The sequence below is a fragment of the Rhizobium sp. Pop5 genome, assembly GCF_024721175.1.
Taxonomy (GTDB): Bacteria; Pseudomonadota; Alphaproteobacteria; order Rhizobiales; family Rhizobiaceae; genus Rhizobium.
The window spans coordinates 57672-114276 of record NZ_CP099398.1; the positions used below are offsets into that span (position 1 = coordinate 57672).

51 protein-coding genes and 13 pseudogenes (1 of these 64 running past the window's edge) are annotated in these 56605 nt (G+C 59.4%); 32 read left to right on the plus strand and 32 right to left on the minus strand.

Features of this window, described 5'->3' with window-relative positions:
* The 7 genes and pseudogenes from NE852_RS00255 to NE852_RS00285 all read right to left on the minus strand — a co-directional run.
* A pseudogene (locus NE852_RS00255) lies at positions 1–119 on the minus strand (transposase); its annotated part reaches 282 nt to the left of the window's first position; the annotation flags it as partial.
* A 178-nt stretch (positions 120–297) separates the two neighbouring features.
* Positions 298–622: pseudogene (locus NE852_RS00260) on the minus strand (xanthine dehydrogenase family protein molybdopterin-binding subunit); the annotation flags it as partial.
* Complete coding sequence (locus NE852_RS00265; RefSeq protein WP_004674371.1) at positions 619–1380, minus strand: N-acyl homoserine lactonase family protein; 762 nt, start codon at positions 1378–1380, stop codon at positions 619–621. The pseudogene NE852_RS00260 and the gene NE852_RS00265, both read right to left, overlap by 4 nt.
* Before the next feature lies 1 nt (position 1381).
* Positions 1382–1660 carry a (2Fe-2S)-binding protein gene (locus tag NE852_RS00270; RefSeq protein WP_008534159.1) on the minus strand — a complete coding sequence of 93 codons (279 nt, stop codon included), beginning with the start codon at positions 1658–1660 and terminating at the stop codon, positions 1382–1384.
* 186 nt (positions 1661–1846) lie between these two features.
* Positions 1847–2062, minus strand: coding sequence for a hypothetical protein (locus NE852_RS00275; RefSeq protein WP_308821658.1), 216 nt, complete (start codon positions 2060–2062; stop codon positions 1847–1849).
* Between the two features lie 156 nt (positions 2063–2218).
* Complete coding sequence (locus tag NE852_RS00280) at positions 2219–2482, minus strand: FAD binding domain-containing protein (RefSeq protein ID WP_008534160.1); 264 nt, start codon at positions 2480–2482, stop codon at positions 2219–2221.
* 275 nt (positions 2483–2757) lie between these two features.
* Positions 2758–2841, minus strand: coding sequence for a transposase domain-containing protein (locus NE852_RS00285; RefSeq protein ID WP_237358376.1), 84 nt, complete (start codon positions 2839–2841; stop codon positions 2758–2760).
* A gap of 209 nt (positions 2842–3050) precedes the next feature.
* Here NE852_RS00285 and NE852_RS00290 point away from each other — a divergent pair, with 209 nt between their 5' ends.
* The 4 genes and pseudogenes from NE852_RS00290 to NE852_RS00305 all read left to right on the plus strand — a co-directional run.
* Positions 3051–3518, plus strand: coding sequence for an avidin/streptavidin family protein (locus NE852_RS00290; RefSeq protein WP_004674376.1), 468 nt, complete (start codon positions 3051–3053; stop codon positions 3516–3518).
* Between the two features lie 205 nt (positions 3519–3723).
* Positions 3724–3963: pseudogene (gene tnpB / locus NE852_RS32670) on the plus strand (IS66 family insertion sequence element accessory protein TnpB); the annotation flags it as partial.
* 326 nt (positions 3964–4289) lie between these two features.
* A complete protein-coding gene (locus NE852_RS00300) occupies positions 4290–4577 on the plus strand; it encodes a hypothetical protein (protein WP_008534161.1) in 288 nt (95 codons plus the stop codon).
* Between the two features lie 47 nt (positions 4578–4624).
* Positions 4625–5292, plus strand: a pseudogene (locus tag NE852_RS00305) (IS66 family transposase zinc-finger binding domain-containing protein); the annotation flags it as partial.
* Positions 5293–5369: 77 nt separating this feature from the next.
* Here NE852_RS00305 and NE852_RS00310 read toward each other — a convergent pair.
* The 5 genes from NE852_RS00310 to NE852_RS00330 form a co-directional block, all read right to left on the minus strand.
* The gene (locus tag NE852_RS00310; RefSeq protein WP_004674379.1) at positions 5370–5762 is read right to left on the minus strand and encodes a hypothetical protein; all 393 of its coding nucleotides are present in this window, start codon (positions 5760–5762) and stop codon (positions 5370–5372) included.
* A 26-nt stretch (positions 5763–5788) separates the two neighbouring features.
* Complete coding sequence (locus NE852_RS00315; RefSeq protein WP_037174857.1) at positions 5789–7738, minus strand: multicopper oxidase family protein; 1950 nt, start codon at positions 7736–7738, stop codon at positions 5789–5791.
* Between the two features lie 480 nt (positions 7739–8218).
* Positions 8219–8341: a hypothetical protein gene (locus NE852_RS00320; protein ID WP_009982859.1), complete on the minus strand. Its 123-nt coding sequence runs from the start codon at positions 8339–8341 to the stop codon at positions 8219–8221.
* 22 nt (positions 8342–8363) lie between these two features.
* On the minus strand, positions 8364–9065 hold the full coding sequence (locus NE852_RS00325; protein ID WP_008534164.1) for a RibD family protein: 702 nt from the start codon (positions 9063–9065) through the stop codon (positions 8364–8366).
* Positions 9066–9096: 31 nt separating this feature from the next.
* A complete protein-coding gene (locus tag NE852_RS00330) occupies positions 9097–9948 on the minus strand; it encodes an SDR family oxidoreductase (RefSeq protein WP_008534165.1) in 852 nt (283 codons plus the stop codon).
* Between the two features lie 467 nt (positions 9949–10415).
* On the opposite strand from NE852_RS00330, the pseudogene NE852_RS00335 reads away from it, so the two are divergent.
* From NE852_RS00335 to NE852_RS00345, 3 pseudogenes are all read left to right on the plus strand, one after another.
* Positions 10416–11193, plus strand: a pseudogene (locus NE852_RS00335) (SDR family NAD(P)-dependent oxidoreductase).
* Between the two features lie 11 nt (positions 11194–11204).
* A pseudogene (locus NE852_RS00340) lies at positions 11205–11947 on the plus strand (SDR family oxidoreductase).
* A 336-nt stretch (positions 11948–12283) separates the two neighbouring features.
* Positions 12284–13179: pseudogene (locus tag NE852_RS00345) on the plus strand (LysR family transcriptional regulator).
* A 145-nt stretch (positions 13180–13324) separates the two neighbouring features.
* Here NE852_RS00345 and NE852_RS00350 read toward each other — a convergent pair.
* Positions 13325–14878, minus strand: a complete 1554-nt coding sequence (locus NE852_RS00350) for an ISL3 family transposase (RefSeq protein ID WP_258155633.1) — start codon at positions 14876–14878, stop codon at positions 13325–13327.
* Positions 14879–15380: 502 nt separating this feature from the next.
* On the opposite strand from NE852_RS00350, the gene NE852_RS00355 reads away from it, so the two are divergent.
* Positions 15381–15617: a hypothetical protein gene (locus tag NE852_RS00355; RefSeq protein ID WP_158464442.1), complete on the plus strand. Its 237-nt coding sequence runs from the start codon at positions 15381–15383 to the stop codon at positions 15615–15617.
* A 77-nt stretch (positions 15618–15694) separates the two neighbouring features.
* Here NE852_RS00355 and NE852_RS00360 read toward each other — a convergent pair whose 3' ends face one another.
* Positions 15695–16711: a sensor histidine kinase gene (locus NE852_RS00360; protein ID WP_052034595.1), complete on the minus strand. Its 1017-nt coding sequence runs from the start codon at positions 16709–16711 to the stop codon at positions 15695–15697.
* A 203-nt stretch (positions 16712–16914) separates the two neighbouring features.
* Between NE852_RS00360 and NE852_RS00365 the strand changes: the two are divergent.
* A pseudogene (locus tag NE852_RS00365) lies at positions 16915–17452 on the plus strand (PAS domain-containing protein); the annotation flags it as partial.
* Here the strand turns inward: NE852_RS00365 and NE852_RS00370 are convergent.
* The 3 genes and pseudogenes from NE852_RS00370 to NE852_RS00380 all read right to left on the minus strand — a co-directional run.
* Positions 17430–18390 (minus strand): annotated as a pseudogene (locus tag NE852_RS00370) (ISNCY family transposase); the annotation flags it as partial. The pseudogenes NE852_RS00365 and NE852_RS00370 overlap by 23 nt on opposite strands.
* Positions 18391–18630: 240 nt before the next feature.
* Positions 18631–19617: a hypothetical protein gene (locus NE852_RS00375; RefSeq protein ID WP_008534187.1), complete on the minus strand. Its 987-nt coding sequence runs from the start codon at positions 19615–19617 to the stop codon at positions 18631–18633.
* A gap of 101 nt (positions 19618–19718) precedes the next feature.
* Positions 19719–20084, minus strand: coding sequence for a DUF1007 family protein (locus tag NE852_RS00380; protein ID WP_258155634.1), 366 nt, complete (start codon positions 20082–20084; stop codon positions 19719–19721).
* A 75-nt stretch (positions 20085–20159) separates the two neighbouring features.
* Here NE852_RS00380 and NE852_RS00385 point away from each other — a divergent pair, with 75 nt between their 5' ends.
* Positions 20160–21170 (plus strand): IS30 family transposase, encoded by a 1011-nt coding sequence (locus NE852_RS00385; RefSeq protein WP_008536882.1) that lies wholly within the window; start codon positions 20160–20162, stop codon positions 21168–21170.
* Positions 21171–21195: 25 nt separating this feature from the next.
* Here the strand turns inward: NE852_RS00385 and NE852_RS00390 are convergent, their stop codons facing one another.
* The 4 genes and pseudogenes from NE852_RS00390 to NE852_RS00405 all read right to left on the minus strand — a co-directional run bounded on the left by NE852_RS00390 (position 21196) and on the right by NE852_RS00405 (position 24163).
* Positions 21196–21501 (minus strand): DUF1007 family protein, encoded by a 306-nt coding sequence (locus NE852_RS00390; protein WP_258155635.1) that lies wholly within the window; start codon positions 21499–21501, stop codon positions 21196–21198.
* Positions 21502–22231: 730 nt separating this feature from the next.
* Positions 22232–23246: pseudogene (locus NE852_RS00395) on the minus strand (nucleotidyl transferase AbiEii/AbiGii toxin family protein).
* A complete protein-coding gene (locus tag NE852_RS00400; RefSeq protein ID WP_225884183.1) occupies positions 23239–23808 on the minus strand; it encodes a DUF6088 family protein in 570 nt (189 codons plus the stop codon). Before NE852_RS00400 ends, NE852_RS00395 begins: the two are co-directional and overlap by 8 nt.
* Before the next feature lie 145 nt (positions 23809–23953).
* Positions 23954–24163, minus strand: coding sequence for a hypothetical protein (locus NE852_RS00405; protein WP_004672578.1), 210 nt, complete (start codon positions 24161–24163; stop codon positions 23954–23956).
* Positions 24164–24486: 323 nt separating this feature from the next.
* On the opposite strand from NE852_RS00405, the gene NE852_RS00410 reads away from it, so the two are divergent.
* Positions 24487–27096 carry a hypothetical protein gene (locus NE852_RS00410; RefSeq protein WP_258155636.1) on the plus strand — a complete coding sequence of 870 codons (2610 nt, stop codon included), beginning with the start codon at positions 24487–24489 and terminating at the stop codon, positions 27094–27096.
* A gap of 208 nt (positions 27097–27304) precedes the next feature.
* Here the strand turns inward: NE852_RS00410 and NE852_RS00415 are convergent, their stop codons facing one another.
* On the minus strand, positions 27305–27595 hold the full coding sequence (locus NE852_RS00415) for a hypothetical protein (protein ID WP_004672580.1): 291 nt from the start codon (positions 27593–27595) through the stop codon (positions 27305–27307).
* A gap of 25 nt (positions 27596–27620) precedes the next feature.
* Here NE852_RS00415 and NE852_RS00420 point away from each other — a divergent pair, with 25 nt between their 5' ends.
* The 12 genes from NE852_RS00420 (at position 27621) to NE852_RS00475 (ending at position 38190) form a co-directional block, all read left to right on the plus strand.
* A complete protein-coding gene (locus tag NE852_RS00420; RefSeq protein ID WP_225884182.1) occupies positions 27621–30161 on the plus strand; it encodes a hypothetical protein in 2541 nt (846 codons plus the stop codon).
* Positions 30162–30466: 305 nt separating this feature from the next.
* Positions 30467–30724 (plus strand): hypothetical protein, encoded by a 258-nt coding sequence (locus tag NE852_RS00425; protein ID WP_008534237.1) that lies wholly within the window; start codon positions 30467–30469, stop codon positions 30722–30724.
* A gap of 50 nt (positions 30725–30774) precedes the next feature.
* On the plus strand, positions 30775–31251 hold the full coding sequence (locus NE852_RS00430; RefSeq protein WP_004672583.1) for a hypothetical protein: 477 nt from the start codon (positions 30775–30777) through the stop codon (positions 31249–31251).
* The gene (gene sctJ, locus NE852_RS00435; RefSeq protein ID WP_008534240.1) at positions 31248–32078 is read left to right on the plus strand and encodes a type III secretion system inner membrane ring lipoprotein SctJ; all 831 of its coding nucleotides are present in this window, start codon (positions 31248–31250) and stop codon (positions 32076–32078) included. The genes NE852_RS00430 and sctJ overlap by 4 nt, the downstream gene beginning before the upstream one ends.
* 2 nt (positions 32079–32080) lie before the next feature.
* Positions 32081–32710: a hypothetical protein gene (locus NE852_RS00440; protein WP_008534242.1), complete on the plus strand. Its 630-nt coding sequence runs from the start codon at positions 32081–32083 to the stop codon at positions 32708–32710.
* On the plus strand, positions 32707–33270 hold the full coding sequence (gene sctL, locus NE852_RS00445) for a type III secretion system stator protein SctL (RefSeq protein WP_004672586.1): 564 nt from the start codon (positions 32707–32709) through the stop codon (positions 33268–33270). The genes NE852_RS00440 and sctL overlap by 4 nt, the downstream gene beginning before the upstream one ends.
* Positions 33263–34582, plus strand: coding sequence for a FliI/YscN family ATPase (locus NE852_RS00450; protein WP_029875511.1), 1320 nt, complete (start codon positions 33263–33265; stop codon positions 34580–34582). Before sctL ends, NE852_RS00450 begins: the two co-directional genes overlap by 8 nt.
* A complete protein-coding gene (locus NE852_RS00455) occupies positions 34579–35598 on the plus strand; it encodes a FliM/FliN family flagellar motor switch protein (RefSeq protein ID WP_008534260.1) in 1020 nt (339 codons plus the stop codon). Before NE852_RS00450 ends, NE852_RS00455 begins: the two co-directional genes overlap by 4 nt.
* Positions 35598–36251: a type III secretion system export apparatus subunit SctR gene (sctR, locus tag NE852_RS00460; RefSeq protein ID WP_008534263.1), complete on the plus strand. Its 654-nt coding sequence runs from the start codon at positions 35598–35600 to the stop codon at positions 36249–36251. The genes NE852_RS00455 and sctR overlap by 1 nt, the downstream gene beginning before the upstream one ends.
* A 65-nt stretch (positions 36252–36316) precedes the next feature.
* Positions 36317–36586, plus strand: coding sequence for a flagellar biosynthetic protein FliQ (locus NE852_RS00465; RefSeq protein WP_004672590.1), 270 nt, complete (start codon positions 36317–36319; stop codon positions 36584–36586).
* A gap of 10 nt (positions 36587–36596) precedes the next feature.
* Entirely contained in the window at positions 36597–37406 is an 810-nt protein-coding gene (locus tag NE852_RS00470; RefSeq protein ID WP_008534267.1) for an EscT/YscT/HrcT family type III secretion system export apparatus protein, read from the plus strand.
* Positions 37393–38190 carry an EscU/YscU/HrcU family type III secretion system export apparatus switch protein gene (locus NE852_RS00475; protein WP_029875508.1) on the plus strand — a complete coding sequence of 266 codons (798 nt, stop codon included), beginning with the start codon at positions 37393–37395 and terminating at the stop codon, positions 38188–38190. Before NE852_RS00470 ends, NE852_RS00475 begins: the two co-directional genes overlap by 14 nt.
* A 60-nt stretch (positions 38191–38250) precedes the next feature.
* Here the strand turns inward: NE852_RS00475 and NE852_RS00480 are convergent, their stop codons facing one another.
* From NE852_RS00480 to NE852_RS00495, 4 genes are all read right to left on the minus strand, one after another.
* Positions 38251–39165, minus strand: a complete 915-nt coding sequence (locus tag NE852_RS00480; RefSeq protein ID WP_008534276.1) for a pectate lyase — start codon at positions 39163–39165, stop codon at positions 38251–38253.
* 42 nt (positions 39166–39207) lie between these two features.
* Positions 39208–41139 carry a flagellar biosynthesis protein FlhA gene (locus tag NE852_RS00485; protein ID WP_008534277.1) on the minus strand — a complete coding sequence of 644 codons (1932 nt, stop codon included), beginning with the start codon at positions 41137–41139 and terminating at the stop codon, positions 39208–39210.
* Between the two features lie 23 nt (positions 41140–41162).
* On the minus strand, positions 41163–42050 hold the full coding sequence (locus tag NE852_RS00490) for a hypothetical protein (RefSeq protein WP_225882925.1): 888 nt from the start codon (positions 42048–42050) through the stop codon (positions 41163–41165).
* 169 nt (positions 42051–42219) lie between these two features.
* A complete protein-coding gene (locus NE852_RS00495; protein ID WP_004672595.1) occupies positions 42220–42378 on the minus strand; it encodes a hypothetical protein in 159 nt (52 codons plus the stop codon).
* Between the two features lie 253 nt (positions 42379–42631).
* Between NE852_RS00495 and NE852_RS00500 the strand changes: the two genes are divergently transcribed.
* Both NE852_RS00500 and NE852_RS00505 read left to right on the plus strand, forming a co-directional pair.
* Complete coding sequence (locus NE852_RS00500; protein ID WP_008534289.1) at positions 42632–43180, plus strand: hypothetical protein; 549 nt, start codon at positions 42632–42634, stop codon at positions 43178–43180.
* Between the two features lie 9 nt (positions 43181–43189).
* Positions 43190–43603 carry a hypothetical protein gene (locus NE852_RS00505; protein WP_008534291.1) on the plus strand — a complete coding sequence of 138 codons (414 nt, stop codon included), beginning with the start codon at positions 43190–43192 and terminating at the stop codon, positions 43601–43603.
* Between the two features lie 4 nt (positions 43604–43607).
* Here the strand turns inward: NE852_RS00505 and NE852_RS00510 are convergent, their stop codons facing one another.
* Positions 43608–44105, minus strand: a complete 498-nt coding sequence (locus tag NE852_RS00510; RefSeq protein WP_037174887.1) for a helix-turn-helix domain-containing protein — start codon at positions 44103–44105, stop codon at positions 43608–43610.
* 459 nt (positions 44106–44564) lie between these two features.
* Between NE852_RS00510 and NE852_RS00515 the strand changes: the two genes are divergently transcribed.
* Positions 44565–44948: a hypothetical protein gene (locus NE852_RS00515; RefSeq protein WP_008534295.1), complete on the plus strand. Its 384-nt coding sequence runs from the start codon at positions 44565–44567 to the stop codon at positions 44946–44948.
* Here NE852_RS00515 and NE852_RS00520 read toward each other — a convergent pair.
* A complete protein-coding gene (locus NE852_RS00520; protein WP_018447059.1) occupies positions 44945–45202 on the minus strand; it encodes a hypothetical protein in 258 nt (85 codons plus the stop codon). The genes NE852_RS00515 and NE852_RS00520 overlap by 4 nt on opposite strands.
* A gap of 204 nt (positions 45203–45406) precedes the next feature.
* Positions 45407–45524 (minus strand): annotated as a pseudogene (locus NE852_RS00525) (DNA polymerase IV); the annotation flags it as partial.
* 5 nt (positions 45525–45529) lie between these two features.
* Here NE852_RS00525 and NE852_RS32565 point away from each other — a divergent pair.
* Positions 45530–45877: pseudogene (locus tag NE852_RS32565) on the plus strand (DUF4334 domain-containing protein); the annotation flags it as partial.
* A 270-nt stretch (positions 45878–46147) separates the two neighbouring features.
* Here NE852_RS32565 and NE852_RS00535 read toward each other — a convergent pair.
* From NE852_RS00535 to NE852_RS00545, 3 genes are all read right to left on the minus strand, one after another.
* Positions 46148–46897, minus strand: coding sequence for a hypothetical protein (locus NE852_RS00535; protein ID WP_004675991.1), 750 nt, complete (start codon positions 46895–46897; stop codon positions 46148–46150).
* A gap of 158 nt (positions 46898–47055) precedes the next feature.
* A complete protein-coding gene (locus tag NE852_RS00540; protein ID WP_004675992.1) occupies positions 47056–48156 on the minus strand; it encodes a cysteine protease StiP domain-containing protein in 1101 nt (366 codons plus the stop codon).
* Between the two features lie 114 nt (positions 48157–48270).
* Positions 48271–49404, minus strand: coding sequence for a phosphoribosyltransferase domain-containing protein (locus NE852_RS00545; protein ID WP_011053330.1), 1134 nt, complete (start codon positions 49402–49404; stop codon positions 48271–48273).
* 1253 nt (positions 49405–50657) lie between these two features.
* On the opposite strand from NE852_RS00545, the pseudogene NE852_RS00555 reads away from it, so the two are divergent.
* The 5 genes and pseudogenes from NE852_RS00555 (at position 50658) to NE852_RS00575 (ending at position 56583) form a co-directional block, all read left to right on the plus strand.
* Positions 50658–51808 (plus strand): annotated as a pseudogene (locus tag NE852_RS00555) (IS256 family transposase).
* A 766-nt stretch (positions 51809–52574) separates the two neighbouring features.
* Positions 52575–54086: a tyrosinase family protein gene (locus NE852_RS00560; RefSeq protein ID WP_008534313.1), complete on the plus strand. Its 1512-nt coding sequence runs from the start codon at positions 52575–52577 to the stop codon at positions 54084–54086.
* 31 nt (positions 54087–54117) lie between these two features.
* The gene (locus NE852_RS00565) at positions 54118–54573 is read left to right on the plus strand and encodes a hypothetical protein (RefSeq protein ID WP_004668602.1); all 456 of its coding nucleotides are present in this window, start codon (positions 54118–54120) and stop codon (positions 54571–54573) included.
* 482 nt (positions 54574–55055) lie between these two features.
* A complete protein-coding gene (locus tag NE852_RS00570) occupies positions 55056–56396 on the plus strand; it encodes a hypothetical protein (protein WP_258155637.1) in 1341 nt (446 codons plus the stop codon).
* A gap of 46 nt (positions 56397–56442) precedes the next feature.
* Positions 56443–56583 (plus strand): hypothetical protein, encoded by a 141-nt coding sequence (locus NE852_RS00575; protein WP_008534315.1) that lies wholly within the window; start codon positions 56443–56445, stop codon positions 56581–56583.
* The last annotated feature ends 22 nt before the right edge of the window (positions 56584–56605 follow it).

Consider the following 56605-nt stretch of genomic DNA (forward strand, 5'->3'; position numbering starts at 1 on the left):
GCCGAGCCTACTTCCAGCTCCATCAGCCGATCGGCAGCAAGACCGATCATCTCACGCAACAAATCTGCATCGGCACTCTTCTCAACAAGGGAGCGCACGTTCATCATGTCATTGGTCATCGGTGATCTTTCCGTCAGGTTGGTCTTGAACAACCCGACCCTAGCGGAAAAACACTGATGGCCGCCCGCAAAGCCGGTCACCCGCTACAGCGCAACGAGAAGCGCGCGGGCGCTCGGCTTTACTCCCTACCGTCACCTACGCCACGTACTGGGACACGATCCGATAGAACGGCCACCTTTTCCCGCGTGCAAGTGGCCATATGGGGGTGGCGTAATAACCAGGCATACGCGAGGTCGGTATGGCAGGTTTGATCTCTCCTTCCAGGTCGCTCGCGTTATAGATCGCGACGACGCCGGGCACCGAGAACGCATCGCCGACATCGATGTTCAGGATTCGGGCATGTGGCTGGTCGGAGCGTCGCAATGCGATATGCAACATACCGCGGCGCCATGTCATCGACATACTGACCAACACCCGTCAGCAGACGTGGATCTTCGGTGCGCTTGTCCCGCTTGCCGACAAGTTTGGGCCGCAGCTCGACGGAATGGTCCTGCTGGCTCATTCGTAGAACTCCACACCCTTTCGCAACTCTTGCCATTGCGCGTCGTCGTGGCCGAAAATGATAGAAGCTCCCCGCTCCCGAAGAGCTTTCAGGCGAGCGAGTGCCTCTGCGGCGAGTTCGATGTTCCAAGTATTTCTCGGAGCGATACCGGTGTCGACGCTCGCCTGGAGCGGGGCAGCATCTGAAGCGAGTATAAATGAACCATCTTTTTCCAGCTCGACACGGGCGACGGTCATTCCGGGGGTATGACCCGGCATGGGCAGCAAGACGATGCGCCCGTCGCCAAAGACGTCATGCTCGGCATTGAAGGTCTGGAAACCCTGGGGCTGGTCCCATTCTCCTCGAAGATAGCCTTGATTTTCTGCACCGCTTGCCGTGGCGGCCTGCGCCTCCGCTTCGTGGCAGAGGATCGTTGCGCGCCGAAAGTACGCGTTGCAGCCGCAATGATCGGGATGCAGATGTGAACAGATCACAACATCTATGTCCTCGGGATCGAGAGCAAGAGTCTTCAACTGATGAACGACCGTCCGCTCTGGCGAAAAGATCGGGGTCATAACCTTGCTTAACCCACCCCATCGCGCGCCTGGATCGATGGCGGCCTCTGGATTGCATCCGCTATCGAACAGCGCGTTGCCTTGGGGATGGCGCATCAGGGTGGCGTGAACCGGCAATTCAATCGCTTCTTCCTTCAGCGCCCCAGGGACGTAGATGGACCGGCGCATACGAAGGCGGCCGGCCTCGAGAAAATGCATCTTCATCTTAAGGTCCTCTCTTGCTAGCCAGTTCGCGGACGGCGTTGACGATGTTTTCATAGCCCGTACAACGACAGATGTTTCCTGAGAGCGCTTCCCTGATCTTATCATCGGTTTCCAGCGGATGGTGGCGAAGAAGGTCGATGATCGCCAACGATGAAACTGGGCCTACAAATTCGCATTGCAGGCCATGATGCTGGCGGAACGCTTCTTGGATTCGTCCGAGTATCGACGCTTCCCTGGCCATGGTTTCGATTTCGCTCCCGTCTGCCTGCACTGCAAGCATCAGACAGGAGCGTGCGCTCCTTCCATCGAGAATGACGGTGCAGGCACCGCAAACGCCATGTTCGCACCCGACATGGGTTCCGGTCAGGCAAAGGATCCTGGCGCAGGAAGTGGCTCAGCAGCGTTCGTGCTTCGATCGTGCGCGTCATATACGCTTCGTTGACGCTGACGGTGATCGTCTTCTCACTCATCTTGCTTGAAGCCTTTCGTGGTTCGCGCGGCTCCAGGCGGCGCGAAGGGCCCGTTTGGCAAGGACGCCTGAGAGATGCCTGCGGTAATCTGCAGAGGCATGGATATCCGTGTTGGGCGTGAGGATTCCAGCCAGGCGATCCGCCACCGTATCGAGAGCCGGCTCGGAAACATCCGTCCTCGATGATCTCTTCAAGCCGCAGCGGGGTTTCACCAACGCCCATCATGCCAACGCGAACGTCAGACGCCCTGCCATCTACACAATGCAGCGTCGTCGCAAAGCAAGCGAGTGCGAAGTCCCCGTGGCGTTTTGCAAACTCCTCAAATCCCCATCCGGCATCCGGTCTCATCGCGTCGAGCTCGACGCGAATTACAAACTCGTCCGGTTCCAACGAGTTGACCAGCGATCCGACAAAAAATCGGCTGCAGGTATTTCGCGTCTGCCGCGCTGAGAGGAGGCGATGACCGTCCCACCGAGGAACCGTGTCATCATCGGCATCTCGGTCGCTGGATCCGCATGCGCGACGCTGCCGCCGAAGGTGCCGCGGTTGCGCACGGTCATATGGGTGACGTGATGCATCGCCTCATGCACGATCGGCAAGTGTTGGCGGATGATCGGGTCTGTCGCGGTCATGTGATGGCGTACCGTCGGCGCCGATTCTCACCCGATCTCCGTGCAGTTCGATCCGATCTCCATGAACCGACGTTACTACGCGCGGCGCCCAAAATCCCGCGGCCCTGCTCGGATGGATACGATCTCTCTGAGCAGTTCGAGGTTCTCGCCGGTCATGGTGGCCACGTCTTCGATCGTGCAGATATGCATCGAACGAGCCATCAGGCGGCCTTTTGCGCAGTGGAGACCGTCGGAAGCATATTCCACGGCAACAGGTCTTCAAGCCTATCTACCGGTTAATCTTTGATCTGGGTTAGGACGTCCGTGAGGTAGCTCTCGGGGTTGCGGCCATGCAGTTTGTCCGTTCCAATGATGGTCAAATATTAGCGTTGCGCTATCCCGTTCGTAATTTGCATCGTGTAAGTCTTCACTCCTGATGCTCGTTCTCGGGCCGCGCCACGCAACGCGCGGCCCGTCTTTCGGTTTTCTCAACCCGGGAAATTGCTACTCGGATTGATTGATTATTACGAGTTTATATGCAACCTTCGGTACGATCGCCGACGGTCGGCGCACATCAGGAGGAAAAACCATGATCCGTACTAATGCAGTTGCAGCACTTGTGTTTGCTGTAGCAACCTCAGCTCTTGCTTTCGATGCAAGCAACTTCAAGGATTTTTCAAGCATCGCATCGGCTTCCAGCAGTTGGCAGAACCAGTCCGGCTCGACGATGATCATTCAAGTCGACTCGTTCGGAAATGTCTCCGGCCAATATGTAAACAGAGCCCAGGGCACCGGATGCCAGAACTCGCCCTATCCGCTAACAGGAAGGGTAAACGGGACGTTCATCGCATTTTCGGTCGGCTGGAACAATTCGACGGAGAACTGCAATTCCGCAACCGGATGGACCGGCTACGCACAGGTCAACGGCAACAACACTGAGATAGTCACGAGCTGGAACCTCGCTTACGAAGGCGGCTCCGGTCCGGCCATTGAGCAAGGACAAGACACTTTCCAGTACGTGCCGACGACTGAGAACAAAAGCCTCTTGAAGGATTAATCTCCTCTGCCCTGCCGGCGCTGGCCCGTCAGAGATTGTGGAGCAAGAATTCATCGAATATGGCCAAAGGCTTAGACGAAGCTGCTTTCCCTGCCGAATAAAAGCGCCGCGTGCTCGTCCGCGCGGCGCAAATCCTTATTTGATGAGTTCAATGCGGCCAAAACTTTCCGGACAAAAGTAAGCATCCGAGGATGCGCCGCCTTGGGGCAAACGCGGCGATCTGATCAAGGTCGTTTGGCACGATGGCCAGGGGGCCTGCCTGTTCACGAAAAAATTGGAGCGAGGAAGGTTTATCTAGCGTGACGGCCAGGGCGCTTGTCTGTTCACGAAGAAGCTGGAGCGCGGCCGCTTCATCTGGCCGTCAGCCGCTGACGGCACGGTGGTGATCACACCGGCGCAGCTCGGTTATCTGCTCGAAGGTCTACAGAAATATCCCTGCTTGTGAGTCTGACGAATCATCACCGGACAAGATCGAGGTGCTGGATCCGAGCCATCCGTTATTTGGACGCTCCTTTAATGTGATGCGTGAGGTGGGACGTAGAGGCGGCAACTTCGCGCCGTCGTATGAGGTTGAACATCGTGGTGGATCGACCTTGCTGATACCCGTGTCTGCGACACAGGGATATGTCGAAGCCTGAAATACTGACGCGCGAAGGACACCATTCGCCCAATTGTGAGGAGAAGGTTTTGCCAATCACTGTGCAACGCCTCCGCCTTGCAGCGGGCATCTAGGTAAAGGCACAGCGCAACAGATGGACACACGAACCTAGTTTGCTCAGCGCCGTACAACTTGCCGCCAGGCTCGATATTCCCGTCAATTGGATTTACGTTCAAATCAGGCGGAAGCGCCTGCTCATCGACCAGCAATCAACCGGAGCATATTTGTTCCAAAATTCCCCAGCGGTCGTCAACGCGGTTCGCGACCTTCGCAACCGTACCATTCATCAACTCGATCTGAGAATCATTCAGCCTCACCAGGAGGGGCATCAACATGCGTTGTCGCTGGAGGGAATTGACTGGCGCGCACGGCAGGAAACCTGGCGCCCCAGCCGGGTTTGACTCAATTTTTGCATTGAAATTGTTGATAAATCTGATTCAATGTCGTTATGACATTGCCGCCGCTTACCCTGCCATCGGACCTTGCCAGCGCTCATCCGGCGCTGCTGGCCGAACGTGCTGCGCGGCTGCAAGCTGAGGCGGACGCGGCCAACGCGAAGGCGCGGCTGTCGAGCATTGAGGCGCTCAACGTGCATTTGCAGTTGCTGACCGGCAAGCTGGAGCGCGAGAAGCACGGGCCGCGCCGCGAGCGCACGCAGCGGCTGATCGATCAGTTGGAATTTGCAGCTCGAAGAGCTCGTGGCGTAGGCCGCCGAGGACGAACTGAGCGTCCAAGAGGCCGCGGCCAGAACGCAGTCCGTGCGCGCCTTCGCCCGCAAGCGTCCAGTGCGCAAGGCGTGGCCCAAAGACGTCGAGCGCGCACGCATCGTCATCGAAGCGCCGACGGCATGTGCCTGCTGTGGCGGCTCGCGGCTGTCGAAGCTGGGCGAGGATGTGACGGAAACGCTGGAGGATATCCCGCGCCGATTCAAGGTGATCGAGACGGTGCGCGAGAAATTTACCTGCCGCGATTGCGAGGCGATCAGTCAGGCTCCCGCACCGTTCCATGCGACGCCCGCGCGGCTTCATCGGCCCTCAGTTGCTGGCGACGATCGTGTTCGACAAGTTCGGGCAGCACATCCCGCTGAACCGCCAGAGCACGCGGTTCAAATGTGAGGCATCGGTCCGTCGACCTAGACCCTGGCCGGTGAATGTTGATCCGAATGTCTTCGAGCTGCGGCAAATGCTGGAGCATCACTGTCGCACGGCATACCAGGAGGCAACGTAGCCGGCTGCGGCGACCCCATGCGAATGCGGGACGTCGCGGACGATGCTACCGACAATGGCGTCCCTTTGATCGACGCCATTCGGCCAGTTCGGCACGATGTAGCCGCGATAGCTGTAGATCCAGGTCTCGCCGGCCACATCGCCCTTTCCAGTGAATTGCAGCTCGACAGGGTCTCCCGGACGCACCGTACCGGTCAATTCCAGCGACCACCCGGGCCCACCAATGGTTCCGCCGACCTTGCGCCGAGCCAACTCGGTCAGCACCAGCGTTCCCTGGCCAAATTCCAGTGCATTGAAATCAACCGATAAATCGGGATTGTTGATCAGGCTGCGATAACTCCAAGTGCCAGTGAAGCTCATAGTTCCTCCCAATGGCGATCGACGCCCTAATGATGGCCGGAAACGGTGCCACCCTGGCCGTCCGGCAGGGTGATCCTGATGTTCTGCATCATGCCCTGGTCCTCATGATCGAGGATGTGGCAATGCAGAACGAACTCGCCGATATAGCGCTGGTAGTGCGTCCGCACGGTGATCGTGTAACGCGCCGACGGATCGGTGCCGGGATTCTTGATCCACAGCGTGTCCTTCCAGACATTTTTCAAGCCTGGATATTGCGGATCGCCGTCGTCATCGGCGCCAAGCGCGCTGACATCGTTGCCGGCCGCATCGACAATTTTGATGATCTGAAACGGATTGACATGGATATGGAATGGGTGGCTGACGAAATCCGAGCGGAGCGTCCATTCGTCGACTCCGCTCAGCGGCAACATCCGGTCGATGCGGTTGGGATCATAAGGTTTGCCGTCAACCTCGAAGAAGGTGGCACCCGGCTGTTTCACATCGATGTTAAACACCAGTTGCTGCTCGCCGGTGACCTCGCCCGCGTCGATGTCCGGATGGGGAATAAAGCTTGAGAGCGACATCTCGTTCTTGAGGTCATCGATAACCTTGCCGGCGACATTCTGTGACATCGTGCGCTCAGCCGCCGAAATCAGCCAATCCTGAAGATAGGTGCCGATCTCGCCATTGACGGCATGGCCGCCTACTGCAGTGACTATGCCGAGAAGCCGTCGGCTTGGAGCCTCCTGGTTGACGCTGGCCGCTGCCGGTGCGGCGCCATCGATGATGCAGTAGTCACCCGCTCCTGGCAACACCACCAGCGCGTCAACGCGGTAGCCCGGTTGCAGGATCGCTTGCTGCCGCATCTGCACCTGCGCCATTGTCAGCCCGTCCTGGGCCACCACCCCATACGGAATAGTATCCTTGCCGCAATTCTGGTCGATCCATCTGTCGGTGTCCGCTGCCGCAAGCGTGCGGAACGCGGTCGTCCCGGTCTTGCGCCGGATTTCGAAATTGATGGTGTCGCGAACCCCGGCGTGTATCATCCGCCACCGCTCGACCGAGCCAGCCTCCGCTGATGCCAACTGACCAAGCACCTGGCCGTTGACGCTGGTGAAGCGGCCCGAAGCCGGCCAACTGCCAGGTCCGAACTGATCGTAGCTTTCGATGCCGCCCACCTGTCCTGGCTGGCAATCATAAGTGATGTCGCCATTGTTATCGGTGCAAGCATATTGAATCTGCTGTAGCACCAAAACCCGTTCGGCGATATCGGAGCCGCCCGGCTGCTTCAATAGGCGGTCTATATCGCCAGTCTCGGTCGGTGTCGGCATGCGATCGCCACGGATGATCAACGCCCCGGACATGCCACTCGACACCTGCAATGCGGTTGATCCGTGTAGGTGTGGGTGATACCAGAAGGTGCCGGCGGGATGCTCAACGGCGATGTTGTATTCATATTGGAACGAAACGCCGGGACGGATTGAGATCAGCACATTATCGCCATTGCCAGACGGATTTACCCAGAGACCGTGCGAATGCAGGTTGGTACCGTTGAAGCAATGGGGGGTATTGGCACTGCCACCGCCGATGCCGCAGGTGGAATCCTGAGGGAACAGGTTGTGAAGCGTTACCCGCACCGTCTGACCGGGCCGTAGATCGATGGTCGGTCCAACCAATGGCGTGTCGGCACCGGATAAGCCGGTCTGGCGGGCGTCTTGATAGCCGCGCAGTTTAACGTGGTCGTAGCGCGCCGTGGCCGGATTGTAGATCTGTCGGTCGAGATAGGTAGCGTTCATATCGAGCAGAACCTCGCCCGGAAATGTCTCCCGGCTTTGTTCGAAGGTTTTCAGCATCCCCTGGGATTTTGTGATAGGTTGCAGCATATAGGCCAGGGGGTTAGTCACGGCCCTGGCCTCTTGAGCGACTGCGAATAGCGCATGGGTGACCGAAAAAACGCTCGCCATACCGAAGATCGCAATTTTGTCAGACACAGACAAACAACCCTCCCAAACCTCTGCCCGGAGTTTTGTTCTCCCCGGGTCGAACCGCATCCACAAAGTTCTACTGCGTCACCATGCGTTCACCTGCAATTCGACTTTGACTCGCGCGCTTTCTCGGGAGAAGACAGCTGCCGCCGCGCGACGAGAAAGTTTCAAGACTCATGCCACTCTGGCCGGATCGAGCCTCAGAAGGAATCTTGTGCCTATGCTTCAAGGACTTCCACGAGAGCGCGGTAGGAAGTCGGGCGGAACAGCACCATGGCGCGCACCTGACAAACCTGACAGCAGGTGTAGTAGGCCCGACATTTTTGTGGGGAGCATCGTTACGTGCGGCAATACGCGTCTCACCTTGTTTGTTTGTCGAGCTGCACTCGAGCAACGCCTTGACGCTCATATCGCGGTCACCGCCGCGGGCATTAATGTCGGCGTCACATACCGTTCATCACACCGCCTAATCGGAGAGACACCACGGGCAGACTACGCCAGTTCTTCCGGCTCTCTGCGCTGCGCGATGATCTCGAAACAAGGTTGCTTGCTCAGGAGTATCGCGCCCTGCTCCTCGACGATCATTTCGACGACGGCAGGAGGGAGCCCTTCCACAATCTTCTCCTATGGACGTCTCTTATGGACGTCCAACGCGATATCTCAGATGCACGGAGCCGAGGCCAGCGGCTTCGGCGCTGATAAACGTGAGCCTCGCCCTGCCGGCAAGCCCATCCTCGCCGCCCTCGAATATGGCCGGTGTATTCGACTTGCCTCCGATCGCAGGGAAGATGACCAGGCTGACCTCGTCAACAAGACCCGCCTTCAAGAAATGGCCATTGGTTTGCGCCCCGCCTTCCAGCATCAAGCGCTTCACACCGAACTCGGTTCCAAGAAGGTCAAGCGCGTTTTTCAGATCGACGCCATCTTTCTCCGAGACGATATAGGAAACGCCAGCCTGGGTGAGGCCCGCCAGGTAAGCATCATCCACGTCAGATCCTGTCAGGACCACAAGGTGAGCTCCGTCAATGTCGCTCTTGTCCCAGCGTAGCCGACCGTCCTTATCCACGATGACAGCGAACTCGCCGGCGTCCGGGTTGGCGATATGGATCGGTCGCGCGGCTGTGCCGGTTGCTTGATAGGGGCGGTCGACGGCGTCCGCGAACTCTTCTCCCGTCGCTCTTCCCGAAAGCCAGGCGTCGGCACCGATCTTCTCATGCAGGCCGTCATAGATCTTCACGAGCTCATCGACCGAATGGCCGGTTGCCTCGGCCCAATCATTGACGATCAATCGGCCATCCAGCGGCGACATCATGTGACAGATTACATAGGGTCTGGGCATTGGATTACTCTCCTCTACAAACATTCCACCGTCAGTGACCTGCCTTCAACCAGGCTGCGAATTTATCCATCCAGTCGGGGTGCCAGCGTGAAAGCGCCGGCCGGTTCAGGATCATGTCGTCGGCCGCCCAGCGGATCCTTCTGGCATCGATCGCAGACGTAACCGCGTTATCCGGACAGATGATGTAAAAATTCTCGTCGAGCAGACGGACCAGGAAGTATTCCACCAGTTGCTCTGCGGTCCATGCCTCATCGGGTTTCGCAATGCCCTGCGGCTTGAGTGCGATGTTCATGGGTGTCCACGTGTAGCCAGGGACGAGGAGATGAGCCGAAACACGACCTCCCGTCTCCTTCAGAAGCTCGTGCGACAGCTGTTCGGTCAGGACTTTGACAGCTGCCTTCGCCACCGAATATGCGGCGTTACCTGGAGGAGTCGTAATACCTTCCTTGGAGCCGAGGTTGACAACGGCCGACTGGCGACCGGCTTCGATCATGTAGGGCACGAAGACGTGTTGCGCGGCCTGAACACCTCGGAAGTTTACATCGATCTGGCGTCGCCACTTTGCAGGATTGTCCCAAGGGCCGGCTCCTTGCGTTATGCCCGCGTTGTTTACTAGAACGGCCACGTCGCCAAACCGCGAAATCGTTTCGTCCCGCAACCTGGTCAGTGCCGACAAATCTGATACGTCGCCGCTCACGATCAGGATGTCCGTGTCGAGTGTCGAAGTAACATCCTCAAGTGCGTCGGCGTCGAGATCCAGCAGCGCGAGCTTCATGCCGCGGGCCGCGAGAGCCCTCGCGATTGCCAAGCCGATGCCCTTCGCAGCTCCCGTGATGACCGCAACGCGGCCAGGAGCAACGACGCTGTTCATTCTCTCGCTCATTTTTTGTCTTTCCCGTCATTGGACCGTCACCGCTGGAAGGTGTGCCGGACAAGCCGTCGCCGTGGAATTTTTCTCCGAGAAGCGTGCCGGCCGATGGCACCAGCGCAGAGAAGTCCATCAACGCTACTCGGGCGCTTGGGTCGTCGGATCATATCCGCGGGCTGCGAACGACCGTTCGATCGCACTATAAGAATAGGGTAGCGCGACGGCTACTTGAAGTGAGCGGGATCGCACGCACCGATGAGCCGTGTTCACTCAAGGGCCTTCGTGACGTAGGGAATGCCTGGCCAGTTCGACCGCGGACGGGACCAAAAAGGTAACGCACTCCTGGTCCCTGCCAGATCGGTGGATGATTTTCACTCACCGCCCCGATCAATTTTGCTCATGTAACCAATCGGCTCCACGGGCATTTGGTCACCAGCGCCTCGAGACGATCGTGGTGCTGACCAAACCAAAGGAGTGAAATCATGACAGGGAATAAACCACTCGCAATGATCACGGGCGGCTCATCTGGAATAGGCTTCGAGCTTGCCAAACAATTCGCCAAGAATGGATTCGATGTCGCCATTTCAGGCTCAAGCGACAAGGTGAACGAGGCCGCCGATGCGCTACGAAGCCTTGATGCCGAAGCATATCCGTTCAAAGCGGATGCCTCGACGTACGATGGCGTCGAGAGGTTCTGGACCTTTACGCACGGGCTGGGGCGCCCCTTGGAAGCCGCGGCTCTGAACGTCGGTATCGGTATTGGCGGCGCCTTTGTCGATAACGATCTCGAGGATGAGCTTCGCCTGCTTGCGATCAATGTAACCGGGACCGTCCATATGGCCAAACGCGTCGTCCAACATATGGTCAAGAACGGCCGCGGCAGGATTCTCATAACCTCCTCGGTTTCGGCGACCCTGCCCACGCCATACGAAACCGTTTACGGCCCGTCGAAGGCATTTGGTTATATGTTCGCGTCTGCGCGAGGAGTTGCGCTCGACCGGGGTCACGGTGACGGCACTCCTTCCGGGCGCCACCAACAGCGACTTCCACGCGAACGCTGGAATGGGCGGTACGAAGCTCGGTGGCCAACAAAAAAACGACAAGACGCTCGTCGCCCAGCAGGGGTTCGAGGCTCTCATGAACGGCATCGACCATATCGTCGGCGGAGATCAGGAAACCAAGCGCCAGGTGTTGGAAAACCGGACGACCCCCGAGCCCGTCAAAGCCGCGCGGCAAGCCGAATTGACCCAACCGCAGTGAAGGAGCACGTCATGTCACATCTGAAAAACAAGGTCGCCATCGTCACAGGGGCTTCCTCGGGCATTGGAGCGGCGACCGCCAGAGGATTGGCGGAAAAAGGTGCGCGCGTCGTCCTTGCCGGCCGCAATGAGGAACGCCTCAGTCAGATCGTCGAAGACATCACCGGTTCGGGAGGTATTGCCAGCTACAAGGTTGCTGATGCCACGGATTTTGAGAGTACCAAGGCCCTCGTCGCGTTCGCCACAACGACGTACGGCCCGGTCGATATATTGGTCAACAATGCCGGCCTCATGCTCTTTTCCTATTGGAAGGATGCCGCCGTCGGCGATTGGAACAAGATGATCGATACCAATCTGCGTGGCTATCTGCATGCGATCGCCGCGGTGCTGCCGTCGATGTTGGAGCGCCGGTCCGGCCGCATCCTGAATATGAGCTCTATCGCCGGCGTTCATGTCGGCGAGGCGGCAGGGGTTTACGGAGCCACGAAGTTCTTCATACGCGGTATTACCGAAAGCCTCAGGAAGGAGGTGGGCGTGGGTAGCGGGATCCAAGTGTCTATGATCAGCCCTGGCGTGATCGATACCGGCTGGGCCGACAAGGTTCATGACGAGACGGGCAGAAAGATCGCCGGAGAGCTCAACAAGCAGGGTATTCCGCCGTCGTCGGTGGCTGAAGCCGTGGTCTATGCACTAGACCAGCCCCCGGAGATCACGATCAACGACATTTCGTCCATCCAACCCGGCAGGACTGGTAGCCCGCGTTTTCGAGAGCTCAGAACTAGAACCTCCGGGACTGTTAGACCGCCTCGCGGAACCAACCGGTGCCGTCTCTCGTGGCTGTGGACACGAAGATCTTCATTGCATGACGATCTAATCCCGGACGTTTTCGTTTTTCAGCGACCGGGCCATCTCCGCCGTCCTTCGCAGGATCCAACATGGATCACTAGGTCAAATTTTTGACTGCTTCCTCGGCCATCACATACCAAATACAGGGCCAGTTAAATAAGGATTGAAGGTGCCGGCCGGCCTGAAGCAAGGTCGGCGCCGGCAAGGGCGATCTTTTTCAGTACAAGTGCGAGTATCCATAACTCATGGTATCAACGCGGGCCGACCTTGAAACTTTCGTCGCGATCGCGCGTGCGGGGGGTTCCGAAAGGCCGCCGCGCTTCGCGGCGTTTCCGGGTCTGCCCTCAGCCACTCGATCAGGGGTTTGGAGGCCCGTCTGGGCGTCCGTCTGTTTCATCGGACAAGCAGGAGCATCAGTCTCACCGCCGCCGGCGAAGTGCTGCTTGCCGAACTGGAGCCCCGTTTCCTCGGCATTCAAGCTGCGATGGATCTCCTAGACAGTTTCAGGAGCGGGCCTACGGGCAGAGTGAGAGTGACCACCCTGCGTGACGCCGCCGAGCTGCTGATCGCTCCTCGACTGCACAGTTTTCGCAAGAGCTACCCAGATGTCGAGGTCGAAGTCAGCGTCGAGGATCGCTTCATCGATATGGTCGCCGAAGGTTTTGACGCGGGCATCCGTTATGGGGGAACGGTTCCCGAGGGGATGATCGCGTCGCGTCTGACATCCGAACTCGAATGGATCGTAGTCGGTTCTCCGGCCTATCTCAACGAACGAGGGCGGCCCGCGCGGCCGGAAGATCTCTTGACGCACGAGTGCATCCGGATCCGAACCGGTACAGATCACCTCTGCAAATGGGAACTTGGCGACGGCGATCGCATGGTTTCTCTCGACGTTCCGGGACTTCTCACGCTCGGAGATTCGGAACTATCTATCCGCATGGCGGAGGAGGGAGGCGGTCTCTTTTATTGCCTGCAGGCCCGGGTCGAGGACAAACTTGCGGCCGGTTCACTCGAAGTCGTGCTGCCGGACTGGACCTCTACCGGGCCGGGTTTTCATGCATACTACGTTTCGCATCGACAGGTGCCGTCCGCTCTCCGGACGTTTCTCGACTACCTTAAGGCGCCGGTTGCGGGCGATTGAAGTGACGACCAGACGAGACAGCTTCACCAGGCAGGAGAATCGCACATGGATGGTAAGGAGTTGTTTTGCTGAGGCAAATCGACTCAAGAACTCTCCGATATGTGTTTCGGCGTGCAAATTTGGGTCTGACGCAATCTCGATGACATCAGGGCGCTCCGACAATACGTGCTTCGAGCAGATCCAGCTTTCCGCGGCCGTACATCTGCCGCTTGATGAGTTTGAGCTTGGTGATCTGGCCCTCAGTCTGGCCGTTCGACCACATCGAAGTTATTGCATTCTGGACCGCTGCCCGGTCGCGGATGACGCCGTTGGCGAATGACGCGACCAGGCTTCTCGCCGCGCGGTCGATCCAAGCTTCCAGATCATCTTTAGACTTGCTGCGCAGCATTTTGTGGAAGCTCTCGACGACATCCCTGGCCTCGACAAGATCCGGTAGCCTCTCTTCGATGGCGGCGACTGTCATCGTTTGAGCCGTGGTCAGGTTGTTGCGTTCAAGCGTCATCAGGCGGACGATAGTGCGTGCGGCCGGCGCATGTCCGAGTCCGTTCTCGGCCTTTTCGGCACGCCTTCGCCGCGTTGCCCATTCGGTGACAACACGCAGACCGCCGCCGAAGCCAGCCAACCGAAGCTGCCGCCAAAGTTCAGCGCCGTTCCGCAATCCGGCGTCCCATTGCGCTTCAAGCCAAGGGAGATGCGGTTCCAGGGAAGTTTGCCGGATCCGAAAGATGTCGGTCCGCTGACCACGGACGACACTGCGAACCAGCTTTCGGCTGTGCCCGGTTCTGCGCACGATCTCCTTGATGGATACGCCTTCGCTGACGAGACCACGGATGACGGCGTTTGCCTCTTCACGCCGCAGATATCCCTCATATTGCAGTCGCTCGGCAGCTGTCAGAAGCTTTGGATTTACAGTTGCTGTGCCGATTGCAATGCGGACCTGCCGCATTGACTTGCGAACGGCGTCAAGAAAGGCGTGGCTGGCGTTTTCCATCAGATGCCAGCGGTCGGCGACCTGTTCGGCGTGTGGCAGGGCTTGTGCAGCGGCCTGCGCATACCCGCCGCCGCGGTCTCGTGCGACGATTTCGATCTGCGGCTGCTCGACCAGCCAAGCCTTTGCGGTCGAGGGTTCTCGGTCGGGCAACAACGCGATCGTCTTTCGCCGTTCCAGATCGCAGATGATAGTGCCATATCGGTGATTGCGACGCCACGCCCAGTCATCAATGCCGATGACGCTTGGCGGCGGTGGTGGTGGGCGATCATATCGGCGAACGGTTCGAAGCAGCGTGTCATTGCTAACCGGTAACCCGAGACGATCTGCGAACCGTGCTGCTGGCCGACCACCCAATGCCAAAGCGAGATGGTGAACCAAGGTCTCCAGGCGCGCTGTCCGGCGGGCCATGGGTCGGATCACGCCATCACCGAAACGCTCGGCGAAAATCTTTCGCTGGCAATGGACGACAATGCAGACGAAGCGTCGGACCGTCAGGTGCAATTTGATCCTTCGGCCCGCACACGGCAGATCGGTGATAATCCGAGAATAGCGACTATGAACACGATGGGAGGTCGTGCCGCATTCGGGACACCTGCAACCTCGGGACTGACCATGTGCGGTGACGACGATCACATCGGGTCTGTGATGCACTGCCTCCACGTTCAACTCGGCAGGGATTAAATCGGAAGGCTGAAAATAAGCTCGCATGGCGCTGATTCTCCTTCAAGAACCAGGCCAGTAGAATCCGAAACATCATCGAGAATGAGTCAGACCCAAAATTGGACGCCGATAAGGGGTGAACTTTGGACGCCGATTGACAGTCGGCAGCATTCTGATCAGCGAAGGCCTTGCAGTACCATTCGTCTGCGGCCGCAAGAGCTGTCCTCCGAGGCCGAGACCATGGTGCAAGGCATAGCCGACGAAATCCGGTGGACCCGTTGGATAGTGAGCGCCTTATGACGACCATCGAAAAAAGCGCGCCCCTGACTCCTTTTTTGAAAGGAACGAAATGGGAACATTCCTGAGGCGCTCTATTCCATCTCGAATACGGAGGATCCGGCATGCCTACGGTGTTGTTCAGACACGACCAAGACATCTCGCTTAATGATGTACTGAAGATTGCAGTAGAACGTTGCAGGCAGTGCTATGAAGTGTTCGCGGAAGATGGTTCGAGGTCTCGTCGGACGCTATGTCGCGGCGAGCGCGGGACGTGTCTGATGCCCTCGATTTCAGTGAAGAACCATATTTCTCGCCGGAGACGACGAGGAAGGTTCTTAAGCTTCGCAATGCGGTGTGGGGTATGTGCTTCGACTATCTCGGTGAATGCGGCCACCTGGGCAAATCAACCGACCTTCTCAGGATGGACCAGGACCTGGAATACGTCGTCGAAAAACTCGTCATCTACCACCTGTCTCCTCAGGAGATCGAAGAGGCTGAGGCCGAGTAGGCGCATGAAGGCCAGTTGTTTCGCTGATCTTGGCATCGGCGACGACACGGAGCCTCGGGGCAGCATTTGACATCTCTTCATACTTCAAGATCCGGACAATTTTGATATTGCAGTTTCTGAAGCGATGCCTCGAGGTCGAGCTTGAAGCCGGTTGCGGCGTAGTCAAACGAGACGTCTCCGAAAGCGGACAGGCTCGTATTGACCAAGCGGGAGCCGAAGCCCTTCTTCTTTGGGGCTTCCACGGCTGGGCCACCGCTCTCTTGCCAATGGAGATTGAAGCGATCGTCGCCGACATTTTTGCGCACGGACCACTCGATCTCGACAGTTCCTGTATCCCCTGATAGAGCCCCGTACTTTGTCGCATTGGTGACAAGCTCATGCAGCACGAGGGCGAAGCCAAGAGCCGCTTGCGGGTTCAGGCTGACTGCCGGACCGCTTGCTTTGATGCGGCTCGGTTCAACGCCGAGATTCACCGCGGTCGCTTCGATGATCGTATCGACGGCTGCGGATAACCAGTTCTTCTGCAGCAAAATATCGTGCGCGTTTGCATATGCCTTGATGCGCGACGAGATCGACTGCTCCGCGGCTTCGATGCTGGCGGCGTTCCGGAATGACTGGTTGGTGATCGCCTGAACGACTGCCAGCGTGTTCTTGATGCGGTGAGAAAGTTCGTGCATCAGGACGCGCTGTCGCTCCTCATTTTCCCGCTGCTCGGTTCGATCCCTGAGGATCTTCACGAAGCCTTCGAGTTCGCCATCATCCGATCTCAACGCCATCATCTGGCCCGACGCCCAGAATAACGAGCCGTCCTTTCGAAGGTGCCAGCGCTCATCATCTCCATGGCCCTGGGTCAGTGCGGCGGTCATTTCCCGTTGAGGAATGCCCGCCGCGCGGTCTTCCTCAGTGAAAATAACGGCCACGGGATGGCCGACGATTTCGGTCTCATCCCATCCGAGAATTCGGCGGGCACCCTCATTCCAGGTGATCACTCGGGAGTCGAGATCCAGGGCGATGATCGCATATTCGATGGCACTCTGAAGGATTGCTTCGAGAAAGCGCTCCCGAGCGCGACTGGAGGTGGAAATGGAGTTCATGATTTTATTCTGCGCCTGATCCTTCCGGTCGCGCAAGCGGAATTGCCTTACCTCATCCCATACAGGCGCAATGACAACGCCATCGAACCGTGACTCCCGGACGGGCTGGTCGGGAAGCCTGCCGCATAGGCCAAGTCGGTCGATCGTCTTTTAGGAAAAAGACGGCGTGCGACGTTATCGGACCTCTTATTGAGCGTGGAAGGATGACGACCCAATTTGACAAAGACTTACCTTCGGTATCGTCAGAAGCAGCCTTGGCCGACCGGAAAGAACTTGCGGCGGTCGCGTTCGAACGAATAGGATGCCGATGGTCGTCAATGACGCGCGCAAGCCGGATCTGCCGATCGGGCTGGCCTACAGATCATTCCTCGAGCTGACCGGTTGCGCCGCCGGAGAGGTGCTGGGCCGGAATTGTCGTTTCCTTTAGGGCCCGGCGACGTCTCCGATCGCCGTCGCCGAACTTCGCGCTGCATCGCCGACGAGCGGGAGGTGAGCGTCGAGATCTTGAATTATAAGAAGAACGGGGAGCAGTTCTGGAACCGCTTGCATTTAAGTCCCATCCATGGGGACGACGGAAGGATGCTTTATTTTTCGGATCGTAAATCGACATGACGGAGTACCGGCGGATAGAGGCGCTGGAAGCGTCCGAGCATCGGCTGCTGACGGATCGGCCACCGGTCGAAGAACGTCCTCGCCATCGCGGACAGCATTGTTCGCCTCACCAACGCCGACGATCCGGCCGGAGGCGGGCAAAGAGGGCGAGATTGTAAGCGACCACCGATGACCAGACATAAGCCTTGAAGTGGTCGAGCCCACGCCAGGTGCAGCGCCCCAAGCCACAAGCGCGTTTCAAACATGAGATGCCGGCCTCGATGCCGGCGCGGAAGTTTCTGAGCTTGCGATAGACCCCGGCTACCGACCATATCTTCGATCTTGAGGCCGCACTTCTTGTGGAAGGCCATGTCGCGGATGCCGCAGGCTTTGGCTCGGCTCAAATTATCGCGGCTGGCATAGCCGGCCCTGATGCGGCGCCTGGCCATAAAAGGCGATGTGGCGTTCCAGCATCGGCAGCAAACGCTTGCTGTCTGCCGGTTGCCGGTTTCGACGACGAGGTCGAGGACCAGTCCGCTTCTGCCGGTGGTCAGATTGAGTTTGTGGCCGTAGTCGACGTCGCGGCTGCCTTCGACGATGATGTCGGCATGCGGCTCGAAGAGGCTCACCAGCTTCTCGCCAGCCGGCACCGGCTCGCCGGCCAGGACCCGCCGTTCGGTCTGGCCGATGATCCGGTCGATCAGCAGCTTATAGTGGCGGAGCTGGGTCTGCCACAGTTCGCCGGCCGGGCCAGCCGTCAGGGGCAACTGTTCACTCGCCTGCTGCAGATAACTCAAGGTCGTGCGCGTGATCTTGAGCAGTTCGCGGTAGTGCTTGATCCGTTTGGGGCGGCCGCGGGTATTCGATCGCTCGAGCCCGCTTCTTTGCCGCGCGGCGGTGGTCGTGCCATGGGATGGCTCTACCCAGTGCCACGGCCTGCTGCAACAGCCGCACCGTCACCCGGACAGCGTCCCATAATAGGCTACGGTCGCTCGGCTCATGGATCAGTGCGGCGGTGACGTGCTGTCGACGCGCACGACCTTGCCACTTTCCAGCTTCTCCTGCCGGGCGCTCGCCAGCAGCACCCTGCCAGAATAATTTTGCCCTGCGAGGAAAAGCAAAATTCGTGCGTGTTTGTGCCTGTGGTTCCCGAGGTTGCGAGTGTCGCGGCATTCAGGATAGAACGAGCGAGTTCCATCTCAGTGTGCTCCAAGCATTGGCGGCGACGAGGAGGCTGCTGCAGCAATGTTATACGCAGAGGACTTTGGTCGTCAAAGCTAAAGGTGACATTCAAAACGACGATCGTTTTCTCAGATGCCACCCGCTTTTCAATTGGATGCTTGGCAGAGGGGAATTGGACGCGGCGGTGGTGCTGGATGATCCTGCTTATATCTTGCGATGATCGGCTCCAGCCGCTCTTTCGGCCAGAACTGCGGAGAGCCGATCTCGCCAAGGCAGGTAGCGTTCCAGTATGATCCAGCGCTTACTGGCGACTTGCCCGATGTCGTTGCCCGGCCGACCGCGGCGATGTCGCGCGCCTCCGGGTAGATATAGAGCGTCGTCGGATTATCCTTGACCATCGACAAGACTTCCGGGGTCTCTTCCGGCGACCAGCTGGTGCATCCGTCGCTTCGCCCGCCCGCATAGGTGACCAACTTCTCGACAGGGACATAGCCTTTCCGATCGGCATATGGGCTCTCCGGCTTTTTCTGCATGCAGATCCCAGAGACGAGCGCCGCAGCATGCCCGCCGATGGCGCGTTGTCTGGCGTTGGCGGTATCGCCGATCCCATCGAATTGAACAAACGAGCGGGTCAAAACCGCCTCTCTGTTAGAAGGCGCCAGATAATAGCCTTTGAACGAGGTCTTGATCTCGCTTGTCAGATACGCGCCGGCGGTCAAGTTTGAGTCCAGCGCGTTGCCAAAATTCTTAGCGCATTCCCGGCCGTTGGAGAAGTTGACCACGCCAGGGAGGTTGAGGCCGCCACCATGCCCTGCCGAGATCACCCGAAACGACTGCTTCGCCTCGCAGATCACGTAGAACCAGCCAACTGTCAGATCGTTGGGTCGTGTCGCATCCATTGCGAAGTAACAGGCGTTCTTGACCGTTCCCTCCGCGACCTTCTCCAGATATAACCTCCGCGCCCGCTCCAGAACCACGCGCGTGATCTGGCCTTTCCCGTCGCCGACGTAGTCTGCTATCCAAGCCGGGAAAGGCGAACTCTTGCCCGCGGCACGTGCGGGAGTTGATCCGGACAGCATTGGTGCCAGGATGACCAACCCCGTTGCTAGCAAAAGGTTGAGCCTGGAACGCATCTGGTGCTCTCCGTGATGTAAACAAAGACCTGAATGACATCGATCATCATGACAGAGGCGACAACGAGGTTCGATAGTTCGCAATTATGCCTCGACACTCCTTAACAGCGCACTTCCAATCGGGTCGCAACAATCTGCGAGTAGTCTGTGCCCACTGGATCGTTGAAGAACATCGTCGTCAGCATCGCCTGATTTTCGGAAAGGATTTCTTTCGAGCCAGGCCTGACGACTTTGTGAGTGCAACCGCTAAAGCCTTCGCCCGAGATTTTCAGATCGGCATCGCTGGCAAAATCGAGAGCAGTATAGAGTGTCGGATCATAAACGCCGAAAACAATCAATCCTTTGAGCGGCGTCTTGGCCATTGGCTTCTGTGCGAAAGACAGGGTGAGGGAGCCGTTCTCATAGGTCCCATGCAGGATGTCCGGCTTCGCAAGCGCGAGTGTTTTCCCATTGATCGTGATGTTCATATAATAGGGTGGGTTCAAGGATGAAGTGCGACTTGCGAATGATACCAATGGGTTATCACTCGCAAGGAAGATGCAATGAAACGGACCTACTCCCATATTGATCTGGATGAACGACGCAAGATCGCCCGGTGGCGAATGACTGGCCTGAGCGTTGAGAGTATTGCCGAGAAGCTCGGCCGGCATCGTTCGACGATCTTTCGGGAGATCAAACGCAACACGTTTATCGACAACGATGTTCCGGATCTCAACGGCTACTACTGCGTCACAGCGCATGATATCGCTTGTGACCGGCGTACGAAGCTGCGGAAGCTGGCGCGCTTCTCTGACGTCAGACAATCTGTCATCGACCGGATCGTACACGGCTGGTCGCCACAGCAGATTGCAGGACGCATGCGCCTGGAACGCCATCCGATCTCTGTCAGCCACGAGACGATCTACAAGTTCGCATATTCGCCCGACGGGCACGCCATCAAGCTGTGGCGGCACCTACCGGAGCATCGTGCGCGACGCCGACCACGACATGCCAGACGCAAGCATGGTCAACGGTTTAGCCCGGAACTCAACATCTTGCGGCGCCCCGATGTCGTTGCCGAGCGCAAGCAGTTTGGGCATTGGGAATGCGACCTGATCCAGTTTCGGAAAAAGTTCGGCAAGGCCAATGTGACGTCGCTGGTCGAACGAGTCAGCCGCTTCGCGATCTTCCTGCGCAACAATGACCGTCAGTCCCGTCCTGTCATGGACGGCCTTGTTCAAGCACTGCAGGCCCTGCCCCACCTTGCTCGCCGTTCCATCACCTTCGACCGGGGGACGGAGTTCACTGACTGGCCGTATCTGCAAGCCAGCATCGGCGCCCAAACCTGGTTTTGTGATCCGCAATCGCCCTGGCAAAAAGGCACCGTCGAGAACACCAATGGCCGGGTCCGGAAATGGCTTTCGAGAGAGGTCGATCCACTGTCCGTGACCGACGCCGACCTGATCGACGTCTGCAATCGGCTCAATGATACGCCACGCAAATGTCTTGGCTATCGAACGCCCGCAGAGGTCTTCCGCAAGAAACTGCTCGCCCAGATGCGGTATGCAGGTTAGCTTGACCAAGCCCGCAAGTCGCGGTTCAGCATGAACTCACATAGTTGTACTGCGCAAGCGACTCCCGGACTGTTTTGGCGACGGCAGCAACTTCCGCAGGGTCGAGGGCATTGTTGCGGTTCTTGTCGTAGTCGAGCAGCACTGACGACGAAAACACCTCATCGAACTGCCATGTGTCGCGCAGCTCCTGGAGGCTTCCATCGGGCGCCGCGACCGCCTCGAATTTCGCATCAACGAAGATATGGGGATGGGCGAACGTGTTAGTCGGCATCCCGAGGAGGAGAAGTGAAATTGCCATAGTGGCGTGGCGGCGTTTGTTCGCGAGGCTCATGCTACGTGAGTGTCGAGAAGATTGCGACGGATTTAAGTTTCGATCGCCGTGGTTTACCGGAATGCACCTTCCGCTATTTCGCCGCCGAGACGTTGGTCGAGTTCCTCGTGCTGGCCGTTGCGGCAACTTGGCGATTCACGCCGCCACCGCGCGCCTATCGCTGCGGCAGCACAGCCGGCTTCGACGCATCTTCATTCAGACAAGGCGATGGCAAAAATCATCGTCACGCCCGGGCGCGCTGGCCCTGTCGAGATTGCGGCCTTCCTGATGAAAGGCGACATCGATCCGCTGGACGCCAAGAAGTGACCGTCGTCTTGTCGACCCCCCTGCGGGAATAGAGCCAATCAAGCGTGCGGCGCGCCAGTGGGAGGATGGCACTTGGCGCGAGAACGTGCCGTTGCGGCAAGTGGAACATCCGTGTCGATTCTCGCGTCAGCGATTTTGAGCTTGCTCGGGCTTCCGGCGAGATTGAAATTGGGAATTAGAATGCCTTCACTGCAAACACACCGGATCTTCGTTTTACGTGGCGCAACTTTCCTCAAACGAACCCGCGCCCGTGCGGTATTTGGCCACATCCTCGCCGAGGCCGGAGCCGGAATAACCGGGTCACTCTCATCACATCAAGGGTGCCTGCCACGAGCAAACGCCTAATAATTGGCGCGAAGCCAAACCGCGTCGGTGACAGGGCACTCACAGTAATGGGCAGGTGCGGCTGTGGGCCGGCAATTGCTTATTTTGACGCGTCGCTTTTGTTGGCATGCGCCTGAATTTGCGTGCATCGCTCGATCAGGTGCTCGAACGGCTCGGAATCGCCGAGCAGCAGGCCGTCGTCGACCATGCGCACGTAATCCTCGCCGAGCGCACGCAGACCTTCTCCGGATGGCGTCAGAACCAGATTGCCGTTGACGGCTGCGGCGTAGTCGATGGGCGAGCGGTCGGCCGCCTTTTCCGCAAAAAACATGGATTTGTGTTTCGCCACGGCATTGGCGAGTTGCCGATCCGCGGATGCTTTGTCGGCGAAACCAGCATCGTCCAGCCGGACGACATCATGCCAGTGGCGGGCAAAACGATCGCCGCGAAGGCGCTCCTGCAGGCAGAAGACATGGATGGCGGTCGCTTTCTCCCAGAACGTCCGCTCCGCGTGCATGACGCGGGGACTCGCTTTCGGAAATTCGACACCATCAACCTGGCCCGACGCGTCACAGTCGATATCGCGGATACTGGCCGGCTCGCCGGTCGACGCGCTCCGAATTCGAGCATGACGCTCGGGGCGACATAGCCGGATCCGCTGCTCACCGCTTCATAGTCGAGGTAGAGCGTATCGTCCTCGAGGCGGATTGCCGCCGGAAGAGATTGAACGCGCAACGCGCCATAACCGGCTCCACCGAGCCCGCCACCCAGACCGGAAGCCGCTTTCGCACCTCGCTGGTCCAGTGTTTCTCCTCGCTGCGGGTTTTCGGCAGTGCTTCGTCATTGTCGCCAACAGTCCGGCGCCAGGGCGCGGATATCGTAGGTCAGGTCGACATCCTCGGAGAACCTTTTGATGACACCGTAGGCTTTCGAAAGCGAGGTGCCGCCCTTGAAGACGAGATGCTCACCGAGCTTGGACGAAAAGAGCGTCTGCAGCGTCCAGACGACCCAGACATCCTTTTCGAGGAGATGAATGGGCCGTCCGCTGTGGTCGGCTGCCACAGCCAAGGCTTCGCGCCGGTCATCTTTGACAAGCTCAGGAATAGATCAGCGATGCGCAGCCCTTCCTACGCTTCTTGCAAGCCAGGTCGGAAACTGCGGAGCCGCCGCCACCAGCTCGCCGAACGCCTCCGGCGGCAGCTTTCGCTTGATCCGCGACAGTGCTTCATCGGCCCTCTCCGGCCCAAGCCATGCAAGTGCGCGGACCGCCACGCCAGCAGGTCGATCGGCCAAGGCCAATTGCCAGCGCGGCACGTGCTTGAGCTCGACCGTCTGCTGTCCAAGGGTCATCGTCCGGCTACGGCCGGATGTCAGGTAGACGGAGCGGACCGGGACCTGGGAGGTCAGGCCCAGGGCATTTGCCGCGGCGGCGCCATTCGAGACGATGACCTCACCGCGCTGCTGCGCCACCGCCTCTACGGCCTGTTCGACCGTCGGCGGCCGACTGCCAAAGCGACTTTTGACGGGCCGCATATAGATACCACGGCCCGCCCGGACGAGCTCGCCACGCTCGGCCAGGCGCGACAGAGCCTGATCCAGGGCGGCTCGATTTCCGAGATGCAAAAAACTCTTTGCCGAAAGCGCGGATCCTTCCGGCAGTCGTTCAGCATGTCCCATGATTTGCTATGTCAGCTTTTGCATGGCATTTCTCTTGTCAGAAATATATGCAAGTTTCTGACAGTTTGCAATGAGAGGGGAAGACGGCGAGCCCGGACGGTGCTGACCAATTTTTATCGGTCAGTGACCCGCTGTCTCTTCACAATCACGATTCATCTATCAGGCCGTCAAACACTTCCACCATCGCATCGCTGATGGCCTTGCCTAGCGCGGCTGCAGCGTTTGCAAGCGCCTCGTCGTCCATATCGCGAGCGGCCATCGCAAAAGCAGTTCCCTCGGACGTTACGATTTCCCGCGCCCGCTCAATTGCCCAAAGGCCGAAGTCGCTGCGGCTGCTGATTTCCACGGTTTCCATGTTGTCCCCTGATTTGTTCGAGAGGACGGCTTATACCGATTTGCCGGACAATGCAGTCTGAAAACCGAGCCCGAGGACCGACTTCGATCTGTCTCGTGAGCGCATTCCCTACGGGAGCGTGCTCTATTGCGCCGCACCTTGGCGACTGCGGTGTCACCAGCATTTGTACTGCGGTATAATTTGGAAGCGCTATGTGGGGGTCAATGGTTCAATTTTGCCGCTCCGATAGCACCCATTTGTCATATCACTGAAAAACTTCTGACCTAACGAGGCTTTCCGGGCCTCCGTTCAGGGTGCGGCCGTCGATCAGGAGTGACGAAATCATGTTGGAACGTGTTGGCAGCGGATCGAAAGAGGTCGAAACCCTGGTCGTGGACCTCGGCCAGAAAGACGTGACTGGCCGTTCTGCATCGACAAAAACCATCGACGCCGGCGAAATACGCAAGATCGCGCCGAGCGGCAACGGGCAGGCACTCGACATCTCCGCTGCGCGGGGCTTCGTCGGATTTACCCAGAGCAAAAGCGGCGCCACCGCGATCCTGGTCGATGCAAAGGTGAGCACGCCCGAAACCGACCCGGGCAACGATCTCAAGATCGACCTGGACGGCTTGAAAAAGGTTGCCGCTTCCGAATTCGGCAGCACCGTGCCCAATAATATCACTCACCTGTTCAACCCGACCATCGAGGCGATGGCCAACCAGTTTTACGGGGGAGACAGCGTCGAGGTCCGCGACAGGTTCAAGGCCGACGTCAAGGCGCTTCTCGGTCCGCTGCTCGACAAGGTTGGCGCGGGAGAAATCGGCATTGGCGATCTCGCCGGCAATCTGGAGCGCCTGACCTCGCGTCTGATCGCTCCCGGCGGCAAGGAAGTCTGGGGTTACCGTCACGCGGTGCAGACCGCGCTGGAAGGGCTCGTCATGAGCGCCAGCCTCGTCTCGAAGATGCCGGCCAATCCGGACTGGGACAAGAATTTCTCGCCGCTGCCTTCCAGCAATCTCGCCAGCTATTCCTTCAACGACGTCATGGCTATGATCATGGTCGGCACTGGGCTGGCCGGCAAGGAGATCGCCGCCAACGGCTCAGGTGACGGACGCTTCTTCGCCGGCAGCGGCGGCGACGCCTGGATCGCCGAGCGTATGTTCGGCACCAAGGACAATGGCTGGAGCAAGACCATCCAAAATCTCGATCTGCCCTATATCGACAGCGACTATCTGACATCGAGCCTCAAGAAGATGGACCTTGTCATGTCGGGCTCGGATGCCATCGAGCCGGTCGTGGAGCGCCCGATCGACGAGAACGACATCCTGGAAAGCAAGCTGCTGCGCGGCTACGCTCCGTCGACCGCCTATGAGCCGACGCTGAAGAAGCTCGACGAACTCAAATACGGCATTCTCGGCGACGCCGTGAAGGACGTGAGCCGGGATTTCGTCGCGCCCGACAACATGGACCACCTCGACCAGCTGACGCCGGAACAGAAGGCGACGCTGCTCTACGATCTCATCGAGATCAAACAGCAGTTCAATGGCTATATGAACCAGTATGGCGACAGCGTGCCCGATGGCGAGCGCGTCGGCAAGGACCTCGATGCGCGGATCGAAAAGCTGACGGCCGATCCGGCGACGCAGCAGCATCTCTCGGATATCTTCGCGAGCGGCATGAAGGAATATCTGCAACGCCCGGCGAATTCCGATCTGCTCACCAACATCGAAGACGCCTATCTGATCGATATCGGCGGCGGCAAGGCGATCGACCGGGCGCTGAGCGCCGGCAAGAGCTTCGAAGATGCCCTGAAGGATTATTATTCCGAACTCAACACCCTCGTCGATCTCCTGCCCCAGGATTATATCGATGCGCATCTCGACGCCGCGAACGTCACCTTCGCCAATATCGTCAAGGAACATTATATCGGCGACGGCCAGGGTGTCGATCTCGAGCCGCTGCTGTCGGGGCCGGATGACACCTTCGAGCCCGGGGCGACGAATGACGCCATCAGCCAGTTGGCAAACACCTTCGCCGAGGATTTCATCAGCAAAAACGGCCCGGCCGATGGCGGCGAGACGCTGAAACAGAACCTGGCACAGGACATAGCACGCGACGTCGACGGCGTTCTGCGGATGATGCGCGGCGGTATGAAGCTCGACGATGCGCTTGCCTCCTTCAAGGATTCGCTCGATCTGCCGCGCCAGACCCGGACACCTGCCGGCATCGATGCCGAAGTGTACAAGGCCGGTCTGATGCACGCCGTGCAGATGCTGACGATGTCGAGCGTGCTGGTGGCGCGCGGCCTCGGTGTCGGCGGCAAGTGGACGCCGGCCGATATCGCCGCTGCGGTCGGCTCGGCGACACAGATCGTCGGCATGACGATGGAAGGTCTCGGCAAGAACCTCGACGTTGCCGGCAAACCGTTCAGCGCCTTCGGCAATCAGCCTGGCAGCTGGGGCAAGGGGATCTCGATGAACTTCTCGCCGAAGACGATGGAAGCGGCAGGCAAGATCCTCGGCGCGGCCGGCGGCCTCGCCATGGCCGGCCTCGGCTTCTATTCGGCGTCGCGGTCGATGAAGGCCGGCGACCGCGCCAAGGGCGCGCTCGAAATAATCGGCGGCATTGCCGGTACCGGCAACGCGCTCATCGGTTTCTCCGAGGCGATGCTTTATCTGACCAATGCCATGTCCCGTGCCTTTTCCGGACTCGGAACGGTGGCGCCGGAAGTCGTGACCATCTTCAGCAGCGCCGCCAAAACCGGCCTTGCCGCGGCCGGACTGGTCACCGGCCTCGTTGCCTCGGCCGTCGGGCTAGCGCTTGGCCTGTGGGATATGGCCAATGGCGTGAAGAAGCTCGACAAAATGGAAAAGCAGCTGAACGAGAAGCTTGAACGCTACACCGGCGAGTCCGTGCATCTCGAATTTGGGCCAGACCCGTCATTCATCTGGTAGAGGCAGAGGGGCGGCAACGATGACCGCCACAGCCTGGGAAATACCCTGCGACCCCTCGGTAAAAATGTGATTTTTGATCTCCAGGCGCGAGGCCGCTGCATTTTATGCAACCGCGATGTCGCGATCGGGCTTGAATTATCACGCAAAGGTCGATCTTATGCCTAACGTAAGGTAAACGACGTCATCCGCGAAAAGCGGAAAAAGAAAATCAAAGGGAACGCATGTCATCGATCGCACCAGCATCTTCGGATATCGATACGGTTTCATTTCTCCGGCTAAACGCCAATTCCGATCCAAAGTCCGAAAATTCCACGAGCCAGGGCAAAACCACGAGCACCACGGTCAAGAAGGCATCGCCTTTTGCCTCTGACGGGACCACGACGGCAGCCCTGACGATTTTCTCCTCTATATCGGCGCAGACGAGCAGTCCGAAGTTCGTTTCGCTGGCCGCCACGTCGAATGGCACGTCCCGCCCTACCGCGCCGATCCAGCCGGTCATCGATCTCCTGTTCAATTCCGATTTCATGAGCGAGATCAATCAGGGCTTCATGGAAGGGCTGAAGGACAAGGACAAATCCTTCGAGAGCATCGACGTCGTCAAAAACCCTCACAATTACACTGCCGAGCAGAAACTGATCATGTATCTCGATCTGCTTCAGACCAAGGCGACCTTCGGCCAATACAAGGACAGCCTCGGCGACAACCAGCGCGGCATCTACAACGACCAGGAGATCCTGAAGGATCTCGACAAGTCGATCGCCATCCTGGGCTCGGACCCCGACGTCAACTCGCTGATGACGGAGAAGGCGCTGAAGGCCTTCAAGCTGATCTTCTCCGGTTATCGCGTGGCGCCGCCCGATACGAACAAGGACGCTTCCGAGATCATCAACGACACGATAACGCGTGACGAGAAGATGAAGGACCTGCGTACGAAGGTCGAGGATGCCTTTGAGCGCGACATCGTCAATGGCGGCCTGCTGAATGACGGTCTCAAATCCGGCAAGGACGTCACCACCATTCTCAAGGAATATAATGCCGCCCTCGGCTTCTATTCCATGGTGCTTCCCGACGATTTCGTAAAGCAGCGCTCGGCGATTGCCGACAAGACCTATGCCGAATTCTTCGACAAGAACGTGCTGCCGACGATCTCCGATCCGACGACGGCGCTCGATGGCCTGATCCGCATGGGACTGGCCGGCAACAAGACCGAGCGGGAACTGAAGGGGCTCGGCTCCATCCTGCCGGTTATGGATTTCGACCAGTCGCTCGGGCTCGGCGGCAGCCTGTTCCCCGATCTCAAGATCGACCTCGACGGTTTGAAAAAGGTTGCCGCTTCCGAATTCGGCAGCACCGTGCCCAACAATATCACCCACCTGTTCAACCCGACCATCCAGGCGATGGCCAACCAGTTTTACGGGTCAGACAGCCCCGAGGTGCGCGATCAGTTCAAGGCCGACGTCAAGGCGCTTCTCGGTCCGCTGCTCGACAAGGTAGGCGCCGGAGAAATCGGCATCGGCGATCTCGCCGGCAATCTGGAGCGCCTGACGTCGCGCCTGAGCGCACCCGGCGGCAAGGAGGTCTTGGGCTACCGCCATGCGGTGCAGACCGCGCTGGAAGGGCTCGTCATGGGCGCCAGCCTGGTCTCGAAGTTGCCGGCCAATGCCGAGTGGGACAAGAGCGTCTCGCCGCTGCCCTCCAGCAATCTCGCCAGCTATTCGTTCAACGACGTCATGGCGGCGATCATGATCGGCACCGGGCTGGCCGGCAAGGGCATTGCCGCCAACGGCTCAGACGGCGGGCGCTTCTTCGCCGGCAGCGGGGGCGACGCCTGGATCGCCGAGCGCATGTTCGCCACCAAGGACAATGGCTGGAGCAAGACCATCCAAAGTCTCGATCTGCCCTATATCGACAGCGAATATCTGACATCGAGCCTCAAGGACATGGGACTTTCCATGTCAGGCCTGATGAAGACGCTGATGCCCGGCACGGATGTGATCGATCCAATCATCGTCGACGGCAAGACCGCCGAAGAGGCGATCAAGAAGATCATCGCCCCGAGCCTCGACGCGCTGGCGGAAACCCTGTTCAAGGGCAATGCCGATGCCATGGCGCAATACAAGACCAATTTCACGACGATCTTCACCGCGCTTTGGGCGACGATGCGACCGGGCGGCAGCGTCGAAACGATCAAGGCCGACCTTGCCAAGCTGATCGACAAGACCGCGACGGCGGCGCCGGCAGGGGTCGATCCTGTCAAATACAAGGCGGCGCTCTCTTCCGGCGTGATGTCGGTGCTCACCGCATCCCGCTCCATCTATGCCGGCCTCAACATGACCAGCCCGACCTGGGACAGCATCGGCATCGTGGTTCTGCACGCCCTTGGCGCTCTCGCGCACATGGGCAGTGCGCTCGGCTCGGCGATCAAAGCCTCGAATTTTTCGCTGCTGGATGGGATCAGTTCACTCGTCGGCGTTTCCGACGAGCTGGCGCGGGCGCAGCGCAGCGTGCTCTCCGCCTTTTTCAAGAATACCGGGACGACGGTTGGCGCCGTTGCCGGCGTCGCCTGGCTGCCGGTGGAATATTACCAGTTCCTGCAGGGGCTCACCAGTGGCAAGGGCGATCCGGTCGATCTCATCTTCATGGGTATCGGAACCGCGGCGGACACGGTCGGCGCGATCGAGGGCATCGCAGGCGTTGCCAATATGCTGGTGAATTCCACCTTCCTCGGGCGCACGGGCGCAACGGTAGCGCTCGTCTCCGGCGGCTTCTCGCTCGCCTTCGCAGTCGCCTGCGCGGTGTCCTGGGCGGCCTGGGCGGGCTTTGCCATCTACCAGAGCATCAAGCAGGAAAAAGCCTTCCACAAGCAGACCGACATGATGAACGACATGCTTAAGCGCACTGTCAACGACACGGTCGGCATCTACGCCAAGACCGGCCCGATCGTCGGCGCCAAGGGCGGCGTCGCCCCCGCGCCCCGCGACCCGGAACAGCGCGAGCTGACCCCTGAGAACTGGGACGCGATCATCGCCGATATCGAGAAGCGCCGCGGTACGGCGGTGGGCTGATCCGGGACGCTTTCGCAACACCAAATATCTGGGTACTCACAGGCCCGGTTGGCGTAGAGGCAGTCTGGCCTGTGAACATTTGATAGCAATAAATTTAAGTATGAATTTCATGCGCAATCTGGATATCTGCTGCGCTTTACGGATAAAAAACGTTCAATTTTAATATAAAGGTCGATAAAGTTGTCAATGCCGATTGCAAGTTCCGAAAATTAACCATCGGTTAAGTTTAAACAATTGACCGGCCGTTTTTTTATCCATATCAAATCATGCATTCATTTTGATAACTCCTTGATGGAAGTGCTCATATGGCCGTAGATTCAGTGAACTCCGACCTCAACCTGGCGCTCGCAAACCCTGTCTCGGTGGAGCTGACGACCGATAAGACGGGTTCCAAGGACACCACCGGCAGCACGACGAAAAAGGTCGATCCGAACAGCGAGAGCGAGATACTCTCCGCTGCCGTGGACGCGTTTCTGCCAGGCATGATTTCCAACACCCTGATGCTGAACAATTCGCTTTTCAATTTCGCCAAGGAGGCGATCGACGAAGGCAGCGACGAGTAGCGTTCCCGTTCATCGTTTGCAGTTGACGTGTACCGAGTTGAGGAATTGCAATGAGCGGAGAAGAACTTACCGGCCGCGCCTTTACGCCGCCCGTTGATGGCGTATCGACAGGCAATGTGCTGAAGACCTCGGAGATCGTGGCGGAGCGGATCGGGCTGCAGCCGGCGGATTTCGCCGGCCTTCGGCCAACCGAACTCACCTCCATTCCCAACATCCAGGGCCGCAAGATCGCGCCTGAGTCCGACGCCGTCCCGCCCTCCTATTCACCGGAAGGCAATACCAGGCCCTCCAGCATTCTCGACCGGCTGTCGGCATTCTTCATGCCGGTGGCCGGGAACGGCCAGCCGGAGACGCCGCTGGTGCGATTTGCCGCGGACAAGGATCACAGCGGCCCGAAGATCGAAGACATCACGACATCGATCGACCGGCTGGAGAAATCACAGCAATTCGCGACCGGCACGACGCTGCTGTCGTCACTCACCCAGTCGGTGATGTCGTCGTCCAAACGGCTGACGCAGGGCCAGTGAATATCATGATCACATCGGCCCTTGCGAGATCACCGATCACTTCGCCCGCGCGCAAAGTCCTTCCGAAGGCCGCCATGCTCGCCCTCTGCCTGTTCCTCGCCGCCTGCAGCCAGGACGTGCTGACGGGACTCGATCAGCGCGATGCGTTGGATGCTCAGGTCCTGCTCGAACGCGCCGGCATCTCCGTCACCATGAAGAGCGAAAAGGGCGGGACCTATGCGATCGCCGCTGAATCAGCCGATCATGCCCGGGCGATCGAGTTGCTGGCGGGCGCCGGTCTGCCGCGTCAGTCGTTCGGAAATGTCGCCGAACTCTTTCCCGGCAACGGCTTCCTTGTGACGCCTTACGAACAAAAAGCCCGGATGAGCTACGCCATCGAGCAGCAGCTTGCCGAAACGCTTTCGGGGCTTGACGGCGTGGCGACGGCGCGCGTCCATGTGGTGCTGCCGGAGGAAAACGGCCGCGGGCTCATCAAGGAAAAGGCGAGGGCGGCGGCCGTGTTGCAATATCGCCCCGGCGCCAATCTCAACGAGATCGACATGAAAAGCCGGTCCGTTCTGGTCAACAGCATCCGTGATCTCTCTTACGAAGATGTCTCGGTGGTGGTCAGCCCCTGGTCGGAGGTCGGCGCGCCGGCGGCCCCGCCGGCAACGGCAGCATCGGCCCCGGCGGCAACCGTGACGCCGGCACCCGCCGCAGCGCCATTCTCGATGGTGCAAAGCGCTCTCTCGGCTTTCAAGGCCCCCAATCTGGCCGTGATCGGCGCAATTATCCTCGCCATCGGGGCATGCCTGCTGCTGCTGTTGCCGCAGCGGAAGGAGCGCTGAGCATGCGCACGCCGCGTTCGGACGGCGAGGCGATCTCGGATGCGGCGAGGATCCGCAGGGCAGCGCTGCTTTCCGCGGATATGCTGACGGCCGCCCGATGGGATGGGACCGCGCCGCTCCTTGCCGATGGGTCTACCCTGTCGCGGCGGCTGCACCGGCGGCTTTTCACGGAGATCGCAGAAGCCCATGGCGACCCCGCCACATTTGCCGACGGCGCCCGCCGCCTGATTTCCATGGACGCGGACGGACTCGCAAAGGCCGCGTTCCGGGCGGGCTTCGCCTATCATCTCGCAGCCTTCTGCCCCGCGGTCGATCGCCCGACCCTTGCGAGGCTCAGGGCCGCCTACGGCGAGGAAGCGGTCGCATTCGCCCTCGGCCACATCAATCTTTCCACGGCAACGCCGCCGCTTGATCTGTTGAGCGAGCAGGCAAGGCATGTCGTCGAGGCCGATGGCTGGTCGATGCTGACGCTTCTGGCAGACGAATATCGGATCTCTGCGGCATGGCGGTGGGCGGGCTGGCGCGACATGGCCGAAAACGGCTCGGCTTCCCTGTTGAAGAGCCCGGCGCTCGTTCTGGCGACGGCCGCCGTCGACGAGGTCGCCTCCACACAGGAAGGCGCCGGACGATGAGCTCGGGATTTGCACGCCACGACCGCATCATTCCGGCGGAAAACTTCGGCCAGATCAGGGAGGCGGCGCAAATTCTGGCGGCTGCCCGCCAGGACGCCGCCCAATCCCAGGCCACACTTGCAGCCGCCAGCGAGCAGGCCGCCCAAAACGGCTATCGCGACGGGTTCGAACAGGGCGTTCGTGATGCCGCCGCACGGCTTGCCGCCTCGCTCGGAAAAGCCGAACAGGAGATTGCCAATCTCGACAGCTGGGTCGAGGCGGTGGTTCTGAAATCGGTCGGATTGATCCTCGGATCGATGGAGGCCGACGAACGCACCAGGCGATTGGTCCGCCACGCCATATCCCAGACCGCAGAGGCCCAGGAGATCGCCCTCCATGTCGCCCCCGAGGATGCCGCCATGATCGCCCAGGCAATTGCGGATATCGATCATCGCATCACTATCGAAACGGATCCGCTGATGTCTGCCGGCGAGATCGTCCTGGAGACATCGGCGGGACGAAGCCAGATCGGCTTGAAAGACCAGCTCGCCACCGTGATCGAGGCCCTCGTCCATGGCTGACGCATTGCTTCGCATGGAGCGGACGCTCGAACAGACGGACGTGCGACGGCAGAGCGGCCGCGTGACGAGTGTTTCGGGCCTGCTGGTGCGGGCGCTCATCCCCTCGGTTCGGATCGGCGAGCTCTGCGAACTGCATGAGCCGGGCAGGGGCCGCATCGGCCTCGCCGATGTCGTCGGTATCGACGGCGAGACGGCACTTCTCTCGCTTCACGGCGAAACCCGCGGCATCTCCCAGCGCACGGAAATCGTCCCGACCGGCCGGGAGCCGGCGATCTCTGTCGGCAACTTCCTGCTCGGCGCGATCGTCGATGCGCACGGCAACGTCCTGCGTCCCTCCGCCAATCCGGCCGGCGAGGACGCGCGTTTCCTGCAGCCGCTCTACGGCCAGCCGGTCAACCCCTTGTCGCGCCGTCCCATCCGCCAGCCGTTCACCTCGGGAATTGCCGCCCTGGACGGATTGCTGACCTGCGGGCAGGGCCAGCGCATCGGTATTTTCGGCGCGCCTGGCGCCGGCAAGTCGACGCTGGTGTCCCAGATCGTCGCCAACAACAAGGCCGATGTGATCGTCTGCGCCCTGGTGGGCGAACGCGGACGCGAGGTCGGCGAATTCGTTGCCGGCAACATGCCGGAAGGCGTCCCCTCGAATGTGACGCTGGTTGTCGCCACATCCGACCGCCCGGCGCTGGAGCGGTTCAAGGCGGTGATGACGGCAACGGCGATCGCCGAATATTTTCGCGAGCAGGGAAAACACGTGCTGCTCGTCATCGACAGCGTCACCCGCATGGCCCGCGCCTTGCGCGAAGTGGGGCTTGCCGCCGGCGAACCGCCGGTGCGGCGCGGCTTTCCGCCTTCCGTATTCGCCGTCCTGCCGCAAATCTTCGAGCGTGCCGGCAACAGCGCAAACGGCATGATGACGGCTTTCTATACGGTGCTCGTCGAAGGCGAAGAGCAAGACGATCCGATTGCCGAAGAAACCAGATCGCTGCTGGACGGCCATATCGTGCTCTCCGACAAGATTGCCAAGGCAGGCAATTTTCCGGCGATCGATGTGCTGGCCAGCCGAAGCCGGACGATGAGCGCAGTGGTGAGCGAGAGCCATCGCCAGGCAGCCGACAGGCTGCGCGCCCTGCTTGCCCTCTATGACGAGGTGGAACTGCTGATCCGCGTCGGCGAATATCGCCAGGGGCGCGACGCAGCCGTCGACGAGGCCGTCGCCAAACACGGGCTCATCCAGCGCTTCCTGTTTGACGGCCAGGGCAAGCCGCAGCCGTTCGGCGCGATCGTCGAAGCGCTCGAGGAGCTTGTCCGATGAATATCGCCGCGCCCGCATGGCCCCGCTCATCGATGGCCGGGAGCTTCTTTTCCCGTTCCGGCACGACGATGCGCGCCGCCTGGCAAATTCCGGTCCGGGAGCAGACGCTTTCCGTTCGCCCGCTGTCCCCCGATATCGCAGCCGCGCGGATTGCCGATCCAGTCGGCATTCTCTGCCGCGTCGGCGAACGGGAGCAGACGCTGATTGCGTCGGCCGGCGCATTGTGGTTGCTGGCCGAAAGGCTTGAACCGCTGCTCCTCTGGGAAAAACTGTCACCGCACGAACAGGCGGCGGTGGTCGAACATCAGTTCGTCGAGGCCTTCGAGGAAATCGAGAACAAGATCGGCATCAGCCTGTCGCTGCTGCAGATCGGTGCAGAGCCGCAGCCGGATTTCAGCGGCAATTTCGGCTTCGAAATCGGCTGGAGCGGCATGAGCCTGCCCTTGAGCGGCCGTTTCGATGAAACCTTCCTTGCCGGCCTCGTCGGCTGGGCAAGCCGCCTACCGCGCCGCACGCTCAATGCCCTGACGACGGCGGTCAACATCCGGCGCGGTTATGCCGTGCTGTCGGTCGGTCAGATCAAATCCCTGCGATTGGGGGACGGCATCGTCATCGATGGGGGGGCAGCGGAGACCGTGGTCGCGATCACGGGTGAACGTTACCTCGCAACCTGCATGCGCTCGGACAAAGGCGCGGTCCTCACCGAGCCGCTCCTGTCGACGCCAACCGGACCAATGAGGCATTTCATGACGAATGACACCGTCGATCAGGAATTGCAGGGCGAGCCGCGTCCGTCGCCTGTCGATAGCATCCCGATCAAGCTGGTCTTCGATGCCGGACGGCTGGAGTTGCCGCTGCGCGCACTCGAGACGATCGGCGAGGGCTATGTGTTCAACCTCGACAGGCCATTGTCGGACGCCGTCGATATCATCGCCCAGGGCCGCATTATCGGACGGGGCGAAATCATTTCCGTGGATGGGTTGAGCGCCGTTCGCGTCACGGCGCTGCACGACTGATGGAACAGAGCTTTCCTCTTGCCCAGAGCCTCGCGGCAATGGCGGCGATCTCGATGCTGCCGGTCATTGCCGTGATCGCAACCTCCTTCACCAAGATTTCAGTCGTCCTGCTGATCGTGCGCAATGCGATCGGCATCCAGCAGACGCCGCCGAATCTCCTGGTCTTTGCGATTGCCATCGTGCTCTCGGCCTTCGTGATGAACCCGGTGCTGCAAAACAGCTGGCAATTGCTGCTCGCCCATAGCGGCGATTTCGGCACGGTCAGTGGCATGGCGGACGGCATGATCAAAGTGGCAGCGCCGCTGAAGGATTTCATGCTGAAATTTTCCGACGCCGAGGTGCGCGACTTTTTCGTGCAGGCGTCGCAGAAGATCTGGGCAAACGCGCCGGCAACCCCCATTGCCTCCGACGATATCACCGTGCTGACGCCGAGCTTCCTCGTTTCGGAACTGACGCGGGCCTTTGAAATCGGATTTCTGATCTATCTGCCCTTCCTGATGATCGACTTCGCCGTCTCCGCCATTCTGGTGGCGCTCGGCATGCAGATGATGTCCCCGACCGTGGTGTCGACACCGCTGAAGCTGCTGCTGTTCGTCTCGATCGACGGCTGGCGGCGATTGCTGGAAGGTCTGGTGCTGTCCTATGCGCAGTGAGCATCGCGCCTTGACGAAAGCCCCGGTTCGAGCGCCTGCCGCGCCCACGCGAAAGGCCTGCCGTCATGGGTGAAGACCAGGTCGCAGCCGAAATCGGCATGTCCGTCATGGCGACCTTCGCCTTGGCCGGCCCCATTCTAGGCCTGGCCGCGCTTCTCGGGCTGATCATCGCCATTTTCCAGGCGGCAACGCAAATCCAGGAGCAGACCATCGCGCAGATCGTCAAGATTTTCGTGATCTCCATCACCCTGCTGCTGTTCGGCCGGGTGCTGGCAACGCCGCTGATCGAACATTCCGTTCATATCCTGAACGACTTCCCGACCATGGTTCAGTGAGGCGGGGCGGATGGGGCCGGATCATCTTCCGCTCGTCGGCATCGAGGTCGCGGCACCGGCCGCGGCGATGCTCGGCGCCGCCCGCGCGCTCGGGATCCTGCTGATCTTCCCGATCTTCTCGCTGTTCAGCATCGTCGGCATTCTGCGTTTCGGCCTGGCAATCGGCCTTTCGGCGCCCTCCGTCGCCTTCGCCTATTCGGTGCTGGCTCTCGGAGATACGTCCTGGTTCGATCTGGCCGCCCTTTCGATGAAGGAACTTTGCTTCGGGGCGCTTATCGGCATGGGGCTCGGCATTCCCTTTTGGGCGGCCCAGGCGGCGGGTGATATGACCGATGTCTATCGCGGCGCCAATGCCGCCAATCTCTTCGACCAGATCAACGCGCTGGAAACCGCGCCGCTCGGTTCGCTGATGATGTCGATCGCCCTGGTGCTTTTCGTCAGCGCCGGCGGCATCATCGATCTGGTCGCGATTTTCTACAAGTCGTTCGAGTTCTGGCCGCTCTTCAAGCTCATGCCCGCCATGCCCGACGATCCGCTCGACATGATCCTCGGTGTATTCGGCCGGCTGTTCAAAGCGGCCGGATTGCTTGCCGCCCCGTTCATGATCGTCACCTGCGCGCTCGAATTGTCGCTGGCCTTCGTTGGCCGCTCGTCGAAACAATTCCCGCTGAACGATAGCCTGCCGGCCATCAAGAACTTCGCGGTCGTGGTCATTCTCGTCATCTACACGGCCTTTATCTCCAGCTATTTCCACGATCTCTGGATCGACGGATTCAACGAGGTGAAAGCCATGCTGGAGGTGACCCATGGCCAAAAATGACGATACCGAGGAAAAACCCCTGCCGCCGAGCCGGGTGAAGCTCGATCGGCTCCGGCGCGAGGGCCAGGTTCCCCGCTCGAAGGAAATCCCGGTTGCGATCTCCGTCCTTGCCATCGCCGTCTACGTCACCTGGGGCTTGCCTGCTATCCTCGAGGATTTCACCCGCAGTTTCGATAGCGGCCTGCAGTCCGCCGGACGGGCCGACCTCTCCGACGCCGTCACTGTCGGCTTGAGCGAAACCGGCGTGGCGCTGCTCGATCTCATCTGGCTGCCGCTTGCCACGGGTCTTGCCGCGACCATCCTGGTGTCGATCCTCGACGGGCAGGGGTTTCCCGTATCGTTCAAACATATGAGCTTCGATTTCACCCGGCTCAATCCGTTCGAGGGCATCAAGAGGCTTTTTTCGCTCGCGAGCATCGCCGAGTTCGTCAAGGGGCTCGTCAAGTTTGTCCTGCTCGCCACCGCCGGCGGCGGTGCGATCCTCTATTTCCTCAACAGCATCTTCTGGTCGCCTCTTTGCGGAGAAGCATGCACGCTCTCCGCGACAGCCCATCTCCTCGGCTCGATCCTCGTCATTGCCGCCGGCATCATGGTGGCCGCGGCGTTTTTCGATATCCGCATTTCGCGCGCGTTGTTCAGGCACGAACACCGCATGACCAAGACCGAGGCGCGGCGCGAATACAAGGATACCCAGGGCGACCCGAAGCTGAAATCGGCGCGCCGGCAAATCGGCGCGGAAATGCGCAGCAGCCCGCCGCGCAGGCAAGGACCAGGCCGGCAATGAAAAGCGGGAGCCTAAGCCGCCCGCTTGATCTTCGCTTTGCGGTTCCGGTGGTCGGGCGTCTCAGACGCCCGATTGGTTGTCACCTACACGCGTCCAGTTCTTCACATCGTCCAGCGTGATATCGGAGAGGAACGTCACGCTGGCAAGTGAGCTGTCGGTGCGGAAGACGTTGCTGCCGTGGGAGAACGCCCCGCCGTCGATGGTGACGTCGGCGTCGATCTGCTTGCCGCCGTTGGTGCGCACGAGCGTGGTAAAGCCGTCAGCGACGAAATCCTTCAGATAGAACCTCGTGTCGGCATTGATCTGGAAGATCTTGTCGGTCGCGCCCTTGGCGGAGCCACCGACAATAGTGACGTCGCCGGCGCTTTTTACCGTCAGCGCATCCTCGCCGACATTCTGCCAATTGACGTTTTCGAGCGTCGCGCCGCCATAGACGTGGATTCCGTCGGCGCCATTCTCGCCGAGATTGACATTCTTGAGCGTCGCGCCGTTCTTGAGAATGAACAGCGGCGATTGGGTTTCGGACTGGCCGCCATCGCCGAGCTTGGACGAGGCCGTATAGGTCGCGCCCTTGCCGTCGAACACGCCGCCATCCACGACGATCGGCTCGTTGACGACGATGACGCTGCCCTCTTTCGAGAGGTCGGGTTTTTCCGTCGTGGTCTGCAAAGTCGTGGCCTGTTTCTCGTCGGATGGATCCACCTTCTTGGAGTGGGATTGCCAGTTGATGTGCTTGCGCAGCAGATCCTTGGGGTCGGAATCCATGCCGTTTTCCGACGTTTCCCGCGACTTCGGCACATAGGAGGTCAGCGTCGGCGGGTTGCCGGAGAAATCTTCGAAGGGCGAGACCTTGCGGGTTCGGATGGCGGTGAAATCCGTGTCGGCCCTATTGCTGCCGCCAAGGCAATCGGACTCAAGGTCGAAACGGGAGGTTCTGTCGAAGTCTATGGGCCTTTGTCCATCTACGCCACACATTGCATTCATCCCCAGTTGGTCTCGTCTACTTCACTTGCTCTATCAGCCCGGCCTTTGTTTGGAGCCGGCAGCGTTCCGGATTTGCCCGATCTCTCCGATGGTTTCGATCGTTATATCCCTGTCGATCTCCTCCGCCGCCAGCACCGGAATGCGGCAGTTGTGGTGGATCATCAGCGTCTGGGTGAGCAGGCGCCACTCGCCCGGCACGATGATGATGGGATCGTATCCCCGCTCGTTGGCGTCCTCGAGAGCCTGCCTGGCTTTCTCGGCCAGCAGGCGCAGCCTTTCGGCTATCTCGATCTTCTCGGTCGCTCCAGCGGCGTCATAGGAGCGGATGAAGTGGTCCCATTCGGCGGGAAGCACCAGCGCCGGCAGCAATCCGCGCCGGTCGAGAAGCCCGAAGGCGATCTGCTTGACCAGCGCGGCGCGCGCCATTTCGGCCAGGGCATCCGGCGCGTGATCGGTGCCGGCGTGCAGCATCACTTCCAGCAGTCCGCGCGGCTGGGAAAGCGTCACGCCGGAATCCAGCAGGCGTCTGACGACCGCGACCGTCAGCATCAGCGGCACCTGGGTGGCGACGTCGATCGCCAGTTTGCCGAGACGCGGTTCGAGGCTGCCCAGCCATTGTGCCGCGTCGTCGACGCTGAACAGGGCGCCGATATGGCGGCGGACGATGCGCACGATGTCGTCGGCAATCTGTTCGGCCGTCCGTTCGGGACCGCAGCTGACGAGACCGGCGGGCACGTTTTCGACCTGAAGGTGGATCAGATCCTCGGCCATGCGGGGATCGGCGTTGAACGTCGGCACCGTCACGGAGACGCCGACGGCGCGCGCCGCCATGCGGATCCGCCCGTCCAGCATTTCGCCGAGTCGCATCGCCTCAAGCCGCGCCAGCGTTTCCACCGCGACGGTGGCGATGACGGGATCGCCATATTTCGTCCTGTCGAGCGGATAGGAATTGGCGCTTTCCACGGCATTTGCCGATCCGGCCGCGGCTGGGCCGGCGCGCCGGCGATGCACCATGAAGGCAAGGCCCGCCAGACACAGGCCGATCGCGCCGAGCACGCCTGTGGGAAATCCCGGCACGAAGCCCGCGCAGATCGTCAGCGCCGCCGCAATCGCCAATGCACGGGGCTCCCGGAAGAGTTCGCGGCCGATATCGCTGCCGAGACTGCCGTTGCCGTCATCGGACACGCGGGTCACGACGATACCGGCCGAGACTGCCATCAGAATGGACGGAATCTGCGACACCAGACCGTCGCCGATCGACAGCAGCGTATAGAGATGGGCGGCCTCGGCGAAGCTCAGGCCCTTCTGGAAGATACCGATCGCCAGGCCGCCGATGAGATTGACGGCGACGATCACCAATCCTGCGACCGCATCGCCCTTGACGAAGCGCATCGCGCCGTCCATCGCCCCGAAGAACTGGCTCTCCTGTTCGAGGCGCGACCGGCGCTTCTGCGCGGCTTCCGTGGTGATATGGCCGTTACGCAGGTCGCTGTCGATGGCGAGCTGCTTGCCGGGCATGGCGTCGAGCGTGAAACGCGCGCCGACCTCGGCGATGCGCTCGGCGCCCTTCGTCACCACGATGAACTGCACCAGCGCCACGATCAGGAAAATGATCAGCCCGACGACGACATTTCCCGCAACGACGAAATCGCCGAAGGCCATGATGATCTCGCCGGCATCGGCGTCCGCCAGCACGAGCCGGGTCGAGGAAATCGTCAAGGCCAGGCGGAACAGCGTGCCGATCAGAATGACCGCGGGAAAGGTCGAGATTTCAAGCACGCTCTTCAGATAGGTCGTGGTGATCAGCACCACGAAAGCGAAGGAGAGATTGAAAGCGATCAGCACGTCCAGAACGATTGTCGGAAGCGGCAGCACCAGCATCGTCACGACGGAGGCGAAAAACACCGCAAGCAGCATATCGGTGCGTTGCGCAAGCATGGCGATGGCGGATGACCTTACCTTCATGATCCGGCTTCCGACGCCATCGCCTATTCTTGTTCGCTGCTGGAAATTTCGGCGAGCTTCGGCTCGGCACTGCCGGCGGGGGCGAAATTGACCGTATCGTCCTCACTGTCGCGGGAAACGGTCATCTGGTCTTTGCCGATCTCCTTGATCCGCCAGCCGCTCGAAACGACATCGCCTTCCTCGTAGCGGCGGCCGTCGGAGCCGATGATGAATCTGACGGGCGTATAGCCGGCGGCGGCGACGAAGCCGTCGAGACCGGAAGAGAGGGCGGTGAGATCGACGATGGAAACGGAACCGCGCCGGCTCATCGAGGCGATGATGCTGCGCAGCTTGGCCTTGTCGGGCAGGCAGAGAGGGCGCGATCCTTCGCCGATGCGAATCTCGTCGGCGGTGGCGACGATGCTCAGATCTTGGGGAAGCTGAGCCATACGAATGACCTGGCGGATTTCGGCAGCAATTGCCGCCGATGACGGCGCCGGTTCCGGCGCGGCGGAAACCCTGACGAGCGGGGCTTCGTGAGCCGGCGCATCGCTGTTGTAAAGCCCGGCCAGCAAAAGCAACGCCGCCAGCCCGAGAAGGCCGGCAGCCGCAATCCGGCGTGGCGCGAACCGCACGCGCCCGGCGCCGAGACCTTCGAGTTCGCAGGCCGTGCCGTCGAAGGAGATGGTCTGCCTCTTCGTAAGGGTCATCGTCCGATCGCGTGGGATGGAACGACCGTTGATCACGACGTCATCCCGCAGCGCGGTCAACGACACCGTGTCGGAGCCGCGGGAGCGCTGCAAACTGATGGCAAAGGCGGGTTCTGGTTTGGCGCCGAGGATGATCAGGTCGCAATCGGCGCTGCCGCCGACCACCTGCCGCTCCGCCGTCAGCGGCAGATTGGAGCTGCGCCCGGCACGCGTGATGCGCAAGACCGGTCCGCCGCTGCCTGACGCAGCGTTGCCGGCGTTACCTCTGAATGTCGGCGAAGAGGAATCTAGATCCATAACCATCTTGTTCCCGAACCGTCCGTCGAGCGGCTTTTATTGTCTTCGAGAGCGGGGAAGCGAGACGGGCGAACCCGTCTCGCCATTGTTTCAATCAGCCTGGGCCGATCTTCTTGATGGCGTTTGCGACGCCGTTGATCTTGGTGATTTCGGTTGCAACCTTCAGGCTCTGCTCGGTCGCTTCGTTCTGGGCCGACTTGAAGGCGGAAATCGCCGAGCCGATGCCCGCATCAAGTGTCGAAGTACTAGCCATGTCTTGAACTCCTTGCATGGTTTTGGCGGCCAGAGCCTTGCAGAATTCAAGATCGAATTCAATAGCTTATGTTAAAAAGTTATTAATTCGCGATATGTACAACAAATGCGCGAAATGGATATCCGTCCTGTTCCCAGCGGACCGATGATCTGCAACAGTAGATCAGATAATTATTAATAGATTGGATTTCGCAGCCCTGCCTTCATTCGTTCATTAGTTGTCGGGCGATATCCGGATCGTGAGGTAAACTCAGATGTTTGCGCGTTTTGTTTACATGGCCGCTATCGGACTGCTGGCCTCCTTTCCTCCACCGGCCGGCGCCAGCGAGCGGGAGGTGCGCCTGGATGTCGTCTCCCTGCCGCTTGGCGATGTCGTCCAGACGCTGTCCTTCATGTCCGGCATCCCGGTCACGACAGTCGGGACGCTGAGCGGCAAGGTCGAGCACTGGTCCGTCCGGGAAAGCGGAGCTAAGGCCTTTGTCAAGCTTGGCGATGCCAGCAATCTCTTCGTCGCCTATGACGGCAGCCGCATCATCATCGCGCCGAAGCAGGAGGTCTCCACCGTTGTCCTCGATCGCGGCGGCCGCAGCTGGAAGACCGAGCAAAACGCCATTCGCGCGCTGTTCCCGCTGCTGCCGGACGATGCGCTGCGTGAAGATCCCGCCAGCGGCTTGGTGCTGGTGCGCGGGCCCGCCGTCTTCACCAAGGCCGTCGAAGACGTGCTGAGCCGGCAGCAAGCCGACAGCATCAAGGTCATCAAGGGCGGCCAGCTGGAAATCCTGACGACGAACAACGGTGCCTGAGCGGCTGATATGAAGGCGTTGAAATCTCTCAGGCAGTTGCTGCAGATCCGCAGCCTGCGGGCGGACAATCTTTCCCGCAGCCTCTCCGAGGCGCGGGCGGATGCCGAAAGCGCGCGGGAGCGGGAAACGAAAGCCTCCGAAGCGCTCGACATCGCGGCAAGCCGGGCCGCCGGCAATCCTGTCGTCGACGTATTGCGCAAGAGTGGTGTCATCGCCGCCGCCGAGCTTCAGGACGCGCTGATGCGACAATCCGTATTGCGCAGCCATGAAGCCGATGCCGGCCTATCGCTTGCGCAACACAAAGCCGCCCGGCGCGCCGCGCAAGAGCGGGCAGAACACGTCGCCGCCGATTTTTCGCGAGCACAGAAGGCGGTATTGCGCGTCGAATTTTCGCTTGAAGCAGCGGAGAAAATCGACCGGTAGGGAGCTAAGAACCAGCAGATGAACCAACCGGCTTCTGTTCTTCCATCTCTTCATCGACAATCGAGCTGACGAGGGCAACGACCCGGCTGCGCACACGCGGAGAAAGGAGCAAAACGTCGTCTATCAGACGCCGTCCCTCCGCCGTGGAAATGTAGGCAATCTTCTCATCGATCTCTGTTATGATTTGCTGGCCCTGAGTGGTTTTGGGATCTGGAAGACCTTCGAAAAACCTCGAAACAGGGATCTTGAGGCAATTGGCAAGCTCGTAGAGCATCGAAGCGCTGACGCGGTTCTTACCGCTTTCATATTTTTGTACCTGCTGCAAACTGACCCCGATGCCGGCGCCGAGATCCCCTAGGGATACATTCGACTGCATTCGGCGGATACGGATTTGCTGTCCGACATGCCGATCAACTGGATGCACCAACTCGCGCGCTACATTCGACTGTTCGGCTTGCGCAGGCCTCGAAGTCCGGACCTGTGCTGCTGCATAGCGCTTCATGGTGGACACCCCGATGGAGAGTTTCACGCGGTGCGCCCCCGCTGAAAACTCGCTAAACCCACTGATCGGGGAGTTGGAAACCGTACACGACGGTCCTGTGGCCTTTAGTTCCGAGGAACCTGGACATACGCCACAGGCTCCTCGACCGAAGGTCAAGGAGTGTGATGCCGTTACGGCCGGCATCAACCACGTGTAGGGGTTTCCACACCCCAGGGCAGCGCGTACTGCCCTATCGAAAAAGATAGCGGGAATCCGCCCGCTGCGCAACCGAATTCTTTACAAGATTCAATAGCTTCGCTTTACGCTCGGACACTTGCCTCAAAAGCGAGAGGTCACGCTTCGGGCGGTAAAGTGGTCAGAAAACCAAAGGAGGTGCGATCAGCGGAACGCCCATTGCGAGGATTGTCTGCCCACTCTCCCGGAAGAGATGACGATGACACCTGGGAGAGCGCGGACGTCGTGGCGATCGAGGAGACGGACGATACCGTCACCGTACTTCTCTGGCATCTGAAATACTCGCAGGCAGTAATGGGGCGCCGGGCGGACGATCTTTACCTCGTTTGCGGTCAAGCACAGAAGGGGGTGAAGGGGACATGGAGCTTGAAGAACCTCATCAACCACCTGACCGTGAGAGAAACATCACATCTTAAGGGCCGGGCCCGTTTCATTCGAGGCAGCCTGAATGACTTGGCCACGCTTCGAAAGGCTGCCCGACGCAAGTTCATCGAGTACCGGATCGGGATTGTACAGCCGGGTCTTAACGGTGAAAACATACCCGCAGAACATCTTGCGCTTCTGGGAGCGACTGCCACTTCATACTGTCTGTCACCGGGTGTCCCCTAATGACTGTCGCGAACCGCACCGATCCAGCTTAGCTGCCGGCCACCGTCTCCAGCGGCGCTACTTTCCATGACGGCAGGGCCGCCGCGAACTGTCACGGCCTTCTTGGGGCTTTCGATATCGAAATTGACGTTGTAGCGGTTCCACTCTGTAACAGCGGCAGAGCCGCCGACAAAATCAGGGGTAGGAATGCTCGATGTCCTGCCGATTGTTGCGGCGGGTGCATAGCTGCAGTGCAACATAGACGCTGGCTTCATGGCGCTGGCCCGAGTATTGCTATTTTCATCGAAGCGATGCTTCCTCCCGCAACGCTTCGAAGTTTAGACGGCCCACTCCTCCTCCCAAAGGGACGTCTGTGGGAACAGCGGCACTCCTCCTCCCAGGTCGCCGTTCGGTTCTTTTAGGAAAGCCTGCCGCACCTCCTCCCGCGGCAGGCTTTTCTATTTCGGGGCGATGGGCCGTCAGAGCCCGAGATCAAGTTGGGACTGGGGTCGTGCATTGCCGATCGGAGGTCGTCAGCGTTGAAAGCGTGACGCCGAGCAGCCGCACTGGCCGCTTGAATGGATAGACAGTCGCCAATCGACGGGGCATCGTTCGATGGTGTGCTCGAAGATCTTGGCTGGTTCGGCAAACGGTTCACGCCGGACATGCGCGCCGATGTGCTGCTGTTTCGAGCGGGAGACCGGCGGCTGGTTGCCGTGGATCCCAAATGGATCCCGCTTCGGCTAACGTTGCGTTTTTATAAGATCGACAGGACGCGTGTGGCAAGCAACCAAGTTTTCCTATCTCCAGCGCCGGCTGCGGGCGAGGGCCCGGTCGCGTCTTTGAAGGCCATGATGTTCGGCTGCGTCAAGAGCGCGGCCATGGTCTATGACGATCAACCCATCGTCGACCATTTCCGGCGGATCGACGCCGAGAGGATCATGGGCGCGAAATTTCGCTCTGCGCAAGTAAGGCACGAACCGTCGAGACGGCAGTTCCTAATGAGCTCATCGAAAGGTCATATCATGCTGAAATACAAGCTCTACGTACTCGTGGTAAAAGCCGACGGGAATCTCGCGATCCTCGCCGCGCTTGCCATGGTTCTTACCGCGATATGGCGCGGCGTTTTACCCATAGGAAGTTTCTACTGAAAGACTGGAGGTGCAGGATCATTCCTGCACCCTCCTCACATATCACCACGTTCGCAGTACGCGTGTCACCTATCTCTCACGCGCAACAGCGGAAACGACAAGGTCTGTCATTTGAGAGTTACCCGGAGCGCCCCACCAGTCGCAGAGGGACAGGTAGGAGAAGTCGCTCACACTGTCACCGTAGCCGATCACTGGGCGACCTGGATGCTCCGTCCGAAGCTTTTTGAGCAGAAATTGTGAGGCCACCCGTTTTGAGATCGCAGGCGGAACTAGCGCAAGGTTATTGCCGTTGTGGTGTCGAACCCAACCCCGTTTTTCTCGAATGATCGGCACAATCTCTTCAAGGCGTGAGCCGTCTCCGTCAATCTCTTTGAAGACAACATATGTCGCGAGATCAGCTTCCATCACCGACCAGCACCGGATGTGGACGCCAAGTTCCCTCGCCTTGGTCCTGCCCTCATCGAGGAGCTTATCGAAAAAGCCGGCAAGCGGCCGGAGCTCCCTTGCGACGACCTCATGCCATTCGGCGTCAGGCTTGCCGTCCTTTTTGAGGATGACGGCACCGTTCGATACGATTGAGTAGCTTTCAAACGCGATCGTAACGCGCGAAAGAGCCTCAGAGCCGCGCGCCGTAACCGGGATGGCCTCCGTGGAGACGAGCAGCCACTCGACAAAGGCAGCTTGAATCTTCGTCATATAGGAGTTGCTTCCATTAATGGATTTGGACGCCAATACCAGATCGGCTTCCGCAATCTCCGGTATCTTTTTCTTGGTTTGAAACAAGGTGTCGTCGAGGTCCACCAGAGCAATGGGCTTCATATGCGTACTCCAAAATGCGACTGGTTAAATATCTGATCGATTGCCAGATGTGAGCTTTCGCGGATTCTCCATTGGCAATGAATTTTACGATACGGAATTTGTCACATCTCAGTTTCCTTGACCTGCGCGCCGAGCTCGTAAGTAGACATACGTGGAGATTAGGAGACGTGCCGGATCAGCGTGACGGCGCGGTAGGGGGCGATCTTTCTAGGGGAGACGACATACGGGACGCCTTTGTTGTCGATCAGGTACATGAGGGCCGCGAGTTCTGGATCGGTTGGCGACGAGACGTACACCTTTTCCGGCACACGTCGCAGGATGGCTCTGGTCGCCTCCGCAATGCCCGGCTTTACTCGGTTGATGTTCGTTACGGCGTCCTCCCCCATCACCCAGGCGACGGCAGCGGCGGCGGCATCGCGATGCGCCCGGCGGGTCTCGATACTCCAGACGCTCGGGATTTCGGTTGCAATCACAGTGGAGACATCATTCCACATACCATCCACGAATGATCGGGAAATATCGTGTTCCGCGAGATTATCCCACTGGACGCAGGCGTGGAAGTCACCGGGACCGACGAGGGCAGCGTTGAGGATCGAGCGGCTGATAAGCCCGGATACGGTGCATCCTAGCATTCCGGAGGGAATAAGCCAGTCGTCGCCCGATGCGGCGAGCCATGCGCAGCCGCAGGGGTCGGCCAATACAACTAGCCGCGCAGGCCGGTCTGAGTAGTCCTTGAAGCTCTTTTCGAGTTGGTTCGCAATTGCTCCTTTGCCCGTCCAGCTATCTACGAAGACGATGCTCTCGACAGGACGCCTGGCAAGAATGTGGCGCATAGCCTCGTCGTCAACGCCCTTGTCGCGAATGATCGACAACCCGTAGTGTCCGACGTCCCGGCCGAGTAAGGCGATGGCCCTCTTGAGAAGGATGCCGAAGGGCACGCCGGCGCGGACCAAACTGACAAGGGTAATAGGACCCTCGACCGACTGCACGATCGCGAGGGCGAGGCGTGCCGTCTCGGCGCCCATGCGCGGGCCACCAGTGGCCATGGCCTTAGCAAACAGCTCCATGTATTCGCGGGTCGGGGCCATCTCGGCGGAAATCATTTCCGAGTAATGCCGCCGCCCGGATTGGATGGCCTCTTCCCTCGTGGCCGTGTCAGTAGGCTGAATATCCACTCTCTTGAGAAGGAGCGTCACGTCGTATTCGGCGTAGGAGCCTAGTGTGGCAGGGGAGGCGATGCTGTCATAGGTATCCCCCATGGGAGTGATGTCCTTAGGTAACGCGACAGCAGTGTTGTGTCGCTGTGGACTGGCGGAAATGTCCGATCGAGTGAGCCGATTTCGAAGCGGCAGACCGCATGGCCTAAGGCGGCTTCATTCACCTTCTACGTCTGAAAGGACAATGGGATCGCCCAGTGCGGACATCAGGCTGGCACAGACATTTTCCGGGCCTGTCTCCGAGCAGAGTATAATTTTCGAGTACAGCGCTGGATCGACGTTGTAGAGGTAATGTGGAACCGTTCCGCCGTAGTTGTCGGAGAACGAAAGTACTGAACCGATCGCGTGGCCTTTCGACAGGGGAGAACGCGTCACGGATGAATAGAAAACCTCAGCGCCCTCCTTTTCCAAGCGCTCCGCAAGCAGGAAGGGCTGCCACACGTGTTCGCCCGTTCCGAGTACGAGGGTAATCCCGTCATCGGCAGCGTTTGCATTGAGACCCTGCAAGTGATCGACGACGCCGAGACGCGCCCAGTCTCGAGCGACGTCGGGACAGACCTCGGGCCGCTTAGGACGGTCACAGGAAGGGACCTGCGGAGTAGCTGCCGTGAAATCCCCACGCGGAGTCCAACTGTACCGTCCGGAAACGATAGTAGCCTCACTGACTGTTCCCGTGATCTCCGCGCGGGCAGCGCCTTCTGACCAGTCGGTAAGCGTAAGTAGGACTGTGTGCTTCAGCTTCAAACGAATTTTTGCAGGAAGGGCAGCGAAGATGTTGGCAAATGTCTTACCTGTCGAAGCCTCATCGTCAACGAGTACCAAGCCGGTCGCACCATGAACCAAGTCGCGGAGCCTTGCCTCGCATGGTTCGTGCAGGAGGTGCCGCGGGGCATGGCTATGCTCTTCCTCAAATTCGCACAGCAGCGGCAGTTTAAGATCATGGCGAGTGGAGCAGATATATATTGCATCGCCGCGACCAGTGAGTTCGCGGAACCGCCGATGGACACCCGCACCAAGGCCAATGCCCGCTTCGGCTATTCCGATGAACAAAACCGGACCAGGAATATCGGCAGGAATCTGACGTGCAAGGAGGTCGAATGCATTTCCCATGACCGAAGGGCGGATCGGCAGGAATCGACCAAGAACCTTGGAAACAAACAGAAACGAGCGGTTCGGGTTGATTCGCTGCCCGAAGCCGAACATCTCGATGGGGGGTACAAGGCTTCGATCCACGTGAACCGAGATAGTGCCGTCGGCGAGTTGCGCAGAGTATGTTGAAGGATTCACCATTGCCAGCTTTCGAAAGTACGGACGTTTACCGTGGAAAAAATCCGTCCCATATGTTTCTGTGACGCCGCACGCTCATTGGCGTCTCGTTGACGAGCAGGGTAGCACTTACCTCTCGAGGCTCAGAGTGCATCCGCGCCACGATATCGCAGGAGAATTCGCCGGCCCTTGGCGCGAAGGCCAGCACGGCGCGAGCGCCTCCCTGGTTTCAGCTTCGTTGGGGCTAAATCCCGATCTGAGGCCTTCCTGCCCCGTCGATGCGGCTCGTGACCCATCTCCGACAAAGCGACTGGGGCGATAGAAATAGAGTTTACGTCAGTTCATCCTCGCTCTCTGCGGTGAATCAGTAGCATGAAGTGAAGCAAGGGACGTGCCACTCGGACATGCAGCACGAATGCGAGCTGAATAGGCACCAGAACTCGAATATTGCATTCCAGGTCTCACGCGGCAGATGTCCAGATTGCCGGGAAATTTCGTATTGCATCCATAACGGCTTTGGGCGACGGATTGCGGGACCTGCCATGGCAAGCGCGTGCGGTCGCGAAACCTCAGATGGCGGCGAAGCGCTGCAGTTAAGAGAGATGCTGGAGCGTATATTCGCCTAAACGCTGCTGACGTGGCGGTGGGGCCTTTGAACGGTGGACGAGATCAGCCGGGAAAAAAGGCGTAGCTTCATTGAAATCGGCAGGGTGTACCCCGCCCACTACCGGGGATCAGAGCAGGCCAGCCTTGGCCCCAACCTGCGATGATAGCAGGTGCCTGGGGCACCTCCAGCACGTCGAGGGTTCTGCATCTTCGTGTCAGCCAATAGCCGACAGTTCGCACCACGTTTGTATTCGCTTTGTCTGCTTTACGACAGACTTAAGTCTTGATGCCTGCACTCAGCCGTCGTTGTTCAGTCCCGGCATTTTCATGGAGCGGATCGAGGGTGAAACGTTCAGGCTGCGAAGTCTATGTCTTGCAGACGAACTCGTAGTGTGAGGCCCTTGAGGGTCTTGAGCCTGCGTGACCTGCCACTGAACTTTCATCCAGCGGCGATTAGAGCCTCGGCGGTTTTGAATACGCCAAGTGGCGCGGTGTGAGCAACCGGCACGCGGATCGTGTCCCAGCACCTGGTGTAGCTGACGGGAGGGAGTAAAGCCGAGTGCCCGCGCGCTTCTCGCTGCGCTGTAGCGGGTGATCGGCTTTGCGGGCGGCCATCAGTGTTTTCCGCTAGGGTCGGGTTGTTCAAGACCAACCTGACGGAAAGATCACCGATGACCAATGACATGATGAACGTGCGCTCCCTTGTTGAGAAGAGTGCCGATGCAGATTTGTTGCGTGAGATGATCGGTCTTGCTGCCGAGCGGCTGATGGAGCTGGAAGTAGGCTCGGCTACGGGTGCAGACTTCGGTGTGAAGAACTCGATGCGGCTCACTCAACGCAATGGCTACCGTGACATCGGGAGACGCGGGCTGGCACCGTGGAGCTTCGCATTCCGAAGCTGCGCAAAGGCAGCTACTTTCCGAGCTTCCTTGAACCGCGCCGCATGGCAGAGAAAGCTCTGACGGCCGTTATCCAGGAAGCGTATATCCAGGGAATCTCGACCCGTTCTGTCGACGACCTGTGGTGGACGCGACCTATCTCAAGGTCCGGCGTGGCGGCCGCATCGTCTCAGTCGCCGTCATTATCGCGGTGGGCGTCAACAGCGACGGTCGGCGCGAGGTCCTGGGTATGGAAGTTGGCACCTCGGAGGCCGAACCGATCTGGACGGAATTCCTGCGCAGGCTAACGCGCCGCGGTCTACGCGGGGTGAAGTTGGTTGTCTCTGATGCACATGAGGGCATCAAGGCTGCCGTTTCCAAGGTTCTCAATGCCACTTGGCAAAGGTGCCGGGTTCACTTCATGAGGAACGTGCTCGCGCATGCTGGAAAGAGCGGCAGGCGGGTCGTATCCGCCTTCATCGCGACGGCCTTTGCCCAGGAGACCCCGGAGGCAGCAAGCCGCACAATGGCGCAGTGTCGCCGATCAAATCAGGCCGAAAGTGCCGAAGCTTGCCACCATCATGGACGACGCTGAAGAGGACGTGCTCGCCTACATGACCTTCCCGAAAGAGCACCGGGCAAAGCTGCACTCGACGAATCCAATTGAGCGTCTCAACGGCGAAATCAAGCGACGCACCGAGGTCGTCGGCATCTTTCCGAACGACGAAGCCATCGTCCGTCTCGTCGGTGCATTGCTGCTCGAACAGAATGATGAATGGGCCGTTCAACGCGCCAGGTATATGACGCTTGAGACCATGGCCCAAATGAGCGATGATCCCCAAATCAGCCTGCCCCGCTGTGATGTCGGGTTAGGAAACGAGCGGGACAGCAGGCTAATACACTGCCCGAATTGCCCCGTGTGGACGGCAAGCGTCAAGCCTTGATGCCAAATTCAAACGGATATGAGTGGGGCTTCGCAGCTGCGGCGAGGTCTCGATAGGGTCCGACAGTAAGCCCGAATGAGTGGGCACAATGGGACTGAAAGTGGGATCACTTGGTGAGCCCGTTGTTCCCGCGCGGAGATCCCGCCGCTATTCTCGCAAATGTCGGACAGCCGCCGCCCTTTGTCGCATTTGTCGAGATCACGACAATCAGTTTGTCCCGCTCTGCTCTACGCACCCGTCAAGCCACGGAGTGGTGCCTGCTTCGCAGTTTTGAATTTGAGAGCGAGCGGGCTACGGCTCCGTCATTGCTGGGGGCCCGATAGCGAAAGCCTGTTCGAGATGCGTGCTTCTCTATCGTCGCACAGGGCGTTTTCAGCATCTTGGGCCCTCTCACCGGTCTGAACAACTGTTTCAGCTTGATCATTTGAGGTTTTCGCAACCGAACGTGCTTGCCGTGGCTGGTCGGCAAGCCGTCGCTCGAACGATCATGGAATGCGATACTAAGTTTTCCGGAATCTGGATTCCAACTGGAATGCAGGAATACGATCGGTAGTAGCGTTTTTAGCTCGCATTTTACGCTGCATTTTCGAGTGGCACGTCGCTTGCTTCATTTCTCATGCCGCCGATTCACCGAAACTCAGAAAGAGCCAACGCAAGCTCTATGGTGGTGCGAATTGCCCACTGCTCCCGCGCCCAGACGGCGCGGAACCGGCCTAAAAGCGGCATTATCTTGGCGAAGGACAATTCAAATCCAAGGGAGAGTAAGATGAGCATCACACGCAGACATGTCATCGTTCAGGGTGGCGTCATTGCAGCAGGCCTGCTCGCCAGCGGCCTACCGGGGACAAAAGCCTTCGCGCAGATACCGTCAATCCCTTGGCGGCGCTCACTGCAGGGCTTGGCCTGGAACGACCCGATCATCGAGACCTATCGCGACGCAGTGCGCCTTCTCAACGCCCTTCCCGCCAGCGACAAATTCAACTGGGTCAACCTCTCGAAAATTCACGGCAGCGGTGACGTCGTCAAATACTGCCCGCATGGCAACTGGTATTTCCTGCCGTGGCACAGGGCCTATACGGCTATGTACGAGCGCATCGTTCGGCACGTGACCAAGAACAACGATTTCGCTATGCCGTTCTGGGACTGGACCGACAATCCGTACCTGCCCGAAGTGTTCACAATGCAAAAGACGCCCGACGGCAAGGACAATCCACTTTATGTTTCGTCGCGCACCTGGCCAATCACGCAGCCGATGCCGGACAATATAGTTGGGCCACAGGTTCTCAACACCATCCTAACGGCGAAGCCATACGAGGTCTTCGGCACCACCCGCCCCGAGGGACAGAACTCACTCGATCCTTCCTGGGTCACCACCAGCAGCGGCACGCAGGGGACGCTGGAATACACACCGCACAATCAGGTGCACAACAATATCGGTGGCTGGATGCCGGAAATGTCGTCGCCCCGCGATCCGATCTTCTTCATGCATCATTGCAACATCGACCGCATCTGGGCGACGTGGAATTTGCGCAACGCCAACAGCACGGATCGGCTCTGGGCCGACATGCCGTTCACCGACAATTTCTACGATGTCGACGGCAACTTCTGGTCCCCGAAGGTCTCTGACCTTTATGTTCCAGAGGAACTCGGATACAATTATGGTTTCCGGACCTACTTCAAGGTCGCGGCGGCGAGCGCCAAAACGCTGGCCCTGAACGATAAACTCACGTCCGTGATCGCGGCGACGGCGACCGATGCTGCAATCGCCGGCGTGACGACCACCTCCACGGACAACAGCAAGGCGGCAACGGAAAACGTGCCGCTTTCGCTGCCGATCAAGATCCCGGCGGGCGCATTGCAGGAGATCGTCCGCCAACCGCCTCTGCCATCCGGCATGGATACAATGGATTTCGGCGCGGCACAGGAGCAGGCGGCCTCCGCTCCTCGTGTGCTGGCATTCCTGCGCGATGTCGAGATCACCAGTGCCAGCACGACCAGCGTTCGGGTGTTTCTCGGCAAGAACGACCTTAAGGCCGATACGCCCGTCACCGATCCCCATTACGTCGGTTCTTTCGCCGTTCTCGGTCATGACGGCGACCATCATCGCAAACCATCCTTCGTCCTCGATCTGACGGACGCGATCCAGCGGGTTTACGGCGGAAGGGGGCAGACGGATGGCGAGGCCATCGACCTGCAGCTCATTCCTGTCGGATCGGGAGCGGGCAAACCCGGCGCCGTAGAGCCCGCAAAGCTAGAAATAGCCATAGTGTCCGCCTAACATCCCGACTGGCTGGGTTGTGGAGACATCGATGCGCTATCATCGTTGGGTGCTTATCGCTATTCGTGCGGCGGCATTATCGATGCTGCGCATCGTCAGCCCGGTTCAAGCTAACGAGAGCGACATGCGGGCAACGACCAGTAAGCCCGCGACGATAACCATATCGAGCAGAGCAGTCCACTCATCGGCTGATACCAGTGCGCGGGTCGTCCTTACTGTCACTGGTTATGAACCGTCGACTTCAGGACCAGTGACGACGGTCGTTTCGCTTGACTGCGGCAGTAACGTTCGCGAAATTGGTAGGTTTGGTATTTTTCCGAACAAGGCGTTTTCGGTATTGGACGGGGCAAAGCCTCAACGATTTGGGTTTCCCTTGCCCGATGACCCGTCTTGCCGTCAGCCACAGACCGTCATTATCCGGCTGGAGCCTCAAACAGGCGGCGGTTCGGGCGCCAGCATCACTATCAGCGACGCTAGCATTGAATAGATTGGCAGTCGGGGCTGATTTGCCGCTAGCTCCAGAACCTTGGCGGCAATGAAAGTCCGCCGGATAAAATAGAGGGTTTTGATAGGTTGTTGTGACAAAGGTCCAACGCGCAGCGCCTATCGTGGTCAACAGTTTACAGTCTTGCCGCTGCATTCGGCGACTGATGGTCGTCTGCAAGCAGGCAAAGGTTTTTGGCCGACCCGAGACTAGGCTCAAGATAAAGTCGCTCTTAAAGGCATTGAACCAACGACGCGTTCCTAGATCAGTAAAGTGACTCTTCAACCACTTCAGATGCTTGCGCGGAGTCTGTCCGAAAGCTGCATTGACTTCGCACGCGGTCCAAAACCGATTCAGACTGCGCGTTCAATTCAAAACTGAAGATTAGACGTGTGCTTTTAATGGCACTGGATTTGCAAGGACACGGGCGGCGTGCGGCCATAGGTATCGCTTCCATTCGTGATAGAGAGGCGCGGAGGTTAGTCTTGAAACGAAGAGATTTTTCGACTGTTGGGCTCACTGCTCTTCTCGCCGGGATCGTATTCCCGGCTTTTCCCAGCACCGGATTCAGTGAGCAGCGAAAGCCGTCCATCCCCGCACTCCCTGATCAGCGGAAACTTTGGAGTTGGATCAAAAGGCTCAACAGTTTCGGCCCCCGATTGACCGGCAGCCCGGCGCAAGCACGGGCAATCGATTATCTTGCTGGTGAGTTGAGAGGGATGGGCCTTGAGGTGAAGCGCGATCAACTCACGATGCGCCGGTGGATGCCACGAACCACCGCGTTCAAACTGTCAAATGGTGAAGTAATTGAGGTAGCGGCGCCGTTCCCGTATTCCGGGCTTACACCTCCCGGCGGTATCTCGGGTAAGATGGTTCTTTTCAACGGTCGGGTTCAGGCGTTTGAGAAAGCCCGCGGCAAAATTGCGGTGGTGACGGTAAAGCGTCGGGATCTGGCGGCATTCCTCGAACTGGTGACCAATCGACGCGGCAGCCTGCCGGAAGGCATAGACTTTCCCAAAGCCGTAACCACGCCGCTTATCACCGGTTTGCTTGGCGTACCGATCGACAAGGCGCGTGAAGCAGGGGTTTTAGCCGTCGTTTGCATTTTCGAAGGCGTCTCGGAAGTGCAGTTGAAGGGGCAGGTGCTGCCATTCACCACACCGTATTGGGGCTTACCTGCAATATGGGTGGCGCAATCTGAAGGAGAGCGGATCAAAGCCGCGAGCAAGCACGGTTTGAGCGGTCGCCTGACCTTGGATGGCACGTTGGAAGACGTTGCGACCGATACGATTTATGCGGTTTTGCCGGGCTGCAACCTGCTTGAGACAATCATCATCAACACCCACACCGATGGACCTAATGCGTGCGAAGAGAACGGCGGTGCTGGGGTACTCGCTCTGGCGCATTATTTCTCCTCGCTACCGAAATCTGCCCGCAACCGGAGCCTCGTCTTCGTACTCGTCACGGGTCATTTCCAGCTTCCCCAGTTCGGCCGCCACGGGAATCAGGCGACGGCGACCTGGCTCGAAATGCATCCAGAATTGTGGGACGGCAAACCCGGCCATGCTAAAGCCGTTGCAGGAGCTACGATTGAGCATCTTGGATGTACCGAGTGGCGAGATGACTTTGCAAAAGGGCACCCCGCGCCCACCGGGAAGCCGGAACTCGATTTGATCTATACCAGTAATAAGTCGATGAGTGACGTGTACATCGCTGCCGCACGCGGGCGCAAAAAGGTACGCGCGCTGATAGTCGCCCCAGCGGCGGCGCAGGTGATGTTGGGCGAAGGACAGCCATTATACGCATCAGGAATTCCGACGATATAGCTGTCCGATACCGGACTATCTTTGCCAGGTCTTGCCGGGCGGAGGCTTGGACCGGCTCGACCCTGATTACGCCTTTCAGCAAGTCGAAACCTTTGCCCGCACGGTCGACTTGCTCGACAGGATGCCGCGTGGTGAGATCGGAATCGTTCCGTTTAACCTGTCCACTGTTATCGGTGATCTGCTGTAAACCTGACCAACACTAACGCCAG

What these genes read in the sequence shown, in the direction of transcription:
- NE852_RS00485 (WP_008534277.1), bottom strand. Translation starts at nt 41,139, where the DNA reads ATGAAGGTAAGGTCATCCGCCATCGCCATGCTTGCGCAACGCACCGAT.
- NE852_RS00545 (WP_011053330.1), bottom strand. Translation starts at nt 49,404, where the DNA reads ATGGTGAATCCTTCAACATACTCTGCGCAACTCGCCGACGGCACTATC.
- NE852_RS00455 (WP_008534260.1), top strand. Translation starts at nt 34,579, where the DNA reads ATGAATATCGCCGCGCCCGCATGGCCCCGCTCATCGATGGCCGGGAGC.
- NE852_RS00470 (WP_008534267.1), top strand. Translation starts at nt 36,597, where the DNA reads ATGGGGCCGGATCATCTTCCGCTCGTCGGCATCGAGGTCGCGGCACCG.
- NE852_RS00475 (WP_029875508.1), top strand. Translation starts at nt 37,393, where the DNA reads ATGGCCAAAAATGACGATACCGAGGAAAAACCCCTGCCGCCGAGCCGG.
- NE852_RS00415 (WP_004672580.1), bottom strand. Translation starts at nt 27,595, where the DNA reads ATGACCGGCTGGATCGGCGCGGTAGGGCGGGACGTGCCATTCGACGTG.
- NE852_RS00265 (WP_004674371.1), bottom strand. Translation starts at nt 1,380, where the DNA reads ATGAAGATGCATTTTCTCGAGGCCGGCCGCCTTCGTATGCGCCGGTCC.
- sctL (WP_004672586.1), top strand. Translation starts at nt 32,707, where the DNA reads ATGAGCTCGGGATTTGCACGCCACGACCGCATCATTCCGGCGGAAAAC.
- NE852_RS00360 (WP_052034595.1), bottom strand. Translation starts at nt 16,711, where the DNA reads ATGAACTCCATTTCCACCTCCAGTCGCGCTCGGGAGCGCTTTCTCGAA.
- NE852_RS00510 (WP_037174887.1), bottom strand. Translation starts at nt 44,105, where the DNA reads ATGAAGCGCTATGCAGCAGCACAGGTCCGGACTTCGAGGCCTGCGCAA.
- NE852_RS00540 (WP_004675992.1), bottom strand. Translation starts at nt 48,156, where the DNA reads ATGGGGGATACCTATGACAGCATCGCCTCCCCTGCCACACTAGGCTCC.
- NE852_RS00390 (WP_258155635.1), bottom strand. Translation starts at nt 21,501, where the DNA reads ATGAGCCTCGCGAACAAACGCCGCCACGCCACTATGGCAATTTCACTT.
- NE852_RS00325 (WP_008534164.1), bottom strand. Translation starts at nt 9,065, where the DNA reads ATGCCCAGACCCTATGTAATCTGTCACATGATGTCGCCGCTGGATGGC.
- sctR (WP_008534263.1), top strand. Translation starts at nt 35,598, where the DNA reads ATGGAACAGAGCTTTCCTCTTGCCCAGAGCCTCGCGGCAATGGCGGCG.
- NE852_RS00535 (WP_004675991.1), bottom strand. Translation starts at nt 46,897, where the DNA reads ATGAAGCCCATTGCTCTGGTGGACCTCGACGACACCTTGTTTCAAACC.
- NE852_RS00420 (WP_225884182.1), top strand. Translation starts at nt 27,621, where the DNA reads ATGAGCGAGATCAATCAGGGCTTCATGGAAGGGCTGAAGGACAAGGAC.
- NE852_RS00410 (WP_258155636.1), top strand. Translation starts at nt 24,487, where the DNA reads ATGTTGGAACGTGTTGGCAGCGGATCGAAAGAGGTCGAAACCCTGGTC.
- NE852_RS00560 (WP_008534313.1), top strand. Translation starts at nt 52,575, where the DNA reads ATGAGCATCACACGCAGACATGTCATCGTTCAGGGTGGCGTCATTGCA.
- NE852_RS00430 (WP_004672583.1), top strand. Translation starts at nt 30,775, where the DNA reads ATGAGCGGAGAAGAACTTACCGGCCGCGCCTTTACGCCGCCCGTTGAT.
- NE852_RS00380 (WP_258155634.1), bottom strand. Translation starts at nt 20,084, where the DNA reads ATGAACATCACGATCAATGGGAAAACACTCGCGCTTGCGAAGCCGGAC.
- NE852_RS00280 (WP_008534160.1), bottom strand. Translation starts at nt 2,482, where the DNA reads ATGACCGCGACAGACCCGATCATCCGCCAACACTTGCCGATCGTGCAT.
- NE852_RS00350 (WP_258155633.1), bottom strand. Translation starts at nt 14,878, where the DNA reads ATGCGAGCTTATTTTCAGCCTTCCGATTTAATCCCTGCCGAGTTGAAC.
- NE852_RS00290 (WP_004674376.1), top strand. Translation starts at nt 3,051, where the DNA reads ATGATCCGTACTAATGCAGTTGCAGCACTTGTGTTTGCTGTAGCAACC.
- NE852_RS00440 (WP_008534242.1), top strand. Translation starts at nt 32,081, where the DNA reads ATGCGCACGCCGCGTTCGGACGGCGAGGCGATCTCGGATGCGGCGAGG.
- NE852_RS00375 (WP_008534187.1), bottom strand. Translation starts at nt 19,617, where the DNA reads ATGCGTTCCAGGCTCAACCTTTTGCTAGCAACGGGGTTGGTCATCCTG.
- NE852_RS00480 (WP_008534276.1), bottom strand. Translation starts at nt 39,165, where the DNA reads ATGTGTGGCGTAGATGGACAAAGGCCCATAGACTTCGACAGAACCTCC.
- NE852_RS00565 (WP_004668602.1), top strand. Translation starts at nt 54,118, where the DNA reads ATGCGCTATCATCGTTGGGTGCTTATCGCTATTCGTGCGGCGGCATTA.
- NE852_RS00405 (WP_004672578.1), bottom strand. Translation starts at nt 24,163, where the DNA reads ATGGAAACCGTGGAAATCAGCAGCCGCAGCGACTTCGGCCTTTGGGCA.
- NE852_RS00400 (WP_225884183.1), bottom strand. Translation starts at nt 23,808, where the DNA reads ATGGGACATGCTGAACGACTGCCGGAAGGATCCGCGCTTTCGGCAAAG.
- NE852_RS00495 (WP_004672595.1), bottom strand. Translation starts at nt 42,378, where the DNA reads ATGGCTAGTACTTCGACACTTGATGCGGGCATCGGCTCGGCGATTTCC.
- NE852_RS00270 (WP_008534159.1), bottom strand. Translation starts at nt 1,660, where the DNA reads ATGCTTGCAGTGCAGGCAGACGGGAGCGAAATCGAAACCATGGCCAGG.
- NE852_RS00425 (WP_008534237.1), top strand. Translation starts at nt 30,467, where the DNA reads ATGGCCGTAGATTCAGTGAACTCCGACCTCAACCTGGCGCTCGCAAAC.
- NE852_RS00505 (WP_008534291.1), top strand. Translation starts at nt 43,190, where the DNA reads ATGAAGGCGTTGAAATCTCTCAGGCAGTTGCTGCAGATCCGCAGCCTG.
- NE852_RS00500 (WP_008534289.1), top strand. Translation starts at nt 42,632, where the DNA reads ATGTTTGCGCGTTTTGTTTACATGGCCGCTATCGGACTGCTGGCCTCC.
- NE852_RS00450 (WP_029875511.1), top strand. Translation starts at nt 33,263, where the DNA reads ATGGCTGACGCATTGCTTCGCATGGAGCGGACGCTCGAACAGACGGAC.
- NE852_RS00330 (WP_008534165.1), bottom strand. Translation starts at nt 9,948, where the DNA reads ATGAGCGAGAGAATGAACAGCGTCGTTGCTCCTGGCCGCGTTGCGGTC.
- NE852_RS00465 (WP_004672590.1), top strand. Translation starts at nt 36,317, where the DNA reads ATGGGTGAAGACCAGGTCGCAGCCGAAATCGGCATGTCCGTCATGGCG.
- NE852_RS00385 (WP_008536882.1), top strand. Translation starts at nt 20,160, where the DNA reads ATGAAACGGACCTACTCCCATATTGATCTGGATGAACGACGCAAGATC.
- NE852_RS00310 (WP_004674379.1), bottom strand. Translation starts at nt 5,762, where the DNA reads ATGAGCTTCACTGGCACTTGGAGTTATCGCAGCCTGATCAACAATCCC.
- NE852_RS00520 (WP_018447059.1), bottom strand. Translation starts at nt 45,202, where the DNA reads ATGAAGCCAGCGTCTATGTTGCACTGCAGCTATGCACCCGCCGCAACA.